We start from the raw sequence: 57671 nt of genomic DNA, 5'->3' as shown, positions 1-57671 counted from the left end.
CGCTGGTCGCGACCGACGTCGCGGCGCGCGGTATCCACGTCGACGGCATCGACCTGGTCCTGAACGTGGACCCGGCCGGCGACCACAAGGACTACCTGCACCGCTCGGGCCGTACCGCCCGTGCCGGCAAGTCCGGTGTCGTGGTCTCGCTGGCGCTGCCGCACCAGCGTCGTCAGATCTTCCGCCTGATGGAGGACGCGGGCGTCGACGCCTCGCGCCACATCGTCCAGGGCGCGGGCGTCTTCGAGCCCGAGGTCGCCGAGATCACCGGTGCCCGTTCGCTCACCGAGGTCCAGGCCGACTCCGCGAACAACGCCGCCAAGCAGGCCGAGCGCGAGGCCGCCGACCTGACCAAGCAGCTCGAGCGCATCCAGCGCCGTGCCGTGGAGCTGCGCGAGGAGGCCGACCGCCTGGTCGCCCGTGCCGCACGCGAGCGGGGCGACGACCCCGAGGCAGCGGTGGCCGAGGTCGCCGCGGAGGCGGAGGCCGCACTCCTGGCCGCCGCTTCCGTGCCGGAGCAGCAGGCCGCGCGCGAGGAGCGTCGCGACGACCGCGGCAACTTCGAGCGCCGGGACAACCGCGGCGGCGACCGTGGCGGCTACCGCGGCGGCAACGACCGTACCGGCGAGCGCAGTGGGCGTCCCGCCGGCAGCAACGGCTACCGCGGCAGCAGCGACCGTCCGTCGTTCCGCGGCAGCAACGACCGTCGCGAGGACCGTCCCGTCGGTGGCGGTTTCCGCTCCGGTGGCGGCGACCGTCGTGACGACCGTGGCGGCCGTTCTTTCGAGCGTCGTGACAACGACCGTCCCGCGTTCAACCGTGACCGTCGTGACGAGCGTCCCTCGGGCGGTTTCCGCTCCGGTGGCGGCGACCGTCGTGACGACCGTGGCGGCCGCCCCTTCGAGCGTCGCGACAACGACCGCCCGGCCGGTGGCTTCAGCCGTGACAACGACCGTCCGGCGTTCAACCGTGACCGTCGTGACGAGCGCCCGTCCGGTGGCTTCCGCTCCGGTGGCGGCGACCGCCCGTTCAACCGTGACGACCGTCCCTCCGGCGGCTTCCGCTCGGGCGGCAACGACCGTCCGACCGGCCGTCGTGACGACCACCGCTCCACGGGAACCGGCACGAGCACCGGCTCCTTCGGCCGCCGCGACGACAAGCCGCGCTGGAAGCGCAACGGCTGATCGTCCGATCGCCTGACTGCTGAGCAGGGCCCGCACATCACTTCGGTGTTGTGCGGGCCCTGTTTTTTTGAACGGGTTCGAATCTCCCTGTCACCACCTGTGCGGATGCTGTTAAAGTCGGCCCACTCGCATGAGGGGTCAGGGCCGGGGGGGCTTTCACACTTCGCACAGACCGCGGCACTCTGCCGCGTCCTCCTCATGCTCTTCGGTAGTTCCCGGGAGGGGCTGGGCGTGAGACGCCACACTGTTGTACGCGGTGCTGTCGCGATGACGGCAGCATTTGGAATCGGGGCGGGATTCGTGCCCCTGGCGGCCGGCGCCGGGGCTCCGGCCACCGTGGCGACCACCGGGGTCCGCGGTCTCGACTTCGCCGGCGGGCGGCTGGTCACGGCCGAGCGGAGCCCCAGTGGTGACGCGATGATCTACGAGCGCCAGGTGTCCGCCGACGGCACGACCGTGGGGGCGCGGGAGGGCCGGGCGTACGCCGGGGCCCTGGCCAATGGCGCGCACTTCAGGACGGTGCCCTGCGACATGGGCTCCTGCGTGGAGCTGGTGGCCTCGGGGCACGGGCACTTCGGTGTCGTGTTCGTCAACGGCGACAACGCCGGCACCGAGAGCGTCCAGTTCTGGGGGCCGGGGAACTCGTACAACGGGGGCGATGTCCGCTACCCCGAGGGCACCGCGAAGATCGTGGACCTGACAGCCCGCGCCTGGGTCGTCAACGGCGGCTCGCCCGTCAAGCAGCGGGCCGGCATGTACCCGAGCTACTACGCGACCCCCGCCCCCCTCGTCCGCACCGCCACCGCCGCCTCCGTCTGGGGCACCTCGCTGTGGGCGGCGACTTCCGCCAAGGGCGCGCTCACCGCGACCGACATCGAGAAGAACAAGGTCGTGGAGACGGCAGCCACCGGCGCCGCCTGTGTGATCAAGGAGGTGCGCGCGGTCGGGCGCTGGGTCTACTGGAACTGCGGGACGACCGGTGCGGCCGGGGTGTACGACCGGACGGCGAAGAAGTCGTTCACCGTGCCGTCGGGGCCCGCCCTCGTCGGTGACGGATACCTCGTCCGGCACGACAGGACCGCCGGGAAGCTGCTGCTGACCGACTTCCACACGGGCAAGGCCGCGGCTCCCCGTGCGGTGGCCGACCTGGCGGCGGGGAAGACAACCGACCAGCGCCGGCTGACCTGGGCGGTGGACAGGTTCGGCGGGGACATCGCGTACGTCGATGCCGCGAACTCCGTCCACATCGTGCCCAGCGGCGTGCCCGCGCAGCCCCTCGCGAAGATCGCCTCCGACGTCGGCGGCACCTCTGTCGACCTCAAGGGCGTGAACGGCCTGGAGGCGTGGCTCAGCACCTGGCAGTTCAACAAGCCCGTCACCTGGACGTACACCGTCAAGGACTGGACCGGCCGCACGGTACGTACCCTCAAGGGCACCGGATCCGGCACCGAGGCGGACGTCGCCTGGAACGGCCGGACGGACGCGGGCGGATACACAGGCAACGGCCGGCACACCTGGACCCTGAACGCGAGGGCCGAGGACGGGTCAGGGACGTACACCACCAGCGGCTCCATCGGGGTGGGCGGCGGCAAGGCGGGCTTCCACGACCAGGGCCGGTACAGCATCGGAGACCTGGTCACCCTCAACTCCTCCGGTGGGCTGACCGTCCAGTTCGGCAAGGGGGCCCCGGGCACGTTCGACGGGAAGGTCACCGGGACCGGCTGGCCCGCCGGCACGCTCGCCGTGCCGCTCGCGGACACCGGCAGCGACCGCTGCTCCGAACTGATCGTGCGGATGCCGGGCGGCGAACTGCGCCAGTACGCCGGCCGCTGCGGCAACTCGGGGTACACGCCGGGCGGCAGCCACACCGTGATCGGCGGAGGCTGGCAGCAGTACGACGTGCTGACCTCGCCCGGCGATCTGAACGGGGACGGCCGGGCCGACCTCGTGGCCCGGCAGACGTCCACCGGCGACATGTACTTCTACGCGGGCGTGGCCGGCGGGAAGTTCGCGCCGAAGGCCAGGATCTTCACCAACTGGAAGACGTACGCCCAGATCACGGGTGTCGGCGACATCACGGGTGACGGCCGCCCCGACCTGCTCGGCCATGACCGCAAGGGCGGCCTGTGGCGTTACAACGGCCTGGGCAACGGCAGCTTCGCGCCGAGGGTGAAGGTGTTCTCGGACTGGGGGAGCTCGTACAACCTGATGGTGGGCGTCGGCGACCTGAGCGGCGACGGCAGGAACGACATCGTCGTACGCGACAAGGCCGGGAAGCTGTACCGCAACAACGGCAACGGCAAGGGCTCGTTCGGGTCCCGTACGCAGATCGCCACGGGGTGGACGTACAAGGGGATCTTCTGAGGGGCTGACGGGCTCCGGCCCCGAGGGGGCGGCGACCGGTGCATGTCGTGCCCCCGGCGAGGGAATCGCTGGGGGCATGACAAACAATCCCCGTGGTGCCCCGTCCGGAATTCCCGGTCCGTCCGGTCCGTCCGGTCCGTCCGGTCCGTCCGGTCCGTCCGGTCCGTCCGGTCCGTCCGGTCCGTCCGGCTCGGACGAGGAGCGGCTGGCCGAACTCGGCTACACCCAGGTCCTCGCCCGCCGGATGTCGGCGTTCTCCAACTACGCGGTCTCGTTCACGATCATCTCGGTGCTCTCCGGCTGCCTGACGCTCTACCTGTTCGGCATGAACACCGGCGGCCCGGTCCTGATCACCTGGGGCTGGGTCGGCGTCGGCCTGATGACGCTGTTCGTCGGCCTCGCGATGGCCGAGATCTGTTCGGCGTACCCGACGTCCGCGGGCCTGTACTTCTGGGCACACCGGCTGGCCCCGCCGCGTTCGGCGGCGGCCTGGGCGTGGTTCACGGGCTGGTTCAACGTGCTGGGCCAGGTCGCGGTGACCGCCGGGATCGACTTCGGGGCGGCTTCGTTCCTGGGGGCCTACCTGAACCTCCAGTTCGACTTCCGGATCACGCCCGGCCGCACGATCCTCCTCTTCGCCGCGATCCTGTTCCTGCACGGCCTGCTGAACACCTTCGGGGTACGGATCGTCGCGATCCTCAACAGCGTCAGCGTGTGGTGGCACGTGGGCGGCGTCGCGGTCATCGTCGGCGCGCTGACCTTCGTACCGGACTCCCACCAGTCCGCGTCGTTCGTCTTCACGGAGTTCGTGAACAACACCGGCTGGGGCAGCGGTTTCTACGTGGTGATGATCGGGCTGCTGATGGCCCAGTACACCTTCACCGGGTACGATGCCTCCGCCCACATGACGGAGGAGACGCACGACGCGGCGACGGCCGGGCCGCGCGGCATCGTCCAGTCGATCTGGACCTCCTGGATCGCCGGCTTCGTCCTCCTGCTCGGCTTCACCTTCGCCATCCAGTCCTACGACGGGGCCCTGGCCTCCCCGACCGGTGCCCCGCCCGCCCAGATCCTCCTGGACGCCCTGGGCGCCACCACGGGCAAGCTGCTGCTCCTGGTGGTGATCGGCGCGCAGCTCTTCTGTGGCATGGCGTCCGTGACCGCCAACAGCCGGATGATCTACGCCTTCTCCCGGGACGGCGCCCTCCCGTTCTCCCACGTCTGGCACACGGTCAGCCCCCGCACCCGCACCCCCGTGGCGGCGGTCTGGCTGGCCGCCATCGGCGCGCTGGCCCTGGGCCTCCCGTACCTGATCAACGTCACCGCGTACGCGGCCGTCACCTCCATCGCGGTGATCGGCCTCTACATCGCCTACGTCATCCCCACCCTGCTCCGCCTCCTGCGCGGCGACGACTTCCGGCGGGGCCCCTGGCACCTGGGCCGCTGGTCCCGTCCCATCGGCATCGTCGCGGTGGTCTGGGTGGCGGTCATCACGGTGCTCTTCATGCTGCCCCAGGTCTCACCCGTCACCTGGGAAACCTTCAACTACGCCCCGATCGCCGTCCTGGTGGTCCTCGGCTTCGCCGCCACCTGGTGGCTGGCCTCGGCCCGCCACTGGTTCCTCAATCCGGATCACAAGCGCACGATCGCCCGCAATACACCTCGCTGAGCGGGGCCTCCACCACGATGACCGGGCCCGGCAACCGATACCCGATCGGCGGCCGGGTCGCGGCGGGCTATGCTCGGGGGTGATTCGCCGAGGGCCGTTAGCTCAATTGGCAGAGCAGCGGACTTTTAATCCGTTGGTTGTGGGTTCGAGTCCCACACGGCCTACCTCTAAGCCCCAGGTCAGAGCTTGATTCCGGCCTGGGGCCTCCTCGTGTTCCGGGTCATTTCGGATGCATGCTCCAGCGCTGCCCCATCGAACCGCAAACGATCACGACATGACCGAGCCCTGCCACAGGGGCGGTCGGGGCTCACTGCGGCGGCGAACTACCTGTGGGCGCGGACGAGTAGCGTGCCGATGTGTCCGGGCTCGGGGGCGTCGATGATGTGCGCCTCGACGTCACGGAATCCGTGGCGTTCGAGGAGGCCCTTCCACCGGCGGGGCGTGTAGCTGTAGCGGTACGTGAACATCGCCTTCCCGGCGAAGCCGCCCTTGTAGCCGACGCGCGCGCCCTGATCGTGAAAGCGATCGACGCGCTCGGCTGACGGCTGACCATGGCCGCGACGAAGCGCCCCGCCACGGCGTCAGCCAGTGGGTGGGGCGCTGATCAGGCCGGTGCGGACAGCTTGGGAGTGAGCAGCTCCAGCGCCTCCTCCCAGCGGTAGTGGTCCGCGCCACCGCCGGCCTTCGGCCTGTGGGGCTCGTATGAACCGATCAGGACGCCCATCTCGCGCAGCCGCTCCAGGCTCCGGCCGTATGCGGGATGGGCGGCCTGCGCCGAGTTCAGGTAGGGCATGACGGCAGTGGGGATGCCGAAGCCGTAGGCCTCGCACAGGATGCCCAGCGCCAGGGTGTCCGAGATACCGGCAGCCCATTTGTTGATCGTGTTGAAGGTGGCCGGGGCCACCGCGATGGCGTCGGGGGGCGGCAGCGGGCGAGGGTCGCCGGGCAGGCGCCAGGCGGAGCGGATCGGGTAGCCGGTCTGTGTCTCGACCGCCTCGGTGTCAATGAAGCCGAGGGCCTGCGGGGTGGCGACGACGCCCACGTCCCAGTTCGCCTCCTGGGCCGCGGTGATCAGGATGCCGACATCGCCGGCGATGCCGGAGGCGCACACGACGACGTAGAGGAAGGGCTTCTTGGTCTGCCGGTCCGGCTGATCACTCACGCGGGGACTCCCAGTTGACGGCTGAGGCGGTGCAGTTCAGGCAGCGTACGTCGGCGGCCGCGGGCGGCCGGGCCGGCCACCGGCTCACGGACCGCCGGGCGGCGGATGTCCTGGGCCGCGCAGCTCTCCGCGATGCCGGTGCCTGACGGGTGCGGCAGCGGCGGGCACCGTCGCCCAGGCCCTCACCGAGGCGGAGTGCCCGGCCCCGTCCCGCCGAGTCCCGGCACGGTGACACCTTGTGGCCCGTGCACGTAGGTGCCAAACGAATTCCTTGCTGAGCCCGGGGAATCCCTGCGAGGGTTTCAGCGAGCCAATCCCGCAATAATTCGAGGCAGGCCGTCGATGGGCACTGACAGCCATCCCATTCAGCCGTACGCACTTCGGGACGGGGCGGTCATCGGGGTGTGGACGCCGTCCTCGCCTGCTCCCGCACTCTTTCCGCAGCGTTTCCGACGGGCGTTGTCCGCCCTGCGTCAGCATGGATTCGAGGTGAGGACCGGTCGCTACGCCACCGGGAACGACGGGCTGATGGCGGCGGATCCACGCCTTCTCGCGGAGGATCTGCACGATCTCCTGCGCAGTCCGGAGGTCGATGCCGTTGTCTGTGCGGTGGGTGGCTACACCAGCATGTCGGTTCTTCCGTTCCTCGATTTCGACCTGATCGCCGAAAGCCGTAAGCCGATCATCGGGTACAGCGATGTCAGTGCCCTGCTGTGGGCCATTCTGAAGCGCTGCTCCACCATCACCTTTCACGGACCGATGGTCGTGTCCGAATGGGGCGAGTCAGGTGGGCCCTTCCCGTACACGGTGGAGAATTTCCGGCGCGTTCTCGCCCCGTGGACGGGTCCCGTCGTGCTCGCCGCGCCCGCCGAGTGGACGGACGAAATGCTGTGGTGGGGCCGGGAGGACACCCGTCCCCGCCGGACGCGGGCAGGTGAATGGCGCCGTCTGGCCCCGGGGGTGGCCGAGGGGTGGCTGCTGCCCGGTTGCGCTCCCACGGTGAGCCGGCTCTTCGGCACGCCCTATCTGCCGGATCCGGCGGGCAGCATCCTCTGCCTGGAAACCCTGGAGATGAGCCCGGAGGATTTTTACGGGCTCCTTGTGCAGTGGAGGACCTCGGGCCTGCTGGACGAAATCAACGGACTCGTCGTGGGGCGTCATTACCGCCCGCGGTCCGGCGGTTCGGGAACCGATGCCTTCGACAGATCGGTCCTGGCCGCGCTCGGCGGACGGCGGATTCCCGTGCTCGTCGATGTTGATTTCGGGCACACCGAGCCCAGGCTGACTCTGCCGGTCGGGGTGCGTTGCCGAATCGATGCCACGCGAAGAGAACTCACTCTGCTCGCACCAGCTGTCACTGAAAGGGAAAACGAATGACCATACGGTTCGACGTTGTCGACGACGACCTGCACATCCGTTACGACCACAAAATATGTGCCCGCTGTATCCTCCCGGAATCATTTCCCGATATCTCGTTCGACGAGCAGGGCATTTGCTCCTACTGCACCGACGAGAAGGAACAGGTGGAGGTGGACGGTCAGGCCATCACCCAGGCCGTCGAATCCGCGCTGGCGACCGCGGACCCGGAACGGAAGTACGACGCGCTGGCGCTCTTCAGCGGAGGGAAGGACAGTTCGCTCGCCCTCTCGCTGGCAAGCCGGGATCTCGGTCTGCGCGTTCTCGCCTTCACCCTCGACAACGGGTTCCTGTCGCAGGCGTCCAGCGTGAACATGCGCCGGGTGCTCGACGAACTCGGCGTCGATCACGTCATGTTCCGCCCGCCCGGCCGGCTCATGCGTCCGCTCTACCAGGTCAGCATGGAGCTGGACTTCCCGTCGGACACCACCAAGTACTCCACCGGGGGCTGCGGATCGTGCATCAGCATGGTCCTGTCCTCGGGGATGCGGTTCGCGGCGGCGCACCGCATTCCGCTGCTGATCGGCGGGTGGACGCCCGGCCAGTTCACCACGAGTCCGCTGGCACCCGTCTCGTTCCTCCAGGACGTCATCGGAAGGCACTTCGGGCCTCTGTCCACGGCCTCGGCCACGCTCGCCGACCAGCTCACGGAGTGGCTCTCCGCGGAGAACACCGGGACGCCGGCCGGCCTCCTCAACCCCCTCTACGCCACCCGGTACAGCGAGGAGGCGACCATCGCCGAACTCTCCGGGCTCGGCTGGGTGCCCCCGAAGGACACCGACTCCTGCTCGACGAACTGCCGGCTGAACAGTCTGCTGATCGTCGAGCACGTCAAGAAGCACGGGTTCCACCCCTACGTCTACGAACTCGCCCATCACGTACGGCTGAAGAGCCTCTCGCGGGCCGACGCGCTGGCGAAGATCTCCGACGTCGGCATCCGTGCGAGCGCGGTGGGCTCGATCGCCGGGGAGCTGGGGATCAAGAACGTGCTGACCGCGCAGGACCGGATCGGCGACGGCCGATGACGCTTCCCCGGGAGCTGCTCGAAACGGACGTGGCCCCGAATCACCTCCCGGACACGGACTGGCTCAACCAGTACCTCGCCAGGGGCGAGGCCCGCGAGCCGATCATGCTGGGCCTCGGTGAACGGTGGGGCGGCACGCCCGCGCCACTGCTCGCGGCCCTGGGCTCGGCCTCGGCGGCGTCCCACGGATACCAGCTGTCCATGTACGGACTCCCGCGTCTTCGGGGGGTCCTGCGTGACTACCTGCGCCGTACGCACCGGCTCGAAGGGCTCGACGACGCGTACGAGGTCGCGGTCGGCTGGACGGGCACCCGCGCGGTGATGCGGGACTACGCGGAACTGCTGGCCGCCCGGCACAGCGGGCGGAAGGGGCACCTCTCCGCGCTCGTCGTCGCTCCTTCCTGGGACTACGCCGGAATCCTCGAACCGTCCGGCTTCCGCATCCACTACCTCGATCCGACTCTGACGGGCTCCTGGGAGCCGACGCCGGAGATGATCGCGGACACGGCCGCCGGTCTCACCGGGGGACTCGATCTCGTGGTGATCAACGCGCAGCACAATCCCACCGGCATCAGCTGGTCCCCCGACACGGTGCGCGCCCTCGTCCGGCTCGCCGCGGAGCACGGGGCCGCGGTTCTCGTGGACGACGCCTACTACGGGTTCCTCGATCCGGCCGGGGAACCGACCTCGGCGCTGCTGGAGCTCCTCACCGAGGAGTCCGCGGCGGGACTGCCGTGGCTGGCCGTGCGGTCCCTGGGAAAGCAGTTCAACTGCAACGGCTGGGCCGTCGGTGCCGTGACCGGGCCGCCGGGGCTCCTCGACGAGCTCGTCAACGACGTCCGAGCCCGGCACACGTACAACCACGGGGCCTTCCTGCAGAACGCCATGGCGGACTGGCTCACCGACGAGCGGGCGGTCTCGGAGTTCCTGGCCCGGGAGCGCGAGGAGTACGCGGAGCAGCGCACCGCCGCCGTCACCGCGCTGACCCGCTTCGGGGTCTCCCGCATCGTCGCCGGCCCGGCGGGCCCCTACCTGCTGTATCCCATGCCGGGGAACCGGGACGGCGATCGCATGGCGTACCTGGAGGACTGTGCGGTGCGGGCGGGGGTCCTGATGTCGGACGCCTGGCCGGCCGCCCGGCTCCTGGCGCCCCGCGCGGGCCGGCACGTCCGTATGTACCTCGGCCGGCCGCCGGAGGTGCTGACCGAGGCATGCGTGCGGCTGTCCGACGCCGGGCTGCTCGGATGAGGGTTTGGGCGGTGCCGCGGCCCTGACCTGCGGCACCCAGCACCGGAGGGCCTGCCCGGGAACGTGAGCACGCGTTCCCGGGCAGGCCCTCCGATGTGCTCCGGCCGTCAGTAGATGCGCTGCTTGTCCGACATCAGCACCGTGTTCGCGCGGACGGCGGCCCGGCCCTGTTCGGTGTTCGCGTCCACCGGACGGCCCAGCCGGAACAGCCCCGGGACGTCCCCGGACTCCGCCGGCCGCACGCCCGTCCCCTCGCCGCCGGGGTCCAGGAGCGGCGCCTGGAAGGCGACCGCGCGCTCCCAGAGGGCGCGGTCGTGCCGCCGCAACTCGTCGTGGGCGGCGGCCGCCAGGCCGTTCAGGGGCACGCTCCGCGTCGCGTCGGTGCCCCGGGTGTAGAGCCGCACGCGGTCGGCGGACTCCGCGGAGACGACGAGCGGGGCACCGGTGCGCCGGGCCGTCCGCACGGTGGCCGTCCAGTCCGCCTTCCCCTCGTGGACGCGGAGCCCCGCGCCCCGCAGCACCTCGTGCACCGCCTCGGGAGCACGCCGCGGCACCAGCGCCTGCGCGGGCGCGAGCCGGGACGGCAGGCAGACGCCGTGGCGGTCCTCGTGCAGGGCCACGCCCATGGCGATGAGCTTCGCGGTGTAGCCGAGCTCGATCACGCTTCCCCTGGCCCCGAGCCGCGCCACGAAGTCGTCGTCCAGGTGGTAGAGCGTGCAGGTCAGCCAGGTGCGGCCGTCGGGCGTCCGGGTGAAGGTGAGGATGCGCCGCTGGGCGTGCCTGCGCAGCGGCGGGGCCTCCACGACCAGGGTGGGGATCAGCATGGCGTCCATGAAGCGGAGGAAGGCGTCACGGTGGCCGGTCCAGACGTCGGCCATCGAACCGTCGACCACCTGGTGCACCATCTGGCACACCGCCCAGACGTGCTTCTCCCGGATCAGCGGCCGGGCGTCCGTGGTCTCGGCTCGGAAGAGCGGGTCCCGGCAGAGCAGCACCTTGTCCACCCGGCGGTGCAGCACCAGCTCCCGCAGACCGTCGGGCCGGAGCACGGAGGGCTCGGCCCCGTCGACCTCGTAGACATTGCTGTAGCTGTGGGTGCCGTCGTAGGCGTCCCGGTACTCCCGGCTGTTCAGCAGGGGCGTGGCGGAGACCACCTCGGTGGCGGCGACCCGGCCCGCCTCCGCTTCGTACTGGGCGTGCATGCGCTCGATGAGGCCCAGTCCGCCGGGCAGCAGCGCGGGGAACCCGGGGGCGAAGTCGAAGGCGGAGATGATCCCGCTCGACACGAGCAGCCGCCGGGTGTGGGCCGTCATGACGCCACCGGGAGGGTTATGTGCCCGTGGACCGGGACGGCCAGGCAGTGCCGGGCGTTCGCCGTGCCGGCCGCCTCCTCGCTCACGCGCGGCTCCGCCCCGTACCAGGGAACGAGGAGCCCGCGCAGCCGCGCCGCCCGCTCGGCCGCCCACTGCCGCGGCCCCTCGGTCTGCATCAGCAGTACGTCACGCTGTACGGTCCCGTCCGCGCCCAGGGCGGGGCCTATGGAGCACCAGCTCCCTTTGCGCAGGGGGTCGTTCGGGCGCAGGGGGACCACGTCGAACGGGACGTCCAGCGCGCGGAAGTAGAACGTCTGCGTGGTCTGACGCCACCCGACGACCCGGGTCGCCGGGTAGTGCGCCCACTGGCGCCGGTGCTCGATCCGGGGGAAGGCGAAGACGTCCGGCAGTCGTCGTACGCCCTCTCTTTCGAGCAGGTCGACGAGACCGGGAAGCTCGGGGTGCTCGGGGTGTTCTGGGTTCTCCGTGTGCTCGATGGGTTCCGGCATGTCACCTCTCCTGTGCCCGGCGGAACGCGAAGCCCGCCCCTCGGCAGATCTCGTCGGTCGGCTGCGGGAGCGTCGGGAGCGGGCGTACGTCCACGGCCAGGACCTCCGCGGCGATCTCGTCGCCGGACCGCATGGCGTCGTCGTCGAGCCAGAGGACGACGCGTTCCTGGATGTCGAGTCCGAAGTCACGCCTGGCCACCTGGATGGTGCGGATGAGCCGGCGCCGGTGGAACTCGGCCAGCAGCCCCTCGTTGAGCGTGGTGTCGACGGCGGCACCCGCGCCGCCGTCCGTGACGGCGGTCCAGCCCGTCTCGACCTCCTCCTGGAAGGCGACGTCGTCCGGCTCGATGGTGACGTCCTGCCCGCCGACCCCCAGCGTCACGGCGGTGCCGGCCCTCAGCCGTTCGACGCCACGGGCGTCCAGCGTCCGTACCGCCTCGCCGATCTCCTTCATCAGCCGCCCGTGACGAGGTCCCAGACGGCGCCAGTTGGGCTGCACCTGGTACGTCACCGGCAGCGTGACCTCGTCGCCCATGAGGAGGCTCTTGACGTTGACCTCGTCCTTCACGATGTCCTGGAACTCCGCGGGCAGGTCCGGGAGGCCGACGACGACGCCCTGGGCCAGCGGCTGCCTGACGGACAGCTCGGCCTTCGTCCTGGCGGCCCGCAGCAGGCTCGTCGCACGGCGTGCCGTCTCCATGTGGCGCTCCAGCTCCGGGTCCCTGGTGCCGGCCCCCGGCCAGTCGTCCAGATGTACGGAGTCCCGCTTCGCCAGGTCCTCGTCGGCCGGGGCGATGGCGTGGTGAACGGCTTCGGCCAGGAAGGGGACGAACGGCGCCATGAGCAGCGCCAGCCGGCCGAGGGTGTGGTGCAGGGTCTCGAACGCGTCGACGTCGGTCTCGTCCATGGACCAGAACCGGCGACGTCCGCGCCGGATGTACCAGTTGGAGAGGTCGTCGATGAAGGCCGCGATCGACTGGGCCGCGACGTGGGCCTGGAAGCCCTCCAGTTCCTCCGTCACCGACTCGGTGAGTGCTTCCAGGCGTGAGATCAGCCAGCGGTCCAGCACCTGCCCGGACGCGACGGCCGCCCCGCTCGGAGTGAATCCGGCGAGCTCGGCGTAGCGGCGGTAGAAGTGGACGACGTTCCAGAGGGTGCCGAGGTCCTTCGCGGCCCGTTGGTCCATCGAGGCGGGTGACACCCGCCGGGAGCCCCAGGGCGCACCGGAGTTGAAGAAGTACCAGCGCACGCCGTCCGCGCCGAGCCGGCTCAGCGTCTCGTCCGGGTCGATCGTGTTCCCGATCGACTTGGACATCTTGCGGCCCTCGTCGTCCACCAGGTGGCCCAGGCACAGGACGTTGCGGTACGGCGCCGATCCGTGGGTCAGGGTGTTGACGACCAGCATCGAGTAGAACCAGCCGCGGGTCTGGTCGATCGCCTCGCAGATGAAGTCGGCCGGATAGGCGTCGCGCACGGTGCTCCCGGGCGCCGCCGGGTAGCCGTGCTGGGCCGCCGGCATGCAGCCGGAGTCCAGCCACACGTCGCACACCGGCGGGACCCGCCGCGCGGGCTCCCCGCAGTCGGGGCAGGGGAAGGTGATGTCGTCCACCTGAGGCCGGTGCAAGGACAGTTCCGCGAGGTCCCTTCCGGTGAGCCCGGTCAGTTCGGCCCGGCTGCCGACGCAGGTGTCGTGCCCGTCCGCGCAGCGCCACACGGGGAGGGGCGTCCCCCAGTACCGGTCCCGGGCGAGTGCCCAGTCGACGTTGTTCTCCAGCCAGTTGCCGAAGCGCCCGTGCTTGATGTGCGCGGGATGCCAGTTGACCTTCTCGTTCTCCTCGACGAACCGGTCCTTGATCCGCGCGGTGCCGATGTACCAGGTGGGCTTGGCCCAGTACAGCAGCGGCGTGCTGCACCGCCAGCAGTGCGGGTACGCGTGCGTGTACCCGAGCTCCCGCACCAGCAGGCCGCGCTCCTCCAGGTCCGCCAGCACCTGCGGGACCGCCTCCAGGACGTTGGTCCCCGCCCACGGCCCGGAGCTGAACTCGCCCTTCTCGTCCACCGGATTGGGCGTGGGCAGCCCGGCCTCCGCGCAGACCCTGGCGTCGTCCTCGCCGAAGGAGGGTGCCAGGTGGACCAGGCCGGAGCCGGTGTCGTCGGCGACCCCGTCCCAGCCGACGACCACACCGTCGGTGCCCGCGGCCTCGTCCGCGTAGGGCCGGACATAGCGCCGGCCGACGAGCTCACTGCCCGGGAAGACGCGCTCCGGATCGCTGTCGACAACCTCCTGTGCGCGGGAGACCGCGAGGATCAGTTTCCTGCCGTCCGGGCCGGGATACACCCCGTAGTCGTGGTCGGGCCTGACGGCGACCGCCACGTTCGCCGGGAGCGTCCAGGGCGTGGTCGTCCACGCGACCAGCTCGGCGCCGCCGTCCACCAGCGGGAAGGCGACGAAGGCGGACCGGTCCTCCCGGTCGCGGTAGACGCCCGGTTGTGCCAGCTCGTGGGAGGAGAGCGCCGTTCCGCAGCGGAAGCAGTAGGGGACGACCTTCTCCCCCTCGAAAACCAGGTCCTTGTTCCACATCTCCTTGATGTGCCACCAGGCGGACTCGACGTAGGAGTCGTCCATGGTCCGGTAGGCGCGGTCGAAGTCCACCCAGTACCCGTACCGGGAGAGCGTGCGCCGGAATGCGCCGATGTTGCCCGCTGCGTACTCCCGGCACGCGCGCGTGAACGCCTCGACGCCGTGCTCCACGATGTCGTGCTTGCTCTGGAGGCCGAGGTGCCGTTCCACCGCGATCTCCACCGGCAGCCCCTGGCAGTCCCAGCCGCCGAGCCGCTCGACCCGTCGCCCCCGCATGACCTGGAAGCGGGGGTAGATGTCCTTGTACACGGACGTGAAGACGTGGTGCAGCGCCGGCTTGCCGTTGACGGTCGGGGGACCTTCGTAGGTGACCCAGGGGCGGCCGTCGGGGCGGTGGTCGAGGTAGCGGCCGACCACGTCCTGCTCGTCCCAGTAGCGGAGGACGTTCTCCTCCAGCTGAGGAAGATCGAAATCACCCGAAAAATCAAACATACCGGCCACCTACTCCATTTCCTTGGCCGAGGGGGCGGGAGCCCGCTCCACTCGCTGCGACTCCGGGCGGTCTCCGTCCGCTGGTCAACGGGACGGAACTGGCCTGATTTCGAGCAATTCCGCGCGAGGATGTCCGGAGCCACCGCCCGCTCTCGCCGGCGCTGGATACGGATACGCGACGCGGGACGATCGGAAGATCAAAAGCGACTACGTGGAGAACCGTGTGGTGTGACTCCACCGCAGCTGTAGGCCGAGAAGGATTTGAACCTCCGCCCTCACTCTTATCAGGAGTGCGCTCTCACCAGGACTGAGCTATCGGCCCCCGGTGGCCACCGGAATGTGAATGGCCAGGGAATAACTGTTTCAACCCGGCAGAGCCTAAGGACGTCCAGCAAAGTCCACAACGCAAATAGATGTGACCTGCATCACAGGTCATTCATTGTTTCCGGCCGGGCGCCCGGCCGCCTCCGGCGCCGCCGCCGCGAATCGGCAGGCGGGCGGTGGTGCCGCCGCATCGAACGTCAAGTTCCCTTGTGCGGACCGGAGTCGTGCCGGTCCTGGGCCTGGGGATACCGGGGTGCTGGCAGCTTGCGGCCATCGCACCTTCGGGCCACCGCCAGATATTGCGACCACCGCTTCGTGGATGTCAGGTTGTCGGTGGAGACGGCGCGCGACCGAATTCGGTCGGCCTCCCGTCGCGCTCTCACTTGTTCATGTCGGCGTATGCAATCGCTACGACAGGGCTGAAGGACCACACACCTGAAAGGCGTTGTTCGATGATGGCTGACCGGCTCGAATCCCTGACTTCCGAGACCTCCGAGAGTGCCGAGGGTCCCGAGAATCTCGACACCCTCGACCACCTGACTCTGGTCGGTTCACGGGACGCATTGTCCTCCGGATACTGCGACGACGGGACTGCCGACGCGATTACGGGCATCTTCGCGGGCGTGGAGGCAGGAAAGGCGGACGCGACCGAGGCGCTGCAACAGCTTCAGGACCTGCTGGAGCAGATTCGTCACACCCCGGCCGGCGTCGACCGGATATCGCGAATGAACGCATTCGTGCGCACGCTCGGCCGGGCCGACAATCTCGCCGCCTTTCTGGAGCTGATGCGGGCGACGCTGAAGCCCGGACAGCCGTCCAACAGCACCGTGGACCGCTCCCTCGCCAGCCGGGCCCACTGCATCTACGGCTGGTCGGGGCAGACGCTGGTCCTGGCCTCCGAGGTGGACGACCTCGACAGCACGACGGCGCCCGAGACCGGGGTCGAGGAGTTCATGGGGTACCCGCTCGCGGAGTGGCACGCCAGCATCCACATCTGGCAGCCGAACCCCGAGGCGGAGGGCTTCGCGTCGACCAAGCGATTCGAACCGAACATGATCGCCGAGCCGCCCCACTCGCACCCGTTCTCGTTCGTCTCCTACGTCTCCAAGGGCGAGATGCGGCAGTCCGTCTACGAGGAGACCCCCGGAGTCGCCCCGGCCGGATCGACCGACCGCTACGGCGACGTCACCCTTGAGCGGGTGGACGGTGTGTGGCCGCCGCACCCGGAGTACGTGCCCAGCCATCTGCGGACGGCCGAGGAGCGCATCCTGCTGACGCAGGGCGAGAGCTACTTCATGACCACCAACCTGGTGCACGACGTCGAGGTGGACCGGACGGCAGCGGCCGACCGGCCGACCATCACGCTCTTCCTCTGCTCCGAGACCACCCGCATCCCGAAGTCCTACATGATGCCGTCGATGGCGGACTTCCACCGCGACAACCCCGACCTCACGGACCGGGCGGCGCCGCTGGACCCCGAGGAGTGGGACGCCAAGCTGGACGCCACGGCCCGCTACCTGCGCGGGGAGAGCGAACACCTGCGCCTGGGCGAGGTCTTCGAGTGCGGCAGCACGTACGCGTTCATCAACGTGTAGGCCATGTTCCGGGCCGGGTCCGTTCCCGGACGTGTTCCCGGTCGTGTTCCAGAAGTCCCGACCGCCCAGGCCGGGCCCGCGGCGGTCCGCCGTGCGCCCGGCCGACGGTCCGCCTGCGAAGAGAACCCGCACGGTTCGAAGGACTGGTGCCCCTCATGCTTTCCCACCTCCTCCCCTCGGCGCCCCTGACCCGGCGACTGAGCATGCAGGCAGCTCTCTTCGCGCTCGGGCAGGGCAGCTTCCTGGCCGGGAGCGCCTTCTACTTCACGCGCGTCATCGGCCTGAGCGCGGCGGAAGTGGGCCTCGGCCACACCGTCGCGGGCGTAGTGATCTTCCTGGTGGCGGTCCCGCTGGGACGTGCCACGGACCGGCTCGGGCCCCGGAAGATGTGGGCGCTCGGGGCGGGTCTCCAAGGCGCTCTCTACCTCGTCTACCCGTGGGTCCACGGGTTCGGGACGTTCCTGGCGATCCTGGTGGCCATCTACTTCGCCGACGCCGCCGGAAGGGCCGGCCGCGGGGCGTACATGCTGAGCGCCTTCGCCGGTGAGGAGCGCATCAAGTCCCTGGCGTACGTGCGCAGCGCGCTCAACGCCGGGTTCGCCGTCGGGGCGCTCCTGGGCGGAGCCACCCTGGCCGTGGAGAGCACCCGCTTCCTCCACACGATCCCGATGGCGACCGGCACGGTGATGCTGGTGAACGCGGTGCTCATCGCCCGGCTCCCCGGGCTTTCCGTCGTGGCCGCGCCCGCCGAGCGCTCCCCGTCCCGGCTGGGCGCCCTGCGCAACCGAGGTTTCCTCCTGGTGAACGTCGCCCTCGGCGTCCTGAGCACCAACCAGGTACTGCTCAACGTGGTCATCCCGCTGTGGCTGGTGGAGGAGACCGATGCGCCGCGGTGGCTGCTGGCCTGGCTCTTCGCCACCCACACCGTGCTGGTCGTGGTGCTCCAGGTGCGGGCCTCGCGCGTCGCCCGCACGCTGCCCGGCGCGCTGGCGGCGGGACGGCTCAGCGCGGCGTGCACCGCGGCGACCTGCGTCGTGGTGGTGGTGGCCTCCGGCACCTCGGGCTGGACGACGATCGCCCTGATCTGGTGCGGATACATAGTGCTGACCGGCGCCGCGCTGTTCCACGCCGCCGCGGACTGGGGCGTCGTGGCCGAACTCTCCGACCCCGCGCGCCGGGGGGAGTACCAGGGCGTGGTGCGCGTGGGCAACACCCTGGGGACGGTATGGGCTCCCGCCGTCTACACGTTCGTGGCCATGAACTGGGCGGTGGGCGGCTGGCTGGTCATCGGGGTGCTGGCCCTGGGCGCCGCCGCGGCGGCCCGGCCGGCGGCGGGGGCGGCGGAGCGGTACCTGCGGACGCACGCGCTCCCGGAGACCGACCGCGGCGCCGCGGACCCCGCTCACTGACCGCTCGCGCGCACCGGCCGGTCCGTCGTGGGCGTCCGTTCGGCCGCGGACGCCCACCGGAGCCGATGCCCGCGGCCGCCGTGCCGCTACGAGCGGAAGGGCGCGGCCTCCACCCGGGCGGACTCCCGTTCCCAGGACTCCCGGTCGCGCAGATAGCGAGGTGCGTCGGCGGTGATCGACCTGGTCTCGGCTCCGCCATGGGTCAGCCTCCAGCGCACGGAGCCGCTGACCCGATGGGCGCAGAAGGCCATGAACGCCTGTGCGGCCTCGCGCAGTTCACCGAACCAGCGGCCTTCGAGCGCCTCCCGCACCCAGAGCTGCTCCAGGGCCATCTTCTCCCGGACGGTCTCCGCCTCCAGCGCGGCCGTCTCCAGGTGCCGGTAGCTGCGCAGCAGGAGCCAGGCCGCCGGCATCTCCCGGATCTCCAGGACCTTCTCGCCGCCCGCCAGGTGCTCCAGTCCGCTGTACCGGCCGAGGCCGAAGGCCCCCACCCGCCGGTTGAGCTGTTCGATCAGGGTGGGCAGCGGAGCGGCCGAACCGTCGACCGCGACCGGCACCCCGTGCTCGAACCGGACCTCCAGGGACGCTTCCGTCAGGTCGGAACGCCGGCTGCTCCAGCGGTACATGTGCTCCGGAACCACATGGTCCTCGGGGTCGTCGAGGGTGCCCGACTCGAACTCCCTGCACCACAGGTTGGAGTCGCCACTGACGACGCGCTCGCTCATCCGGTCGAGGCCGGCCCGCTTCAGCGCCAGCATCTTCTCGTCCCGGTCGACCGGGTCGAGATCGTACGGGCTGCCGATGACGCCGTCGTAGCCGAGCAGGGTGAGCGCTCCGTTGAGCCTGCGCAGGGTGTTCTGCGAACGGTTGGCGGTGTGCAGGACGGCCGCCGCGCCGAGTTCGCCCGCCAGCTCGGCGGCGTACCGCGCGATCAGGGGCCTGCTGAGTGTGGAGCTGACCGGATGGGTGCCGAGGTAGACGGCCTGGCAGTAGATGGCGGCGCTGACGAACTCGTCCGCGAAGTCCTGCCGCCCGTCCCGGATGTGCAGCCGCACGCCGAGAGCGTCGGCGATCCGCCGTTTGTGCGCGCTGCTCTCGTCCTCACCCAGATCGACACTCAGGGCGTGGATGTTCCGGAAGCCGGCCTCCTTGAGGCGCAGCAGGAGGTAGCTGCTGTCCAGGCCGCCGCTGAAGAGGGTGATGACCGGCGCTCCGCGGTCCGGGCCGCCGTCCGTGATCTGGCGGAACGACCGGACCGTGCGGGCCGGGGCGCGGGGAGGGGTGTACGTGTCGAGGGGCATGGCCAGGCTCCCTAATACTCCGGTTGGAGATCGTGGTCGTCGTGTCGGAGTGACCCGACAGCCTCTGAGGTGCGGCCGCTCGTCGGCGGCGGCCCGGCGAGCGCCGGAGCGGACGGACGGAAGTCCGTCCGTCCGCTCCTGTCCAGCGCCCCGGTCGGGGTCAGTGCGGTCGATCCCCGTTCACCGGCGCACGGCGCTGCCGGCGACCGGGGCCGAGGCGTGCAGGATCGGGAACTCGGTCGGGCGGTTCTTGCGGTAGAGCAGGATCGAGTAGCGGCAGTAGCCGAGGTTCTCGTTGAACAGCGAGTAGAAGTGGTGCAGCCGCCGGCCCGCCGCCTCCTTCAGCTCCTCCGGCAGGCTGTCGTTGCACGGCTGGGCGAGCACGGCGGCGACGTATCCGTCGATCTGCTCCGGGCTCAGGTCCAGGTACTCGTGGTCCTCGGAGAAGAACAGCTCGGCGCCGTCGCGTCCGAACATGTCCTCCCAGTCGTTCCGGCCGAAGCGCGGCAGCGGGGCGCCGATCGCGTGCTCCACCTCCGCCAGGAGGCGGGCCGGGGGACGGCGGTGGTAGAAGATCGGCACGGCGGCCAGGACACCGAAACGCTTCAGCACCCGGTAGTACTCGTCGATGGCGCGCTGCCGGTCCGGTATGAAGGACGTGACGTTGCTGGCGAACAGCAGGTCGAAGTGCTCGCCGGGGAACGCGATGCGGGTGCCGTCGCCGACGGAGAAGTGGGCGTTCTCCAGTCCGAGCGCGGCCGCCTTGGTCCGGGAGAACCGGACGGACGACTCCTCGATGTCGATGCCGCTCACTTCGCAGTCGGCGGAGGCTGCCATCTCCAGTACGGAGAAGCCCGTGTTGCTGCCGACTTCCAGGATGCGGCGGCCCGGTCCCAGCCCGGGTGTCTCCCGCAGCACGGTACGGATGGTCGCGGCCCCGCCCGAACACATGTTGGGCTCGTTCACCAGGCCGACGGTCTGCGAGAAGTTGAGCTGCCGCACGTCGTCCGGGGTCAGCTGCCGGTTCGGGGCGGTGGTGGTCATGAGAGCTCCTGTGGGAGAAGAGGAACGGGCGGTGGCAGGGGGAGCGGGGGAGCGGTGCGGCCGGAGCGGCTTGTGCGCATCAGGGCACGATGGTGTGACCGTTGCGACGCGGCAGCAGCTGCATGTCGCGGATGTCCTCGTGGTCGAGCAGCCACATCAGGAACCGTTCGATGCCGAGCCCGAAGCCCGACGTGCGGACCGGCTGGTACTCCCGCATGTCCAGGTACCAGGCGTACGCCTCCTCGCCGACCTCGTGCATGTCCAGCGCGACGCGCACCTCGTCGGCGGTGACGTGGCGCTCGCCCCCGCCGACGATCTCGCCCATGCCGAACAGCAGGTCCGCGTTGAGAGCGGTGCGGCCCTCGGCATCACCGAAGCCCTGGTAGAAGGGCACGGCCAGGTGGTCCCAGTGGCTCACCCAGAGGAATTCCCCCAGCTTGTCCATGAGCAGCCGCTCGCCCTCGCGGGTCAGCGTGCGCCAGCCGCCCTCGTCCTCGATGCCGGTCGTGCCGAGCAGCTCGGCGGCCTCGTCGAAGGTGACGCGCCTGAACGGGTTGCCAGAGGCGAGGAGTTCCAGCTTCGCGACGCCGCCGCCGCACTCGCGGATGGCATCGGCGTCGCGCTCCAGGATTCCCGCCGCGAGATGGGCCAGGTACGCCTCGACCGTCGTCATCATGTCGTCGAGCCCGCCGACGATCTCGGCCTCGCTGTGGAAGAACTGGCAGAGGTGGGTGGAGTCGGCGTCCTCACCGCGGAAGGACGGCATGATGTAGTACGTTCCCGCGCCGGTGAGGCGACAGCCGAACTCGAGCATGAACTGCATGGAGTCCGCGAGGTAGGTGGGCGCGCCCATCAGGTCGACATTCACCGGCAGCGAGTCGCTGCCCCGGCCCATCGGACTGGAGATCGATCCGGTGGTGACCGGCATGTGCAGGGTCCGGCCGCCGCGTGCGCGCCAGAAGTCGACGGTCAGCTCACTGACGCTGTTCTGCAGCCGGGCCACCGTCCGGTACCACGGGTTGCGCAGCACCTCGAGGTGGTAGCCGTCGGTGTTCTTCCATATCTGGGACGGGCTGGCGGTCATGTGGCAACTCCTGAAGTCATGTCCTGGGATGTGGGGGAGCGGGTGGTGACCGGCGCCGGAAACCGGCGGCCGGCCCTTCGTGACGTCCGTCGTCGAGGCCGGTCGTCCCGGTCAGTCGTCCGTGACGTCGAAGCGCACGACGCGTCGCACCTCGTCCGCGACGGCGCGCAGCCCGGCGACATCGGCTGCGGTGAAGACGGCCTGGGCGAAGAAGTTCTCCGCGTCGAGGGACTCCACCCGGTAGCCGTCGACGACATAGCCGTCGAACACGCCTGGTACCGCGAGCAGTTCGTCCCGGTCGGCACGGGCCGACACACGTCCCACGGCTCTGGCGTCGACCGGCACGCTGCCGACCAGGTCCCGGCCCTGCGCCGGGCCCTGTGGCCCGTCCGCGGGGAGCTCCCACCCCTCGGGCAGCGCCATCCGGACCAGGGCCGACACGGGGTCGATCCCCGTGAGGTGGCGGATCGCGGGAACGTGCGTGCCGCCACCGGGCCGCGGGTTGATCTCGACCAGTTCGGCGGTGCCGTCCGGCAGCGCGCGTCCCTCGACGTGCAGCCAGCCGGAGGTGAAGCCGATGTGCCGGCACATCTCGCTCACGGCCCCGGTCAGCCGCTGTGCTCCCGACACCACCACCGGATCCTGCGGCGGGGAGACCGACAGCCCGGCGTCGTGCAGCAACTCCTCGTCGTGTTCGGTCTTCTCGAAGACGACCAGCCCGTGGAACCGGCCGTCGGTCACCGGGCCGTCGACGGAGAACTCCGGCCCGTCGATGAACTGCTCGACGATCACCTCGGTCCCGGGTCCGAGCGCGTCGCCGATGGCGGCCAGGTGCGCCCGCAGGCTCGCGGCGTCGCGTACCAGGCGCACGTGCCGGGAGGCGCCGCTCTGGCGGGACGGTTTGGCCACCGCCGGAAAGAAGTCGACCGCTGCCGGGTCGAGTGCGGCGGCGCTGCCCGCCAGCCACGGCAGCTTGCTCAGGCCGGCGGCCGCCATGGCCTGGCGCAGCTCCGCCTTGGAGAGCAGCACCTCGCGGCTGGCCTCCCCGCCGGGGAGGCCGAAGTGCCGGGAGAGGCGGACCTGCCAGGGGATCAGCGCCTCCATCATGTTGACCACCGCGACGGGCCGTACGCCGGCCGCGGTCAGGGCGGCCTCCAGCCGGCCCAGCTCCGCGTCCGGGTCCGCCGCGTCCCAGTCGATGAGGAGGTGGGCGGCACAGGCATCACGGTTGCGGTCGTCGGCGAGCGCCGACACCAGCACCGGCCGGTATCCCTCGGCGCGCAGCGCTTCGGCCGCGAGCCGTACCCCGCCGGTGTTCCACTGGGAGAGGATCAGGGCGTCGCGCCCGGCCGGAACGTCCTGTTCAGTCACGGGGCTTCTCCTCGTCGCTCCCGGCGGTCTCCCCGTCCTCGGCCGCGGTCTCGACCCGGAACCGCGTGACCAGGTCGTGCCGTACCTCCTCGTACGCCTCGGCGGTGTCCGCGCCGATGACGAGGATCAGGCACCACTCCGAGGGGTGCGCGAGAGCCACCCGGCTGCCGGGTTCGCGGAACTTCAGGTACTCCAGCACCCCGGGATGGGCTGCCAGTTCGGCCTCGTCGGGCATGGAGGTGATGACGCCGGGCCGGGAGGCGGTGAGGTGGATGGCGCCGATGTGGGGGCGGCGGGGGGCGGCCGGCGGGGTCTCGTCGGTGACGACGACCCGCGCGAAGTCGGCCCAGATGTCGCGGCCCAGATAGGCGCTGAGCATGGGCGGCATCATGCCGCCGCCGACGCGCGTGGCGATCTCGGAGAAGACGATCTCGCCGTCCGGGCGGACGAAGACTTCGAGGTGGGTGGCGCCGTGCTCGATGCCGAGTCCCCGGTTGATCCCGTCGTGCAACGCGCGCATCCTGCGGTAGAGCTCGGGCTCGTCCGCCTCGTTGATGACGCGGGCACCGTCGAGCCCGTTGTCGTCGCGCCGGGCCTCTGCCGTGACGGCGATGCGCGGTTCCCGGTACGCGTGCACGAGGAAGCTCACGGCCCGGCCGCCGGCCCAGAAGGCGTCGACGCAGATCTCGTCGCCGGGAACGAACTCCTCGACCATCAACTGCTTGGAACGCAGATATGTTTCGAAACGGAATTCGGCCAGGATCTTTTCCAGGTCTTCCGGCCGGTCCACGCGAACAGTACTCATGGTGCCGAATCCCGATACCGGCTTGACGACCACGGGGAACCGGAGTTCAGCCGCCGCCCGTTCGGCGCCGGCGTGGTCGTCGGGGCCGGCCAGGGAGCTGAAGCGGGTGGTGGGCACGCCGGCCGCGCGGACTCGTTCCTTCATCAGCCGCTTGTCGCGATAGGCCGTGTGCTTGCGGGCATCCCCGTCGCCGTCGAGCAGCAGCTGAAGATAGCCGGCGCCGAACTGGCTGAACTCGGTGTGACTGACGATCCGGTCGATACGGGGGCGGTAGAGCGAGAGATCGATGGCGACGGCCGCGATCTCCTCGATCGAGTCGAAGCTGCTCACCCGGTAGACCTGACGGGCCCGGCCGAGCAGCTCGGGGTCCGGGTCCATGTGGTCGACATCGAAGTCGTCCAGTACGACGTACACCTCGGGTGTCAGCGCCAGCAGCTCCGTCAGGAGTGTCGGGTGCCACTTGCAGAGCACGATCGCCTTGGCATTCTCAGTGGTCACGGTTCCTCGTTTCATGGTCGGCCGTGAGTGGTGCGCGGCCTGCTGATCAGTCCCAGCCCCAGCTGTCGGAGCCCGGCCCGGTGGCGGCCGTTCCGTCCGGCTGGTCCCCGGCCGCGGCCGTTCCGGCGATCCCGCCGACGAGGGCACACGTCATCGCGACAAGGAGAAACAAACGCCTCATGACATTCCCGTCCGAATTCTTCTGGATGCTGAAAGGATAGAAAGGCGCGGATTCACACAGGGTGAAAATTCGGCACGCAGACGTCCGTAAATTCCTTGCGCATGAGCCCCCGTCGTTCTTCTGCTGTTTATCAACCTGGCATTCGGTGGGCGGCGGCACAAGTTTGCTCTTCGACATCAAGTTGCACTGGCCGCAAGTGGCCAGGTGGGCAAGATCGGGATAAGCGGGCCCGCGTGGCGAATGTCCCGGGGCTCAATGCGCAAAGAGGCATGTTGCTGCCAAGGCATGAATGTGCCAATGCGGGACGGTCCGGGTTCCGTCGAGGAATGAGACTCTCCGGATATGTATGCCATTCATCTTGAGACCGAATCGAGCCGGGTCGATCTGGACGAACTGGCCGACGCGGTGTCACACGTGTCGCTCTGCCGCGTCGAGCACGTCTACGCGGCGCGGCCGCCGCACACGCGGCAGCTGGGCGTGATCTTCGTCCTGGCCGCTTCGGGCGCGGCGGCCGGCGACGGTGTACTGGAGGCCGTTCGGCATCTGCTGAAGGAGGACGGCCGCCCGGACCGCGCGGAATTCCGGCCTCCGGACATCGCCAGGAGGGAGGGGCTGTGCCACGGAGTGGTCCGGATCATCCGGGTCGGCGCCCCGGATCCCGTCAGGTCGGCCAAGGGCGCCCTGGCACAGGCGAGGTGGGGCGGGCCATGACGGACAAGCGGCCGCCCGGTCAGTCCTACGCGGTCACAGCCACCCGGCGCGGGCCGCGAGGATACCGGCCTCGAAGCGGCTGCGCGCCCCGAGCTTGGCCGAGACGCTCGCCATCATGCGGCGCGTGGTGCGCAGCGACAGTCCCATCTTGCGTGAGACGACCTCATCGGTCTGCCCCTGGGCGAGCAACTGGAGCAGGGCCATCTCCTGCGACGTGGGCGCGTCGGACGCGGGCGGGTGCGGGGCACCCAACGGCGTCGCCCGTTCCCACAGAAGGTGGAACAGCGCCACCAGCGCGGTGACCACGCCCGGCGCCTGCATGACGACGGCGCCGGCCCGGCTGTTCTCCGGATCGATCGGTACGAGTGCCACCGCCTCGTCGGCGATGAGCATGCGCAGCGGCAGGGACGGCAAGGTCCGTGTCTCGCCGCCGAGTTCGGAGAGCCAGTGCGCGTACTGGATCGTGGCCCGGTCATTGCGCACGCTGTCGAGGTAGATCGTCCGCACGGCCACGCCCGCCGCCAGGCTCGCCTCGTCGAGCGGCCGGCTGGCCTGCAGGGCTTCCTCGCTCTGGGCGCCGCCGGGCATGAACGCCAGCAGCTCGCCGGTGGCGTTCCGGGCCAGTTCGGTGAGGCGGGCGCGTACCTCGTCGATGCCTTCGAGCCGCTCCAGACCGAGGCTGCTGTGGTGGGCCCGCCCGGAGGCATGGGCGGCGGCGAGCCGTGCCGTGGCGGCGCGGACCGACGCCAGCTCCACCTGCTGGCTGTGGATCTGCCGCTCGCGCTGATGGATGTAACTGGCCAGGCTGACCTCGGGATCGATCACCACCGCGTTCTTCGTCTCCTTGGACGGCAGCAGCATCGACAGCTCGGCGAGCCTGTCCATCTTCTCCAGGACGTCCGGCTTCGGGACCCGGAGGTGTCGCGCGATCTCGGCGACGTCCCAGCCGGGCCGGGTGATCACCAGGCGGTAGACCTCGATGCAGAGTTCGTCCTGCCCGATGAGCGTCGCCAGTACGGAGTTCTCCCTGCTGGGCAGCCCTTCTCCCCCGGAACCACTCATTCCTCATCCCCCATGAGTCAAAGCTGCCGGGGATCGCTCCACGTGAGCCGAACGAGGCCGTATGCCCCGCGCGCCCCCCGGCACAACACCACCCGGTCGCCGGGTACCTGTCGGTGCTCACGACTGGTCCGTCCCGCCGGGACCAACCGCTCGGCGGCGCCATCCGCACGGACGGCCAGTGACCGCAACCTATCCGGATTCCGAGAGGGTGACCAGGGAGGACAGAGATGTTAGAACGCTCTTTGCGACCCGACCACTTCTCCCGCCAGAGGCCTGCGACCCGGCCGTCCCCTCCGTCCGGGGCCGCCGCGGGCGAAGGCGCCGGGGCGGGCCGGGGTCTCGGCTACCGTTGATGCCCAACAGCGCCCGGAAGGAGCCACGTTGACCCGGGTCGTGATGATCGGTGGAGGGATCGGCGGACTGGCCGCCGCGCTGTTCCTGGCGCGTCGGGGGCATTCGGTCACCGTGCTGGAGCGGGACGGCCGACGGCCGGGGCCCGATCTCGACGCGGACTTCTTCGGCCGGCGCCGTCCCGGGGTGCCGCAGGCGAACCAGCCGCACGGGCTGCTGGCCCCGGTCCGTACCGTCCTGCGGGCCGAGGCCCCGGACGTGTACGACGCGATGCTGCGCATGGGGGCCGTGGAACGCAACGAGCTGGAGTGGTTCGCCGAGCCGCCGCCCGCCCGGCCCGGTGACGAGGACCTGGTCACGGTCCAGACCCGCCGCATCGTCCTCGAAACCGCCCTGCACGACGCGGTGCACCGCGAGCCGGGGATCGACATGCGCCTCGGGGAGCCCGCGGAAGGACTCGCCCTCGACCGGCACGGCGAGGTCCCACGGGCCACGGCGGTGCGGTCCGCGGTGGGGCGGTACGACGCGGATCTGGTCGTCGACGCCGGCGGGCGCCGCTCCCCGGTGACGGGCTGGCTGTCCGGGGCGGGCTGCCGGGACGCGGTCGTGGAGCACCACCGCACCGGGATCGCGTACGTCTGCCGCTGGTACCGGCTGCGCCCGGACGGGCCGCGGAACCCGGGGCGGGTCAAGGCGGGTTCGGTGGCGGCCTTCGCGGTCGGCGGGGTCTTCCCGTCCGACAACGGCACCCTCGCGGTGTCCCTGACCGTGTCCGCCGCCGATCCCACCCGGGGCGCGCTCCGGGACCCCGCGGTCTTCGAACGGGTCGCCCGGACGTTTCCCGCTGTCGCGGCGTGGCTGGAGCTGCGGCCCGAGGCGGTCTCCGGGGTGCTCGCGATGGGGGGCCTGGACAACCGCTGGACCGGGCTCGCGGACGCGGCCGGGCCCGTGGTCACCGGGCTGGTCGGGATCGGGGACGCGCTCACGCACACCAACCCCACCATGGGGCAGGGGGTGGCGCTGGCCCTCCGCGCGGCCCAGTGGGTGGCCCGGCGGGCCGGCACCGCCGGGGACGACCCCGCGTCGTTCGCCCGGGAGTACCACCGCTGGACCGGGCGGGCGCTGCGCCCGTGGTTCGACACCCAGGTCGCCATGGACCGGGCCAACGAGGCCAGGCTCAGCAACCCCGCGCAGGCCCCGGCGCGGCCGCCGACCGCCGAGGCCCGCGAGAGGGCCGCCCTGTCCGCCTGCTCCTGGGACGACCCGGTGGTCATGCGGGCGCGGTCCCGGATCCGTCATCTCGTCCTGCCCGCCGAGCAGGCGTACGGCACCGAGGAGGTTCGCGCCCGCCTGGCGTGCTGGCTGGCCGACCGCCCGGACTTCACACCCGGATTCGACGGCCCCACCCGGCAGGAGTGGGAGTCGGCCGTGCGGCACACGGAGGTCAGACGAGGAGCTTCGTCTTCGCCTGCCGGTACTCCTCCTCCGTGATCGCGCCCTTGTCCTTGAGGTCGGCGAGTCTCGTCAGGTCCTCGACGTGGTTGCTCCTCGTCGCACCGCCCGGGGCATCCGTGCCCGCCGCGTTCCGCACGTACGCCTTGAACGCCGCGTCCCGTTCCCTGGCGTCCTTCGCGTCGCGCGTCCCCATGGACCTGCCGCGGACGATCACGTAGATCAGGACGCCCAGGTACGGCAGCACCAGGGTCAGGATCAGCCAGCCGGCCTTGGCCAGTCCGCCCAGGTCGTCGCTGCGGAAGATGTCCATGATGACGCGGAAGAGAAGGAACATCCACATGACCCAGAGGAAGAACCAGAGCATGGTCCAGAAGAGGTTGAGCAGCGGGTAGTCGTCCATCGTCCACTCCAGGGAGCCGCGTCGAATGGGTGAATACGAAATAATTCATACCACCGCATTTCGCCCCTCGCCCGGTGGGCTCCACGAGCGGTGCCGGCCGGGGCGCGGGGAGTACCGTGGACGTGTCGAGGGAGGTGTGAGCCTCCGGGAGGCGGTGCGCCTCGTGGCTGTGATGACGTGTCCGTACGAGGACCTGCGGCGGTGCGCGCGTGCGCGCGGCAGATGAGTCCGGCCGGAGCCCGGTCGGGGCTGTCGGGCGGGTGACCGTGCCGATTCCGCCCGACGGGGCGGGCGAGGTGCTGGTGGCCGTACGGGGCGGTTCCGAGGCCTACACGGCGTGGTCGGCCGCGTCGATCGGCAGGGACGTACGTGTCGTGGTCGTCGACCAGGTCTCGGCACGCACGGTGGTGGTGGAGCCCTTGCCGTCCTGAGCTGTGAAGTGGCGTGACCCGCGAGGTGGCGTCCTACATCTGACAGGAGTCCGCTCATGTTGTTCTGGCATGTTCCCGCCCCCAACGAGGCGATGCTCATATCGGGTTCGAAACGGCAGACGCAGGACACGCAGTTCCGGATCGTCACCGGCCACGGAAGCTTCGTCCTCCCCATCAAGCAGAAGGCGCGGATGCTGTCCCTCTCGCTCCGGGAGGCGGAGATCACCGAGGACTGCGTCACCCAGCAGGGCATCCGCCTCACGGTCCGGGCCGTCTCCGTCTTCAAGGTCGGCGACGACGCCGTGTCCATCGCCAACGCCGCGCGGCGCTTCCTGTCCGAGCAGAACCAGATGGAGGAGCTCGTCGGCCGGATCTTCGCCGGACACCTGCGGTCCATCGTGGGCGGACTGACCGTGGAGCAGATCATCCGGGAACGCAGCCGGGTCTCCCAGGAGGTCATCGCCGGCAGCCACGGTGAGATGGAGAAGCTCGGCATCGTGGTGGACGCCCTCCAGATCCAGGAGATCGACGACGCCACCGGGTACATCGAGAACCTGGCCGCCCCGCACGCCGCCGCGGTCGCCGGCCAGGCCCGGATCGCCCGCGCGAAGGCCGATCAGGAGGCCGCCGAACGCGAGCAGCAGGCCTCCGCGCTCAAGGCCGAGTACGAACGGGACACCGCGATCAAGCGGGCCGGATTCCTCGCAGAGACGGAGCAGTACAACGCCCGTGCCGCCCAGGCCGGGCCGCTCGCGCAGGCCAGGGCGTCGCACGAGGTCATCGACGAGCAGACCGCACTGGCCCAGCGTCAGGCGGGGCTGGCCGCCCAGCGGCTGGAGGCGGAGGTCGGGCGCCCGGCGGACGCCGAGGCCTACCGGCAGCGCACCCTGGCCGAGGCCGCTCGTGACCAGGTGAAGTTCGAGGCGGACGGAAGCGCGTACGCCGAACGGACCCTCGCCCAGGCCCAGGCGGACGCCAACACGGCCCGCGCGGTCTCGCTGCGGGAGGGCAACCAGGAACTCATCGCGGCCAACCGGATCGTGGAGAACCTGCCGGCGCTGGCCGACGCGGCCGCCCGCGGGATGTCGGGAGCCAGCCTCACCGTCCTCAACGGCACCGACGGTGTCAACGAGGTGGCGGCGGGCGTCGTCGGCCAGGGGCTGGCGATCCTTCAGTCGCTCCAGCGCGGCACGGACACGGGCGCGCCCGAGGACCACGACATGCGCGACCGGAACCAGGATCAGGGCTCGGACCGGGACCGGACGCCCCGGATCGCCGACGCGGAATGACCTGGCGGCCGGTTCCGGTCCCGGCTCTGCTGGGGGCTACGGCTACGGCTCCGGTACGGCGACGGGGGTCGCGGCCGCTGTCGCCGCCGCCTCCGCGCGCGCGGCCGACGTGACCTTCCGGTGGTGCGCGAGGATCCCTATGAAGCCCGCGAGGAACCCGCTGAACAGGCCGGACGCGGCGTGGTTGACCGCGTTGACCGCTTCGCTGTCCGGCATTCCGAAGATCGCGTAATTGACTCCCGCACTCATCACCGCCCCGATCGCTCCACCGATCACGCCACTGATGACGGCGCCGCGCAGCGGTGGGGCCACAGCGGCCGCGGGGACGGGGGCGGGAGTGAGCGGTGCGGTCATCGGCGGAGGCCCTCCAGACAGGCGGCGATGAGAGACCGGGAGCGGCTTGCGGGGCACGGTGAAGCGGGCGGCCCAGGGTCTGCTCGCACGGGCAGCCCACCGGTCCGGGGGATGCAGCAGATACCTTGCGGCAGAACACGTGTTCCTCGCAACACCTTCTCAATTTCAGCACTTTGGCGTTCTTGGCGCGGTCCGTTGGCAGGACGGTCGAGGGCGGGGAGCGGCGAGCGAGTGGGAGGGGGTGAGGGGAGGGCGTGGGTGAGGCGGACGGGGAGCAGGGGGGGCGTGCGCGGGGTGGTCATGAGTGCGTCGAACATGCCGTAGAGTTGTGTTTACCGACGCGGGGTGGAGCAGCTCGGTAGCTCGCTGGGCTCATAACCCAGAGGTCGCAGGTTCAAATCCTGTCCCCGCTACTGAAGAATCAGACCCGGCACGCATACAGCGTGCCGGGTCTGATTCGTTTGTGCGTGTGTATGCATGTGTGTGTTCGCCGGTCCATCGGCCCGTCGGCCGGTGCGACCCGCGCCGCGCTCCTACTCCCACTGGCCGCCGAGGAGTAGACCTCCGCCCGCGTTCCGGGAAGTCTGGGGGTGGTGCGCGGTACCGTCCGCGGCCCTGAGCGCACCGGGCAGGAGAGCACAGGTGGGGAAGCGGCAACAGCGGCGGGGGAGGCGTACCGACGAGATCCGGAACCGCCGGCTCGTCCGGGCGCTGCCCGGCCTGGTGATCACCGTCGCGTTGGTGTTCGACTTCTTCACCCCGCCCGCCTTCACGGCCGTCCCGCTCTTCGCCGCGGCCCCGCTGATCGCCGCGCCGTTCTTCTCGCTGGCGGGCACCATCCGGGTCGGAGCCGCCTCGATGGTGGCCATCGCGGCGCTGCGGCTCTACCACGGCTCCCTGTTCCAGGTCGTGCCGTCCATCGAGCTCCTCACGGTCTTCACCGTCTCCGTGCTCGCGGTCTTCATCAACGGTGTCGTGCGCCGCAGCAACGAGCAGTTGGCCTCCGCGCGGGTCATCGCGGAGACCGCCATGCGCGCGGTGCTGCCGACGCCGTCCGACCGGATCGGCGGGCTGTACGTGGCCGCGCGGTACGAGGCGGCCCAGGCGGACGAGTTCGTCGGCGGCGACCTGTTCTCGGTCACGGACACCCCGTACGGGGTGCGGCTGGTGGTCGGGGACGTGCGCGGCAAGGGGCTGGACGCGGTCGAGGCGGTGGCGGTGATCATCGGCGCGTTCCGGGAGGCCGCGGAGCAGGAGCGGTCGCTGGAGGGGGTGGCCCAGCGGCTGGAGCGTGCGCTGGCGCGGGAATCGAGCAGAAGCGGCGGCCTCGACGCGGTCGAGGGGTTCATCACCGCCGTCCTGGCCGAGATCCCGCCGGGCGCGGCCCGGGTGCGGATCGTCAACCGCGGCCACCCCGAACCGCTGCTGCTGCACTCGGACGGGGCGCTGGAGGTGCTGCGGCCCACGCTGCCCGCGCTGCCCCTGGGGATGGACCTGGGCGTGTGGCCGGACCGCTCCGACGAGTGGGAGCTGCCCGCCGGGGCGACGCTCCTCCTGTACACGGACGGCCTCTCCGAGGCGCGGGACGCCGCAGGGGTCTTCTACGACCCCGCGGAGCGGCTGCGCGGGCGGATCTTCCCGGGGCCCGAGGAACTGCTGTCGGCGCTGACCGATGACGTACGGCTGTACACCGGTGGGGTGACGACCGACGACATGGCGCTGCTCGCGGTCGCGCGCCCCACCGAGGGGCAGTCGGAGCGGCGCACGACCGTGAAGATCGTGGGTCTGTAGGGCGGTACCGGGTGAAGGCGGAAGGGCGGACGGGGGAGAGCGTGCGGGGAAGTGGGGAAGAGGCCACGGCCGATGCCACCGTGCGTAACCGTAAGGAACCCCTCCGCATAACATTTGACGCAACGTCAGAAAACAGATAACGATTGAGGGGCGATCAACTCGCCCGATTCCACCCGGTTGTGTCCCGTAAAGTCCAGGCCAAAGACGGGAATGATCAGTTGGAACGGCTTGGAATCGGACCCGTGTGTCTATTAACGTTCGATAACGCAGCGCGGTTGTCCCAGCCGCCGTCAGAGGCGGCACCGTGCGCGAGCGCCGAATTCCGCAAGGGAACCGGGGAACCACCTACATGGGGTGAATCGGGCATCTCTGTCTCGTCGAGAGACGGAGGAACCCGTAGGAGACCTTCCTGCTCCGAACCCGTCAGCTAACCCGGTAGGCGAGAAGGAAGGAAAGGAGTGCGCCCCAGTGGCGTCCAACAAGCCTGCCCCCGAAGCCCCCTCCCGGTTCGCACCCGAACACGGAAATGACTTCGGAACCGGGCCCGGTGCCGTCTACGGCACCCACCACGGAACCGCCTACGGGACCGACCACGGAACCGCTTACGGAACCGGTCGGGGCAGCGAGTTCGGCAGCGGCTTCCCTGCCGAGGAGGCCGAGCCCGGCAAGGCGTGGGAGGAATGGAACCCCACCGAGGAGTCCGTCCGCCCCGTACGCGGCAAGCACCGCGTCGCCAAGCAGCGCAACGGTCTCGCCCGTAGCTCCACCGTTCTCGGCGTCGGTGTCATCGCGGCCGTCGGCGCGGGCGGCATGGCCTCCGCGCAGAGCAGGCCGCCGGTCTCCATCTCCCTTCCCGACGCCATCTCGGACAAGCTCCCCGAGGCCAAGTCACTGCCGGGCGTCGGCGCACTGTTCTCCAGCGGGTCCGAGGCGGAGACTGCCGGGACCGAGACCGCTTCCGCCCCGCTGACGACGGCCGGCATCACCACCACCGAGGCCGAGCAGGGCACGACGGACGCCGGCGAGGCGCTCCGCGCCCGCATCCTCCAGCAGGCCGAGCAGCAGCAGGACTCCGCCGACGCGGAGGCCAAGGCCGCCCAGGAGAAGGCCGCCGCGGAGAAGGCGGCCGCAGAGGCGAAGAAGCAGCAGGACGCCGCGGAGGCCAAGGTCGCCGCCGCGAAGAAGAAGGCGGAGGCAGAGGCCAAGAAGAAGGCGGAGGCAGCTCGGCTCGCCAAGCTCGCCGCCAGCTACGCCATCCCCACCTCCTCTTACACGATTACCTCGACCTTCGGCGAGGCCGGTTCGATGTGGTCCTCCGGCTACCACACGGGCCTCGACTTCGCCGCTCCGACAGGTACCCCGATCAAGGCCATCCACACCGGCACCGTCAAGTCGGCCGGCTGGTCCGGCGCTTACGGCTACCGCACGGTCCTGGAGCTCGACGACGGTACGGAGCTGTGGTTCTGCCACCAGTCCTCGATCGGTGTCGGCGTCGGCCAGAAGGTCACCACCGGGGACACCATCGGGCGCGTCGGCGCGACCGGCAACGTGACCGGCCCGCACCTCCACCTGGAGGTCCACACCCCGGACGGCACCGGGATCGACCCGATGACCTGGCTGCGCGCCCGTGGCCTGACGGTCTGAGCGGACTGAACCCCGGCAGTCCTGACGCTCACCCCCCGACGTCAGGGCTGCCGGTCCGCTGCCGTAGCTGTACACGGCACGGAATAGCGGAGGCGGGGGAACGGGTTGTTCCTTCCATGACTTCTCTCCGCAAGCTCGGATCGTCCAGCCTTCAGGTCTTCCCCCTCGCCCTCGGCGGCAACGTCTTCGGCTGGACCGCCGACGAGGCGCAGTCCTTCGCCGTGCTCGACGCGTACGCGGCGGCCGGCGGCAACTTCATCGACACCGCCGACGCGTACTCCGCCTGGATCCCCGGCAACGAGGGCGGCGAGTCGGAGACCCTCATCGGCAAGTGGCTCGCGTCGCGGGGCAACCGTTCCGACATCGTCGTGGCCACCAAGGTCGGCGCCCACCCCTCGTACAAGGGACTCTCCCCCACCACCATCAAGGCCGCAGCCGAGGAGTCGCTGCGCCGCCTCGGTACCGACCACATCGACCTCTACTACACGCACTTCGACGACGAGACGGTCCCGGTCGAGGAGATCATCTCCGCCCTGGACCAGCTGGTGAAGGACGGCAAGGTCCGCGAGATCGCCGCCTCCAACATCGGCCCGGAGCGGCTCCGCGCCTCGCTGGACTTCTCCGAGCGCGAGGGACTGGCCCGCTACGTGGCCCTGCAGCCGCACTACAACCTCGTCTCCAGGGACACCTACGAGGGCGAGCTCCAGGACACCGCTGCGGGTGCCGGCCTCGCCGCCGTCCCGTACTTCGCCCTCGCCTCCGGCTTCCTCACCGGCAAGTACCGCCCCGGTACGACCGTGGACAGCGCACGCGCCGGAAAGGCGGGCGAGCACCTGGAGTCGGAGCGCGGACGGAAGGTCCTGGCCGCGCTCGACACGGTGGCGCAGGAGCGGAACGCCGAGATCGCGACCGTGGCGCTGGCCTGGCTGGCCGCCCAGTCGACCGTCGCCGCCCCGCTCGCCTCCGCCCGGACGGTCGAGCAGCTGCCCGCGCTGGTGGCCGTCGCCGATCTGCACCTCACGGACCAGGAGCTGACCGAGCTCACCGAGGCATCCGCCTAGAACCGTTCGCCGGCCCTGGCCCTATTGATCCGGGTACTGATCCGGAGGGCTGTGGGGCGCCGGGCTGTGGAGCGGCGCGTCGTACGGGGGCTGTGTGTACGGCTGCCCCGCGTACGGCTGCCCCGCGTACGGGGGCTGGCCGTACGGATGCGTGGGGTGCGGATACGCGGGGTACGGGTGCGGGGCGTGGCTGCCGTTGGGCTGGTACGCCCTGTTGCCCTGGTATCCCCCGTACCCCTGGTACGGCCGGGGCGGCGGAGGGGTGAACCGGGGGCGCGGGCGCCGCGTCGCCTGCGCCGCGTACGCCAGGGCGGGACCGGCGACCTCCCGGCGCTGCCACAGGTGGTGCAGCAGCTCCAGCTCACGTTCGGCCAGGTCCGGGCCCGCCGTGCCGCGGCGGGCCTGCCGGCGCAGAAAGGCCAGCGACGTCGCGAACGACTCGTACTCGGCGACCGCGCGGGCCGCCGCCTTGGCCTGTGCCTTCGCCCGGTCCCTGGCGTGGGCGGCGACCGGGGCCGGTACGTGGCCCTGGCGGCCGTGAGGGCCGCCTCCCGCTGCCGCCGCCCACCGGCGTGCCGCGTCCCTGGCCCTGCCGCGGGCCCGCATCGAGGACAGGGCGAGGGGTTCGGCGGGGGAGAGCCAGCCGGCCGCGGCGTAGACGGGCAGCTCGACGGCCAGCGTGCGCAGCTCGCGCCGGCGGGACCAGATCGCCAGCCAGGTCACCAGGCCGAAGGCCGGCACCATGAACAGGCCGTACACCGCGTAGAAACCGTACGGGCCGAACGTCGACGAGCCGTTCCACAGGGCGTGCATGCCCATCGCGAGGACCAGGCCGAGCACCGGCAACGCGAGGCGGCGGAAACGCTGGTGGCGTGTGCTGCTCGCGGCGATCCCGAAGCCGATGCCGGTCATGACGGTGAACAGCGGATGCGCGAACGGCGACATCACCGCCCGTACGAAGAACGTCGCGACGGTCACCGACACGAACCCCGAGCCCATCTGCTGGTCCTCGCCGAAGGCGTTGCCCAGATAGAGGATGTTCTCGGTGAAGGCGAAGCCGGTCGCGGCGAAGCCGGCGACGACCACACCGTCGACGATCCCGTTGAAATCCCGTCTTCGGAACAGGAAGAGCAGCAGCACGGCCGCGGCCTTGGCGCTCTCCTCGATGACGGGCGCTATGACCGTGGCGCCGAGGGTGTCCGCACTGTCCGGGTCGGCGGTGGCCGTGGCGATCCACTGGGTCGCGAAGGAGTTCGCGAGGATCGCGACGAGGGCGGCCGCACAGGCACCCCAGGCGAAGGCGAACAGCATGTTGCGCCACGGGCCCGGCTCCACCCGGTCCAGCCAGCGGAACGCCGTCATCAGCAACGGGACCGGCAGAACGGCCAGACCCAGACCGACGAGGAATCCCTGAGTGCCCGTCTGGTCGCGGACCAGCGCGAGGATCACCAGACCGCAGAGGGCCAGCACGGTGAAGACGGCGACGACGCGGAGCGTCCTGCTCCGCCACAGCATGCCGACGCGCCGCGGCCGGTAACGCCACTGGCCCCGCTCCGGCACGGCAGCCAGGATCTCGCCGACCCGCTGCTGCTCAAGCACCGGTACGGCCGGCTGCGACTGCCGCTGCTGCTGGACAGAACCGTCGGACACCCCACGACCCTAACCAGGTGGACTGACAACGGCCATGGCGTATGTCCGGTCCCGGGTCCGGTTTCCGGGACCGGTCTCAGCCCAGGCCCCTGTTCAGGTCCCTGTTCGGGTCCCTGCTCCGGGGCCGGCTTCCCCGGCTCTGCTCAGTGGCGGGCGAAGAGCAGGTCGTGCACGACGTGGCCCTTGTCCAGGCCCTGTCCCTCGAACCGGGTCAGCGGCCGGAACGCGGGCCGTGGTGCGTAGCCGCCGTCCGCCGCCGTGTTCTCGAAGCGGGGGTGCGCGGTCAGCACCTCCAGCATCTGTTCGGCGTACGGCTCCCAGTCGGTCGCGCAGTGCAGGACCGCGCCGGGCCGCAGCCGCTGCGCCACCAGGTCGAGGAACTCCGGCTGGATCAGCCGGCGCTTGTGGTGGCGGGACTTGGGCCAGGGGTCGGGGAAGTAGACCCGGAGCCCGTCCAGCGAGTCGGGCGTCAGCATCTCCCGCAGCAGGATGATCGCGTCACCGTTGGCGACCCGGATGTTGGACATGCCGTTCCGGTCCGCGAGGCGGAGCAGATTGCCCTGGCCCGGGGTGTGCACGTCCACGGCGAGGATGCCGGTGCCCGGGTCGTCGGCGGCCATCTGCGCGGTGGCCTCGCCCATGCCGAAACCGATCTCCAGCACCACCGGCAGCCCGTCGAACAGCTCGGGCAGATCGAGGACCCGCAGGCCGTCGATGTCCAGGCCCCACTTCGGCCAGAGCCGCTCCAGGGCGTCCTGCTGGCCGGGCGAGACCCGGCTGCGGCGCGGCTGGAAGCTGCGGATCCGGCGCTCGTGGTGCGAGCCGGCCGGATCGGCCGCGGGGCCGCCGGGGAAGCGGGGCTCCTGACGCAGCCTGCGCTGGCGGTCCAGAGCCGCGGCGCGCAGATCGTCGGGGATTCCGGCGGTGGCGGGTGCGACGGGCGCGGCGTCGGCTCCAGGCGCGTCGTCCGCCGTCGGTTCGGCTCCGGGCGCGACGCCGCCGGGCGTCGTGGGGGAGGGGTTCATGGGCTCAGACACAATGCCCTGATTCTACGGCGGGCGGTTTCCACCCCGTCCCCTGCGCCCGCTGGAGCGCCCTGCGTGCCACCTCCCGCCCGATGGGCAGCGAGGCCGTGGCGGCGGGCGACGGAGCGTTCAGCACATGCACCGTGTGCGGGGCCTCACGGATCAGGAAATCGTCCACCAGGGTGCCGTCCCGGAGGACCGCCTGGGCCCTGACCCCGGCCGGGGCGGGCCGCAGATCGTCCTCCGTGACCTCGGGCAGCAGCCGCCGCACGGCCGCCGTGAAGGCGCGCTTCGACAGCGAGCGGTGCACCTCGCCCAGCCCGTACCGCCAGTGCCTGCGCGCTATCCGCCAGGAGCCCGGCCAGCTCAGCGTGTCCATGAGTTCGCGGGGGCGCACGACCGGCCAGCCGTAGCCCTCGCGGGCCAGCGCGGGCACCGCGTTCGGCCCGACGTGGACACCGCCGTCGTGGCCGCGGGTCAGATGCACGCCGAGGAACGGGAACGCCGGATCCGGCACCGGATAGACCAGGCCGCGCACCAGATCGGGCCGGGCCAGCTCGTAGTACTCCCCCCGGAAGGGCACGATCCGCATCCCCGGGTCGTCGCCCGCCAGCCGCGCCACCCGGTCGCACTGCAACCCCGCGCAGTTCACCAGCACCCGGGCCCGCACCACCAGGCCGTCCGCCGTCCGCACCGCGACGCCCCACGGCCGCCGGTCGATCGCGCTCACCTCGGCGCCGAACCGGATCAGGCCGCCGCCGGCCCGCACCTCGTCGGCGAACCGCTCGGCGACCGCGCCGAAGTCGCACACCCCCGTCGTGCCCACCCGGATCGCGGCGAGGCCGCGCACCCGGGGTTCGTACTCCGCGATCTGGGCCGGTCCCAGCTCGCGCACCGGCAGCCCGTGCTCGCGGCCGCGCTGCACCAGTGCGTGCAGCCGGGGCAGCTCGGCGCGCCCGGTCGCGACGATCAGCTTGCCGGTCACCGCGTGCGCGATGCCGTGCTCCCGGCAGAAGTCGACCATCTCGGCGGCGCCGCGCACCGCGTACCGCGCCTTGAGCGAACCCGGACGGTAGTAGATGCCGCTGTGGATCACCCCGCTGTTGCGCCCCGTCTGGTGGCGCGCGGGGCCCCACTCCTTCTCCAGCACGGTCACCCTCGTGCCCGGGGCGGTCCGCGTGATCGCGTACGCGGTCGACAGACCGACGATCCCGCCGCCGATCACCAGCACATCGCAGTCGTACGCCGCGTGCGTCATCATCACGCCACCTCCCACCCCGATAGTGCACTGACCCACTGACAACGCACTCAAACCCGTATGGGCCAGCGTGGCGCCCGCGAATCCGGCGGCGCGGGGTACCGGGGCCGTGGACCCCGGCCCCGTCGACCGGACCGGCTACGCGGGTGCCACCAGCAGCGGGCGGGCGCGTTCCCGCAGCTCGGCGACGCGCGGTTCGTCCCCGTAGGGCTCCAGCCGGTGCAGCAGGTCGCGCACGTACTCGGTGGTCCGCGCCGACGAGATGCGGCCCGCCACCTCCACCGCGCGGGTCCCCGCCGCGCAGGCCGCGTCCAGGTTCCCCGACTCCAGCTCGGCGACGGCGGAGACCACGAGCCGCAGCCCGTGCGAGCGGACGAACTCCTCGGTCGGCCGGGACAGCGCCTGCTCGGTGAAGCGACGGACCTGCCGCGGCGCCTTCAGGTCGAGGTGGCACTCCGCGGCGTCGGCCGCGAACCGGTCGTACGAGTAGAAGCCGAGCCACGACGGGTCCGCGTCGCCGTCCCGGGAGCGCTCCAGCCACCCCTCGGCGGCCTTCAGCGCGGCCCCCGCGGCCGGTGCGTCGCTCGCCTTGGCGTGTGCCCGCGCCTCCACCAGGCGGAAGAAGCTCATCGTGCGCGCCGTCGCGAGCCCGCGGTTGCGCTCCACGGCGGCCTGCGCCAGGTCGACGCCCTCGTCGGCGAAGCCGCGGTAGGTGGCCTGCAGCGACATCGAGGCGAGGACGTAGCCGCCGAGCGGGACATCGGCCGCGGCGCGCGCCAGGCGGAGCGCCTGGATGTAGTAGCGCTGTGCGGCCTCCTGCTGGCCGGTGTCGAAGGCCATCCATCCGGCGAGCCTGGTCAGTTCGGCCGCGGCGCCGAACAGCGCCCGGCCCACCTCGTCGCTGTACGAACCCAGCAGCAGCGGTGCGGCGTCGACCCGTAAGCACTCCGGGACCATGGACGAACGCCAGTCCCCGCCGCCGTACTTGGAGTCCCAGCGGCGGGCGTCCTGGGCGGCCTCCCGCAGTTTGGACACATCGCTGTGGCCGACCCGCAGCGGCGAGCCGCCGTGCGCGGAGTCGGGGCCCGGCTGGGCCGGGATCGACACGCTGTGCCCGTGGACCGGCGGCGCCCCCGCCTGACCGGGCACGAGCGGTGTTCCGGACAGGAGCTGCTGCCCCGGCACGCCGGGCGGCGCCGTGGAACCGGGTGCACTCTGCGCCCCCACTGCGCCCCGTGCGCCCTGCGTGCCGAGTACCGCCGCCTCCGCGGCCGCCGAGGCGCGGGCGACCGACGGGTCGGCGGGGGATATCAGCCAGCGGGACGCGGGAGTGGCGTACGCGCTCACCGAGAACGAGCCCGCCAGCGACTGCCAGATGCCGCCGCTGCCGGCCCGCCGCCCGGCCAGATCCAGCCGGTACAGCTCGGTCGCCGAGCGGACCGCCTCACCCACATCGCGCGGGAACGTCAGACCGACCTCCGGCGCGGGGTCGGCGTCGGCGAGCCCGATCTCGTGCAGCGGGACCGGACGGCCGAGCTTGGCCCCGATCGCCGCAGCGATGAGATGGGGCGCGGCGCCCTGCGGCACCATGCCCTTGGAGACCCACCTGGCCACCGAGGTCTTGTCGTACCGAAGTGTCAGTCCGCGCTGCGCCCCGAGGTCGTTCACCCGCCGGGCGAGCCCGGCGTTGCTGATTCCCGCGAGGGCGAGAACGGTTCCGAGCTTCTCGTTCGGCCCGCGTTGCTCCCTGGACATGCGCCACCCCTCGACACACAGACGGCAGCCGCGTCACCGTTGAGGCGCGCGGCATTCGTACCGTGTTCTCCCCAGGGACGAACCCCGGCACTCCGACCGCACACGCATTTGGCCGAGCCCCGAGGAATATGCCCCCGGCCGAGAACATCGGTAAACCCAGCGTAGTTCGCCGCATCCCTACCGTTAAGGGGCGGACGTCCGTATGGCGGGATTGTTGTACGTCCGGAGCGAACAGCGGCCAACAGCGGCCAACAGCGGCGAACGGCGGTGACCCCGACGGCGGGTGGGGCCGGTGGGGCGGCCGTGACGGGCGGGTGGCGGAGGCGGGGCGAAGGCGGGGCGGAGAGGAAACGCGGAGGGCGGGGGAGGAGGGATGCGGTCCGCCGGCCGCGCCCGGAAGGGGGCGGGACACGGGGTCGGGGGCGGGCTCGGAAGAGGGCCGGGGAGGGGCGCGCGGGGGGATCGCCGGGGCGGCGCGAGAGGCGGGTGCGGGCAGCGGCGAGGGCAGGCCGCGGGACGCGTGGCCGCACCCCTGCCCCACCTGCTGACCAGCCCGAACGCGTGTTCAGGGCGGTTCGGCCGCCCCCGGTTCGCGAGGTCCGCCCGGCCCTCGCCGGGGCCTCGTCGGAGGTGTCCCGGCGTGCTCCTCGTGTGTGGCCGTGCGCCCGGCCGTGCGCTCTGGCCCGGCCCGGACGGAAGCGCTTCCATGGGTGCTGCGTGGGTCGGCCCGCTGCACTGGACACTGCGGGCTGGGGGAAACTGCCGCCTCATTCCCCGCAGGCGGTGGACCGGTCCGGGAGGCGAACCGCGTCTCCCGGACCGTGCGTCGGGCCGTGCGTCGGGCCGGGAACGAAGGGTCGCGGCTGGTGCCGGGCCCGGTGAAGCCGCCTTCGTGCGGGAGGTCGCACGGAGTTCCGCAGGAAGCTCCGTGCGTGTTCCGTGTCCGCCCGCGCGCGAGCGCGTGCCGTTCGGTCGCCTCGTTCTTCCGGCTCCCCGGGACGGTCCGCGGCGGCTCGTTACCCCATCCTGTTACGGCAGGAACAACACGGTACGAATAAGGATGAAGCCGGGCACGGATTTCTGGCCTTCAGGTTCCAACACGCCCCGAGATTGGCTGGATATCACCGGTCGTGCGCGGTTGGGCCGACGGATTCGCGGACATCTCGCCGGCCGTTCGCGCACGGCGTGCCCGATGGCCGGATCCGGGTCGCCGAGGTGGTGCGTGCGAGGAAGGGCAACACGCGGAATCCATAACTCCGTTGCCGCCGGGACCGACGCGCGCGGGCGAAGGACCGGTCGGCGCGGCCGACAGCCCGCTCCGGCCTTTGCCAGGGGCGCATGCGCTCACGACGTGCGCCGTCCCTGGCCACTCCTGCACGCCGTTGTCGTGGCAGCATGTCCGCAACGGCGCCGCGCGTTACCGGAGTTCTCCCGATACCGCCCTGCCGCGCCGTTTTGTCCACAGCCTGTGGAGGCGGCGATGCGTTGGTTGGTGGGTTGGAGCAGTATCGCCGCGAGCTTCGGCACGGTCGGGGCCGTCGGCGCGAGTGGCGACGGGCGCACGATGCACCCCGTGGGTTCCCAACTCCTGTGGGGAGACCCGGATCCGCTCTGGGCGGTCGGCGACTGGCGCCCCGACGAGATCCGCACGGTCCGGGTGGACACGGCCGAGGGCGCGCCCACGGTCCGGATCGCCGTACTCGGCTGCTGCGGCGCCACCGACGAACAGCTGCGCATCGGACTGCTCGCCGCCCGCGGCGGAGCCCTGCGCCACCTCACCGCCTGGACCGGCAGCTACACGGCCGTCGTCCAGATCGGCCGACGGATCACCGTGGTCGGCGACCTCGCCGGAGCCCGCCCCGTCTTCTACACGCCCTGGGCCGGCGGCACGGCGTACGCCACCGCCGCCCTCCCGCTCGCCGACCTCATCGAGGCGCAGCTCGACATCGGCCACCTCGCCGCGCTGCTCGCCTGCCCCGAAACCCCGGAGGCGCTGCGCGACGGCACCCCGTACGCCGGTGTGAAGCGCATCCCGCCGGGGCACGCGCTGATCCTGCGTGAGGGTTCGCGGGAGATCACCGGCTACGAGGCGGTGGCCTCCCTCGCCGTGGCCGCGCCCGAGCTCGATCCGGTGAGCGCCGTCGACGGGGTGCGCGACGCCCTGGTCGAGGCCGTGCGCGCCAGGCTGCTGGCGCCCCGCCACGCCCCGGAGACCCTGCCTCCCGACCCCGGACCGGTCCCCGGCATGGGCCCCGCCGAACGCCGTGCCGCCCGGGGCGCGCCCGTGCCCGGCATCGGCTCCGACCTCTCCGGAGGCAGCGCGTCGGCCACCCTCGCCCTGCTCGCCGCCGGGCTCCCCGGACTGCCCGGCACCCTCCTGGGCCACGGCACGGGAGCGGGCGAGCGGCTGCTCGCCGTCACGTTCAACGACCTGACCACCCGCGCCCACGAGGACGAACTCGAACGCGCCCGCGTCATCGCCGCCAACCCCCGGCTGCACCACGTCGTCGTCGCCGCGGGCGAAGAGGCCCTGCCGTACGCCGAGTTGGCGAACGGTCCGCTGACCGACGAACCGGCCCCCTCGCTCGTCGACGTCGAACGCCACCGCCGCCGGCTCTCCGCGGGCAGCGCCGACCACTTCGTGGGCGACGGCGCCCGGCAGGTGCTCGACGCCCATCCGGCCCGCCTCGCGGACCTGCTGATCGACCGCCGCAGACGCCACCTGCTGCGCCCGGTCGCCGCACTCGCCAAGGCCGAAGGCCCCTCCGCGCACTCCCTGTTCGTCCCGCTGACCGTCTACCGGGCGGCCCGCCGCCTCGCCCGTACGTCGTACCGCACCGGTCTCGAAGCGGCGGCCGTCCGCCTGCCCCACGCCAACCGCCTCACCCCCGACCTCGGCACTCCCGCGGACGCCTCGCTCGCCGCGCTGACCTGGTCGCGTCCGGGGCCCGCCGCCCGCTGGCTGACCGGGGAGGCGCTCGCTGAAGTATCGGTTCGCCTTCAGGAGGCGGCGATCCGCCCCACCTCCGTCCAGCGCCCCGGCGAGGCCCGCGCCAGGGCCTCGCTCGCCCGGAACGCCGCCGACCACCGGATCCTGGAGCAGGCCGCCGAGGTCCGCAGCCAGCGGCTGCACGCCCCCTTCCTCGACAACCAGGTCGTACGCGCCGCCCGCGCGCTCCCCGAGTCCCTCCGGGTCCAGCCGGGCGCCCGCGCGGCGATCCTGCGCCGGGTCCTGGCGGGCACCGGCATCCACGACCTGCCGCCCGGCTGGGGCACGCCCTCCCAGGCCACCTCGACCGAGGTCACCCGTACCGGCCTGCGCGCCTCGCTGCCCGAGCTGATCGCCCTCTTCGACGCGCCGCTGCTCGCCGACGCGGGCCTGGTCGAGGCCCGCGTCGTGCGGAAGGCCCTGCGCGCGGCCGCCGAGGGCGAACCCCTTCCCCTGGACGGCCTCGCCGACCTAGCCTCCACCGAACTGTGGCTGCGCCGTCTCGTCTCGCGCCGCGGCACCTGCTGGACGGGCACGGCGGCACCGCGCCAGCGCGCGGTCGCCGGCGGCGTGGTCCCGGCACGACGGACACTCCAGCCCTAGGCGCAGCTAGCCGTAGCCGCAGCCGCAGCCGCAGCCGTAGCCGTAGCTGCAGCCGCAGCCGCAAGCGTCGGCGGGGCAGCGGGGGAGCAGGCGGAAGGGACCCCGGGATGCCGGCCGTGGGCCGGCCGCCTTCCGTTGTCCGACCGGCGGGACACAATGGCGGGGTGCGGTATCTGATCCTGGGCGCCACGGAGGCGCGCGACGAGCAGGGCGGTGCGCTGCCCCTCGGCGGTATGCGCCTGCGGACTCTCCTCGCGGCCCTGGCGCTGCGCCCCGGCCGGTCCGTGCCGGTCGCCGAACTCGTCGACGACGTGTGGGCGGACGATCCCCCGGTGGACGCCCCCGCCGCGCTCCAGGCCCTGGTGGGCCGGCTGCGCCGGGTGCTGGGGAGGGACGCGCTCACCAGCACCCCGGGCGGCTACCGCCTGGCGGCCGGCCCGGAGGACGTCGACCTGCACGTGTTCGAGCGGCTCGCCCGGCAGGGCGCCGCCGAGCTGGAGGCCGGCGCGCCCGGGGACGCCGCCCGCACGCTCCGTACCGCACTCGCCCTCTGGCGCGGACCCGCCCTGGCCGACCTGCCCGACCGCGACCACGGCCACGCGCTGCGCCCGGAGGCCCACCGACTGGCCGCACTGGAGCACCGCATCGAGGCCGACCTGCGATGCGCGGGAGCCGACGGACCGGCGATGGCGACGCCCGAGCCCCGTACGCCCCTGCCCGCGACACCCCCGGCCGCAGCCGCCACGCCCGCGACCACCCCGCCCTCCGCCCTCGTGCCGGAGCTGATGGAGCTGACGGCGGCCCACCCGTACGACGAACGCTTCCGGGCCCAGCTCATCCGCGCCCTGCGCGCCGCCGGCCGGCCGGCCGACGCGCTCGCCGCGTACGAGGACGCGCGCCGCGCCCTCGCCGAGGGTCTCGGCACCGACCCCGGGCCCGAACTGACCGCCCTCCACCGCGCACTGCTCACCCCCGCACCGTCCGCACCCGGTCCCTCGGGGGCGGAGGCCGCCCGGGGAAATCTCCGTCCCCGCCTCACCTCCTTCGTTGGGCGCGAGCCCGAACTCCGCACCATCCGGGACGATCTGACCCGCTCCCGGCTGGTCACCCTCACCGGGCCCGGAGGCTCGGGGAAGACCCGTCTCGCCGAGGAGTCCGCGGCGGACGAGGGCCGCGCCGCCGCAGGTGACGTCTGGCTCGCCGAACTCGCCCCGGTGGAAGACCCCGAAGCCGTCCCGGGAGCCGTGCTCTCCGCCCTCGGGCTGCGCGAGACGGCCCTGCTGCGGGACAGCGCCCACGAAGGAACGTATCCGCGCACCGATCCGGTCGACCTGCTCGCCGATCACCTCGCGCACTGCTCCAGGTCCCGTCCCTTCCTCCTCATCCTCGACAACTGCGAGCACGTCATCGGCGCGGCGGCCGCGCTGGCCGAGACCCTGCTGACCCGCTGCCCGCGGCTGCGCATCCTCGCCACCAGCCGCGAACCGCTCGGGGTGCCCGGCGAATCCGTACGTCCGGTCGACCCGCTCCCGGCCGATCTGGCCCACCGCCTCTTCACCGAGCGGGCCCGTGCCGTGCGGCCCGAGTTCGACCCCGAGCGGGAGGCCGCACATGATCCGGACGCCGTCGCGGAGATCTGCCGCCGTCTGGACGGGCTGCCGCTCGCCATCGAGCTGGCCGCCGCCCGGCTCCGGATGCTCGGCCCGCGCCAGATCGCGGACCGGCTGGACGACCGGTTCCGCCTGCTGACCGGCGGCAGCCGGACCGTACTGCCGCGCCAGCAGACCCTGCGGGCCGTCGTCGACTGGTCCTGGGACCTCCTGGACGAGGACGAACGCACCGCCCTGCGCCAGATCTCGGTCTTCGCGGGCGGCTGGGACCTGTCCGCCGCCGAGGCGGTCATCACGGTGTCGGCCGGCCCCGCCCGGCACACCGCGGCCGACACCGCGGACCTCATCGGGGCACTCATCGACAAGTCCCTGGTCGTCGCCACCCCGGCCGACGGCGGCGGAATGCGCTACCGCCTCCTGGAGACCATTCACGAGTACGCCATGGAGCGCAGCGCCGAGACCCCGGCCGTACGTGCCGCTGCCGGGCGTGCGCACACCGCGCACTTCCTCGCCCTCGTCGAGGAGGCGGAGCCGAGGCTGCGCTCCGCCGACCAGCTCCCCTGGATCCAGCGCCTGGAGACGGACCTCGACAACATCCGGGCCGCACTCCACCGCACCACCGCCCCCGCGGGGCCGTCCGAGTCGTCCCACCCGTCCGGTCCGTGCCAGGCGGACCAGCCGTCCGAAGCGGACGCGGCACGTCTGGTGCTGGGCATGGGCTGGTTCTGGTGGCTGCGCAACTACCGCACCGAGGGCCTCACCTGGACCGAGCGGGCGCTGGCGTTCGGCCCGGAGCCCACAGAGCGCACCGATCCCCGCTACTGGTCCTGGATGAATCTGCGCATGCTCTGGTTCTTCCTGGAGATGGAGAACCGTCCGTCCGACATGGACAGCGACAGCCACGACATCCAGGCGCTCGCGAGCCGGGTGGGCGACGCCTTCATGTCCTCGGGACCCCAGGCCGCTCGCTTCCCCGGACTGCTCTGGCCGATGACCTCGTTCTTCAGCCTGGGCATGAAGGACGTCCGGAGGAAGATCGACTCGGTCGTCGACAACGCCCGTCTCCACGGCGGGGCGTGGGAGTACGGCGTCGCGCTGATGTTCCGCACGCACATGATCGTCGACATGCCCGGCGGCATGGCGGGGGTCGACGCCGATCTGGCGGAGCTGCACGCACTGGGCCGCCTCGTCGGCGACCGCTGGATGCGCGCCCAGGTCGCCTCCGCCGCTGCCGAGGCGGGCATGATGCGCGGGCGGTACGACGAGGCGCGTGCGGCGTACGAGGAGGCCCTGCTGCTCGCCCACGAGGTCGGGGCCCATGCCGAAGCCCCGTTCCTCCTGGCCAGGCTCGCCGAACTCTTCTACCGCACCGGCGACCCGGCCGCCGCCGATCGGCTCCTGGAACGGTCGGAGTCCGAGGCGCAGCGCTACCAGGCGCACGACGCGGCCGCGTACGTCCCGTACCTGCGGGCCACCATGGCGCTGGAACGCGGAGATGTCGCGGCGGCGCGGCGGATGTACGCCGCGGCGAAGGCGGAGGACGAGAACGGCAGCCCGCCGACGCACTTCAGCGCGATCCTGGACGGGCTGTCGGCCCGTATCACCATCCACGAACCCGGGCCCGAGGGCGGTCCGGCCGCCGGCCTGCGCGGGCTGACGGCGGCCCTCGTCTCGGCACGGGACGCACAGTGCGCCGAGATCGTCACCGGGAACCTGGCGGACGGCGTGGTGACCGTACTGCCCGAGGTGGGCCGTCACGCGGCCGCCGTACGCATCCTGGCCGCCGCCGACAGCTGGCGGCTCTCCGGCCCCAGGACCGCGGCGGAACAGTCCGAGGTGGACGCGGCCGCGCGGCTGGCCCGCGAGGAACTGGGGGCGCGGCGGTACGAGGAGGAGCACGCGGCGGGCCGCGGACTGACCGTCGACCACGTCATCGACCTGCTCATGGACATCACCGCGGAGCTGCCACCGCCGGAGCCGGCTGCCCGCTGAGCCGCCGGGGCCACCGAACCACCGGACGACGGGCCCGGCGAGGTCAGGCCCGTCCGGCCCCGGTCAGCGGCAACTGATGCGGGACTCGGCCCAGTTCGCGAGGGCCACCCCGCCGAACTCGGTCATCGGCTCCACGACGAGCCGGATCCGGTCCTGGCCGTCGATGCCTACGCCGACCGGTACGGCCGGGTCGTTGCCGTTCATCACCGGGGACCGCCACAGCCGCGCCCCGTCGCCGTCGTACACGGAGAAGCGCACGGAACCGAGCCCCATGGTCAGGTCGTCGACGCCGACCATCGCCTCGTAACGGGTGCACCGGCGGTTCAGCTGGATGACGACGGAGGAGCGGCTGTGCACGGTCACCCCGTGGGCGTACCGCGTGCCGCCGATCGACATCCCGGAACGCTGCCAGACCCAGCTGCTCTCACCGAGCACCACCTCGGGTCCGGTGTGGTCGCCGAAGAGGCTGTAGCTCAACTCGTTGACCTGGTAGACCTCCGGCGCCGGTGCGGGCGGCGCCGGAGGCTCCGGGGTCGGGGTCGGGGTCGGGGTCGGGGTCGGAGTCGGCGTGGGTGTCGGCGTCGGCTTCGGGGCGGGCGGCGGTGGGGCGGGAGCCGGCGGGGTGGGCTTCGGCGTCGGCGGGGTCGGTGTCGGCGTGGGTGTGGGCGTCGGCGACGGCTTCTGCGGTACGGGAACGGCCGGCGCGGGCTCGGGGGGCGGGGTCGGCTTCGGTTTCGGCGGCGCGGGCGACGGCACCGCGGGCGCCACGGCCGGCGGTTTGGCCACCGGCTTGGCCTCTGGCCTCGGCTGGTCGTCCCCGACCAGTGCCCACACCAGCCCGGCCGCCGCCGCGACGACGACCGCCGCCGCGATGCCCGCCTTCGCCGGGGCGCCGAGCCCCTCGGAGGCGGCGGCGCCACCGGCCGACCCGGCGGACGAACCTCCGCCGGTCGCGGCGGCCGCGGCACCCGCGCCCGCCGCACCGGCTGCGCCGCCCGCCACGATCCCGGCGGCCTTGAGCGCGTATCCGGCGGCGAACCAGCCGATGACCGCGACCGGGAGCAGCGCGGGGATCCCGGCGTTCACATGGGCGAGTTCGCCCGCCGCCAGTCGGCACTTCGCGCATGTGTCCAGGTGTCCCCGCAGCCCGCGCTCCGCCCGCATCCGCAGCCCGCCACGGGCGTAGGCGCCGAGCCGGTCGGCGTAGCGCGCGCAGTCCCCGCCGGAGGTGAGCGCCTGGCTCACATGGGCCTGGAGATACGCCTGCTTGAGCCCTTCGCGGGCGCGGCTGGCGAGTACCGAAGTCGCGTTGGCGGTGAGCCCGAACAGCGGGGCGATGTCGCTGGGCGACTCCTCCTCGACGGTGGTGTGCCACAGGACCGCCTGCCAGCGTTCCGGGAGAGTGCGGAAGGCCTGCATCGCCATCGACTGCTCGGCCTCGTGCATCGCCGTCACATCGGCGCCGAGATCGAGGATGTCCGCGTCCGACACCTCCCAGGAGCGCGACGCCTGCGCGGCGAACGCCGCGAAGTCATCGACGAGTTGCTCCCGCTTGGCGGTCTTCGTCCAGGCGGCGCCGACATGCCGGACCGCTGTCATCAGGTAGGCGCGCACGGCCTCCTGCGGCCCCTTGCCGCCCCGGACCGCCTGTAGCGTCCGGGCGAAGACCTCGGCCGTCAGGTCGTCGGCGGTGTGCGCGTCCCGGCAGCAGGTGCGCGCGTACCTGCGCACCGCGTCCGAGTGCCGGCGGAACAGCTCCTCGTACGCGAGGTCGTCGCCGTCCCGCATCTGCTGGATCAACTGGGCGTCGGACGGGGCCAGTACGGAGGTGTCCGCGGCGGCCGAGCCGCTGCCCACCCGCTGCGACGGGACCGCGGCCGCCGCAGCGGCATCGGTCGTGTCCGGGTCCGCCGCTGCCTGGTTCTCGACCGGTGCGGGGGGCCACGGTCCGGGCAGAACCGTGCCGCCGGGCTCTTCGCCGGCGCTCTGGCGCCCGGGTCCGGCCTGGTTCGGCACCTGCTCCGGCCGCCGGCCGCCCGTGCCGGTGCCGCCGTCCGCGGTGGAGACACCGTCGAACGACTCTTCCTGCTGCCCGTCACCGCTCATCGCGGACGCCCCCGTTATGCGCTTTCGGACCCGAACACCGGGCAAGCGTGCCACAGAGGGCAGGAGTGGCGGCCTCTCAGCCCTGCCAACCACTCATCCGGGGCGTTCTCCCGAATATGAGCACTAGCGGACACCCGTTCGGGGAAGGAGTAACAGGATGTGCTGCCGGGGCGGTTGAGCGGGTTTGTGCCGAGAGTGACGAAAGAGGCCACGGCCGGTCCGCCGGCACGCCCCCACGATCACGGGATCGCACCGACGCACCGACCGGCTTGCGCCGCACGCACCGCCCGGCCTTCACCGCGCCTACCGGATACCGCACTTACCGCATTCCCCACCGCCAGAAGCAGCCAGGAGCAGCCGGACGCAGCCTGCCGCAGCCAGAAGCCGCCTGCCGCATCCGCCGAGGCAGCGCTCACGCAGCTCGCTGCCTCAGCGCGCGGTCCCGTGCCCCGCGGGCCGCGGGCCAGTCCGCTCACGCAGGCCGCGAGCGCAGCCCCTCCAGCAGGATGTCCAGCAGCCGGGCCGAAGCAGCCGCCTGCTGAGCCGCGTCCGGCAGCGAGGGCGCCGCCGTCGCGATGACCAGCAGCACATCGGCCACCGTCACATCGCGGCGCAGCTCACCTGACGTCCGCGCCCGGTCGACCAGTCGGCCCACGACCTCCAGCAGCTCGGCCGCTCCGCTGCCGACGCCGTCGATCTCCGACTCGGACACAGCACGGGACTCGGCCACGCGCGGCCCGCTCTGCCCTGCCGGCTGCCCGGCGGACTGCCCGGCCTCCTGCCGCTGCTGCGGCACCCGGTGCTCGTCCCGGGCGTCACCGGCCGCCGAGCCCGGTCCGGCCGGCTCCGCCGCCCGTACGGCGCCCGCGTCGCCGACCACCGTCGAGTCGTCGGTGTCCACGCCGACCCGCAGTATCTGCGGAGGCAGCAGCCGCCCCGCGCCCGAGGCGACCGAGGTCCGCAGGAAGCGCGACAGCGCCGACCACGGCTCCTCCTCCTGACCCAGCGCGGACCGGGCCTGGTCGGTCAGCCGGGAGGTCTCCTCCTCGGCTATCCGCCGCACCAGCACGTCCTTGCTGGGGAAGCGCCGGTACACCGTGCCGACACCGACCCGGGCGCGACGCGCCACGTCCTCCATCGGAGCGCCGTACCCGAGCTCGCCGAACACTTCGCGGGCCGCCCGCAGCACATGTTCCAGATTGCGCTGCGCGTCCACGCGCAGCGGTGCCGAGCGGCTGTGCGCCCCGGCACCCACGGTGCCCGCGCCGAGCGCGGCACCCAGAGTGCTCACCGTTCCCGACGGCGCGGCGGTCCCTGATGACCCGATACCGCTCACCGTTCCGACCGTACCGACTGAGCCGTTTCGTCCGTTTCCTTCGGACGTGACAGCAGCAGTCGGCCAATGCGATTCCTGAATATGCATGACTGTTCCCCCGGTTATGACGTCTCCCCCCGGAGACTCCCGCCGTATCTGCCGGGTTGACCGATGGTCCACATCCGACACCCCGACGACACACGAACATAGTTGAGCCAGGGTCAATTCAGAAGGGGGCAGTTCCGCCCGGAGCGCCCCCCGATCGGAACAAGGACCGGTTGGTCACCGATTAGCCCTCTGCCCGTGCCCCTCGCCGCAACCCCTGACCTGCGGGGCGTCCGTATTGCCGCAACGATCAACCGGAGCCGCCCGTTCGGAAGCTCCGGTCACACAATTTGCCGGGGCTGTGGACAAACTCCGGAGCGCGTTGCGTCATGGGGTGGTGATGGCTTCAGATTCCGGGGGGACACCCCCCGGCCCCCCGCCGGGTGCGCGCATTCTCGTCGTCGGCGGCGGCTACGTCGGGATGTACACCGCGCTGCGTCTCCAGCGGAAGCTGAAGCAGCGGCTCAGGAGCGGCGAGGCCGAGATCGTCGTCGTCACTCCTGATCCTTATATGACGTATCAGCCGTTCCTTCCCGAAGCCGCCGCCGGTTCGATCTCGCCGCGCCATGTGGTCGTCCCGCTGCGCCGGGTCCTGCCGCACTGCACGATCGTCATCGGCGAGGCGCGGCGCATCGACACCGTCAAGCGGACCGCGACGGTCACCACCCTGGCCACGGGGGAGGACGGCACCGGAGCCATCGAGATGCCGTACGACGAGATCGTCATCGCGCCCGGCTCCGTCTCGCGCACCCTCCCGGTCCCCGGCCTCGCCGACCACGGCTTCGGCTTCAAGACCATCGAGGAGGCCATCGGGCTGCGCAACCACGTGATCGAGCAGATGGACATCGCCTCCGCCACCCGCGACCCCGCCATTCGCGACGCCGCCCTCACCTTCGTCTTCGTCGGCGGCGGCTACGCCGGCGTGGAGGCGCTGGCCGAGCTGGAGGACATGGCCCGCTACACCGCGCGGTACTACCACAACATCAAGGCCGAGGACCTGAAGTGGATCCTCGTCGAGGCCACCGGCCGCATCCTGCCCGAGGTCGGCGAATCGATGGGCAAGTACGCCGTACGGGAGCTGCGCGGCCGCAATATCGACGTACGCCTCGACACCCGGCTGGAGTCCTGCGAGGACCGGGTGGCCGTACTCAGCGACGGCTCCCGCTTCCCGACCCGCACGCTCGTGTGGACGGCGGGCGTGAAGCCCGCGCCGCTGCTCGCCGCCACCGGCCTCCCGCTGAACGACCGCGGCAGGCTCATCTGCACGGCGAGGCTCACCGTCGAAGGGGCCGAGCACGTCTGGGCCGCCGGCGACGCCGCCGCCGTCCCCGACCTGACGTCCGACGAGCCCGGACGGGAGACCGCGCCCAACGCCCAGCACGCGGTCCGCCAGGCCAAGGTCCTCGCGGAGAACATCGTCGCGTCCATGAACGGCGAACCGCTCACCGAGTACCGGCACAGCTACGCGGGCTCCGTCGCCTCGCTCGGCCTCCACAAGGGCGTCGCGCACGTCTACGGACGCAGGCTCAAGGGCTACCCGGCCTGGCTGATGCACCGCGTCTACCACCTGAGCCGGGTCCCGACGTTCAACCGCAAGGCCCGCGTACTCGCCGAATGGACCCTCGCCGGCCTCTTCAAGCGCGAGATCGTCTCCCTCGGCTCGCTGGAACACCCCAGGGCCGAGTTCGAACTCGCCGCGGGAAGGCATCCCCGGACCGACGGCGACGGCGGTCAGTAGGGTCCGGTGTCAGTAGGGTCCGTCACACTGGACGTGTGACCATAGGTGGGCTCACATCTGCACAGAGTGACCCGGCAGGCAGCGACCGACAGTGACCAGCAGCGACCGGCTCCGGCTGCGCCTTCTCGCCGGTCCGGCCCCGAACCGGCGAGAGAGAACCGCAGGAAGAACCGGCAGAGGACCGGCTGAGGACCCGGCAGAGGAAGCAGCCCGCCCGAGCGGACCACACCGACACACGAGGCCAGAAATTCCGTGAACTTCACGCGTTGGAGCGCCCGCCTACCCGGTACGCAGCGTCGCGCCGCCCGGGACGACCACAGTGCCGTACCGGCGGCCCGCGCCGAGTACGCACAGGACGAGACCGGGTCCGGCCCGCCGGAGGGCGAACCGGACAGCCCCGCGACCCGGCCCCCGGCGCCCGCCCTGGAGGACCTCTCCGCCCGCGACATCCTCGGCCAGCTGCCCGCCCTCGTCGCTCTGGTGCACGGACCCGACCACCGCATCGCGTACGTCAACGACGCCTACGCCGCGGCCTTCGGCCCCCGCCCGTCCGGTGCCCCCGCGGCCGAGGCGATGCCCGAGCTCACCGAGCTCAGCCTGCTCCCCCTGATGGACCAGGTCCTGCGCAGCGGCACACCCCGCACGGTCAAGTCGCGCAAGGTCGGCAGCGGCAGCTCGTACACCGTGACCTGCACCCCCGTATCGCGCGACCGGGACAAGGGGCACGAGGGCGGCGTGCTCGTGTACGCCGCCGATGTCACCGACCACGCCGAAGCGGCCGAGCGGCTGCGCACCAGCGAGCGGCGCCACCGCGAAACGGCCGTCACCCTCCAGCGCTCACTGCTCCCGCAGGAGCTGGAACAGCCCGACGACCTGCGGATCGCCGCCACCTACCAGCCGGGCGGCACGGACGCCGCGGTCGGCGGCGACTGGTACGACGTCATCACGCTCGGCGCGGGCCGCACCGCCCTGGTCATCGGGGACGTGATGGGGCGCGGGGTGCGCGCCGCCGCCGTGATGGGCCAGCTGCGCACCGCCGTCCGGGCCTACGCCCGGCTGGACCTCCCGCCGCACGAGGTCCTCCAGCTGCTCGACGGGCTGGCCGCGGAGATCGACGCCAGCCAGATCGCCACCTGCGCCTACGCGGTCCACGATCCCAACGAGGGGCTGCTGGTCTACTCGTCCGCCGGTCACCTCCCGATCCTGGTGCGCGACGAGGACGGCACGGTGCACCGCGCGGAGGGCCCGACCGGGCCCCCGCTCGGCACCGGCGGCTGGATCCACACCTCCGGCACGATCGCGCTGCCGCCCGGCTCGACGGCCGTCCTCTACACGGACGGCCTGGTCGAGCGCCGCAGCGAGGACATCGACGAGGGCGTGGCCGCGCTGGAGCGCGCGCTGTCCGGCGCGAAGGGCGCACCTCAGGTGGTCTGCGACCGTCTGATGCGTTCCCTCAACATCACCGCGGAACACGACGACGACGTGGCGGTCCTGGTGGTCCAGCACCCGGCCCGTACCGGGCCGACCGCGGAGCTGTTCCACAACGCCTCGCTCGATCTGCTCGGCGGCATCGAAGCGGCTCCGCGCGCCCGTGCCTTCGCGACGGGCGTCCTGACGTCGTGGCGCTTCCCGGTGGACCTGTGCGACCTGGGCGTCCTGGCCGCCGGCGAGCTCGTCGCCAACTCCCTCCAGCACGGCACACCGCCGATGCGCCTGGGGCTGCGGCGCACCGACCGCCGGCTGATCATCGAGGTGACGGACGGCGACGACCACCTGCCGCGCCGCCGCCGCGCCGAACCGGCGGACGAGGCGGGCCGGGGCATCTCCATCGTCGCGACGATCGCCACGTCCTGGGGCAGCCGTCGCACACCGGGCGGCGGCAAAGCCGTCTGGTGCGAATTCGCCCTGCCCCGGTAGGCGGCCGCGGCCCTCAGTGGACGGCGGCGACCGGGGCCGGCACCTCGGCCGACGCGCTCTCCGGCAGCGAGACGGCCACCACCCGCGACGGCACCGCCGCGAGCGAGGGCTGGTCCTGTACGGGGGTGAGCCGTCGGCCCAGCCGCAGCGCGAGCACCGTGATGCCCAGCGAGAACAGCACGAACGTCACGATGTACGGCCCGTGCAGCGAGGCCCCCATGGGACCGCCCACGGCGGGGCCGACCGCCAGCGCCAGCTGCTTGCACAGGGCGAAGGCCGAGTTGTACTGCCCGACCATCGACTCCGGCGCGAGATCGGCGACCAGCGGTGCGACGGTCGGCGAGAGCATCGACTCACCGAGCCCGAACAGCGCGTACGTGGAGATCATCGCGGCCGTCGCCATGGTCTGGCTGCCGTGCCCGAGGCCGGCGTAGCCCGCCACGATCCAGGCGAAGGCCCAGATCAGGCCGACCGAGGCGATCACCCGGCTGCGACGGCGCCGCTCCACGAGGCGCAGCACCACGAACTGGGCGACGACGATGACCGCGGTGTTGGCGGCCAGCGCGATCCCGAGCGTGGAGGGCTTGATCCCGGCGGCCTCGGTGCCGTACGCCGCGAGGCCGGACTCGAACTGTCCGTAGCAGGCGAAGAACACCACGAACCCCAGCACGCACAGCTGCACCATGGCCCGGTGCGAGAGCAGCACCCGCATCCCGCCCCGCGCGGCGTCCCCGGCACCGGACACCCCCGCCGCGACGGCAGGTGTACGGGGCATCCGCACGGTCGCCGTGATGGCGCCGAGCACGAGGAACATCACCGCTTCGATCAGGAACAGCAGAGTGAAGGACGACGGCCGCTCCGTGTCGACGATCTGTCCGCCGACCAGTCCGCCGATACCGAGCCCCAGGTTCTGCAGGAAGAACTGCATGGCGAAGGCACGGGTGCGGGTCCCGGTGTCGGAGCACCGCACGAGCATCGTGGCGAGGGCGGGCTGCATGACGGCGGTCCCGGCGCCGAGGACCGCGGCCGACAGGACGGCGGCGGTGACCTGCGAGGAGAAGCCCAGGGCGGCCGCGCCCAGGGAGGCGACGACCGAGGCGACGAGCAGTACGGGCAGCGGCCCGCGACGGTCGATGACCCGGCCGGTGAACGGCAGGACGGCGAGCGCTGCCATGGCGAAGACCGCCAGTACGACTCCCGCCGTACCGGCACCCAGATCCCGTACCTGCGCCACATAGACGTACAGATACGGAACGGTGAACCCGAGCCCGAACGCGCTCAGCGCGCTCCCCAGCTGGATCCGCCGCAGTGCTGCACCCATTTCCCTGGTCACACTCACCTACCTCAAGGTCTCGAAGCCATGTGATCGAGCGAGTCAGACGACTCGAACCCGAAGACTTTAGCACTAAAGTTAGAAGCTCAACAATACAGACCGAAGGACTTCGACGGCTATGGGAGGCGTGCCATACTGCGCGCCATGTCTGACACCACCGGGCCGGGCCTCCAGGAGCCGAGCCTCGACGAGCAGATCGCCGCCTACCAGCGCGAGTTCCGGGACCTGGACCCACAGGTCGAGCAGGTGGTCTCGGCACTCGGCCGGCTGAACCGCCGGATGAACGTGGCGTACGGACGTCAGGTCGCCGCCCTCGGCATCAGCAACGCCGAGTGGGAGGTCCTCAAGACCCTCGTGCTGTCCGGCGCCCCTTACCGGCTGGGCCCGGGGGAGCTGGCCAAACGGCTCGGACTCACCCCGGCCGCGATGACGCACCGCATCGACCGCATGGCGGGCGAGGGCCTGGTCACCCGCGACCGCGACGAGAACAACCGGGTCCGGGTCATCGTCGAGCTGACGGACGAGGGCCGTACGAAGTGGCTGGAGGCGATGCGGATGGCATCGGACTTCGAGGAGGAGTTGCTCCAGGACCTCTCGGGCGACGAGCGCGGAGTTCTCGGCGAGATGCTGATCCGGCTCCTGCGCCGGGTGGAGCACGCCCAGCCGGACGCCGGCGGCCGCCTCACCGACCTGGACTGACAGGGTCCTGTCGGGGCAGGTCAGGGAGGGGTTGACATGCCCCTCCGCGATCCGTAAGGTTCTTCGAGTTGTCACGGAGCCGAAATGCTTCTGCGACAACCGATCCCGCCGCGAATGCGGCAACCAAAACTCAGCACGATCTCCCACCCGGGAGAATTTCGGTATGCCGAAATTGATTTCGAAGGCTCGATTATGAGCCGCCGGGAAGATCCGCTAGAGTTTGAGACGTCGGAACGGCCCAACAGCCAGGACGACAAGCCCCACTGACTGGGAATCAGGCCCGAAAGGATCTGATAGAGTCGGACTCGCCGGAAAGGGAAACGCGAAAGCGAAGAACTGGAAAGCGAAAACTGCGAGACCCGCTTCGACCGGGAATCGGACACGAAAGAGTCTGATAGAGTCGGAAATGCAAGACCGAAGGGAAGCGCCCGGAGGAAAGCCCCAGAAAATGTT

General features: G+C 71.6%; 39 protein-coding genes, 3 tRNA genes, 2 pseudogenes and 1 riboswitch (1 of these 45 running past the window's edge). Of the genes and pseudogenes, 22 read left to right on the top strand and 22 right to left on the bottom strand.

Annotation, left to right across the window (positions count from 1 at the left end):
* From ACIO3R_RS31515 to ACIO3R_RS31500, 4 genes are all read left to right on the top strand, one after another.
* A protein-coding gene (locus ACIO3R_RS31515; protein ID WP_402110405.1) for a DEAD/DEAH box helicase crosses the window boundary here: on the top strand, positions 1 to 1184 show its 3' portion. It extends 1165 nt beyond the left edge of the window; only the last 1184 of its 2349 coding nucleotides appear in the window; its start codon lies off the left edge, out of view; the stop codon is at positions 1182 to 1184.
* A 267-nt stretch (positions 1185 to 1451) separates the two neighbouring features.
* Entirely contained in the window at positions 1452 to 3548 is a 2097-nt protein-coding gene (locus ACIO3R_RS31510) for an FG-GAP repeat domain-containing protein (RefSeq protein ID WP_402110403.1), read from the top strand.
* A 76-nt stretch (positions 3549 to 3624) separates the two neighbouring features.
* Complete coding sequence (locus ACIO3R_RS31505) at positions 3625 to 5217, top strand: amino acid permease (RefSeq protein WP_402110402.1); 1593 nt, start codon at positions 3625 to 3627, stop codon at positions 5215 to 5217.
* A gap of 91 nt (positions 5218 to 5308) precedes the next feature.
* A tRNA-Lys gene (locus tag ACIO3R_RS31500) sits at positions 5309 to 5381 on the top strand.
* Between the two features lie 159 nt (positions 5382 to 5540).
* Here ACIO3R_RS31500 and ACIO3R_RS31495 read toward each other — a convergent pair.
* The 3 genes and pseudogenes from ACIO3R_RS31495 to ACIO3R_RS31485 all read right to left on the bottom strand — a co-directional run.
* Positions 5541 to 5711, bottom strand: a pseudogene (locus tag ACIO3R_RS31495) (SAM-dependent methyltransferase); the annotation flags it as partial.
* 110 nt (positions 5712 to 5821) lie between these two features.
* On the bottom strand, positions 5822 to 6379 hold the full coding sequence (locus ACIO3R_RS31490) for a flavoprotein (protein ID WP_385036409.1): 558 nt from the start codon (positions 6377 to 6379) through the stop codon (positions 5822 to 5824).
* Positions 6376 to 6513 (bottom strand): annotated as a pseudogene (locus ACIO3R_RS31485) (transcriptional regulator); the annotation flags it as partial. The pseudogene ACIO3R_RS31485 and the gene ACIO3R_RS31490, both read right to left, overlap by 4 nt.
* A gap of 208 nt (positions 6514 to 6721) precedes the next feature.
* Between ACIO3R_RS31485 and ACIO3R_RS31480 the strand changes: the two are divergent.
* The 3 genes from ACIO3R_RS31480 to ACIO3R_RS31470 are packed head-to-tail and all read left to right on the top strand — an operon-like array spanning position 6722 to position 10067.
* The gene (locus tag ACIO3R_RS31480) at positions 6722 to 7756 is read left to right on the top strand and encodes an LD-carboxypeptidase (protein ID WP_385036410.1); all 1035 of its coding nucleotides are present in this window, start codon (positions 6722 to 6724) and stop codon (positions 7754 to 7756) included.
* Entirely contained in the window at positions 7753 to 8820 is a 1068-nt protein-coding gene (locus ACIO3R_RS31475; RefSeq protein WP_402110399.1) for a hypothetical protein, read from the top strand. The genes ACIO3R_RS31480 and ACIO3R_RS31475 overlap by 4 nt, the downstream gene beginning before the upstream one ends.
* Complete coding sequence (locus ACIO3R_RS31470; RefSeq protein ID WP_402110398.1) at positions 8817 to 10067, top strand: pyridoxal phosphate-dependent aminotransferase; 1251 nt, start codon at positions 8817 to 8819, stop codon at positions 10065 to 10067. The genes ACIO3R_RS31475 and ACIO3R_RS31470 overlap by 4 nt, the downstream gene beginning before the upstream one ends.
* 107 nt (positions 10068 to 10174) lie before the next feature.
* Here ACIO3R_RS31470 and ACIO3R_RS31465 read toward each other — a convergent pair whose 3' ends face one another.
* From ACIO3R_RS31465 to ACIO3R_RS31450, 4 genes are all read right to left on the bottom strand, one after another.
* Positions 10175 to 11380: a hypothetical protein gene (locus tag ACIO3R_RS31465; RefSeq protein WP_402110396.1), complete on the bottom strand. Its 1206-nt coding sequence runs from the start codon at positions 11378 to 11380 to the stop codon at positions 10175 to 10177.
* Positions 11377 to 11889: a hypothetical protein gene (locus ACIO3R_RS31460; RefSeq protein WP_402110394.1), complete on the bottom strand. Its 513-nt coding sequence runs from the start codon at positions 11887 to 11889 to the stop codon at positions 11377 to 11379. Before ACIO3R_RS31460 ends, ACIO3R_RS31465 begins: the two co-directional genes overlap by 4 nt.
* 1 nt (position 11890) lies before the next feature.
* Positions 11891 to 14962 carry an isoleucine--tRNA ligase gene (ileS, locus tag ACIO3R_RS31455; protein WP_402110393.1) on the bottom strand — a complete coding sequence of 1024 codons (3072 nt, stop codon included), beginning with the start codon at positions 14960 to 14962 and terminating at the stop codon, positions 11891 to 11893.
* Between the two features lie 246 nt (positions 14963 to 15208).
* Positions 15209 to 15284: transfer RNA gene (locus ACIO3R_RS31450), tRNA-Ile, on the bottom strand.
* Between the two features lie 454 nt (positions 15285 to 15738).
* Here ACIO3R_RS31450 and ACIO3R_RS31445 point away from each other — a divergent pair.
* Both ACIO3R_RS31445 and ACIO3R_RS31440 read left to right on the top strand, forming a co-directional pair.
* Positions 15739 to 16881, top strand: a complete 1143-nt coding sequence (locus tag ACIO3R_RS31445; protein WP_385032661.1) for a hypothetical protein — start codon at positions 15739 to 15741, stop codon at positions 16879 to 16881.
* Positions 16882 to 17036: 155 nt separating this feature from the next.
* On the top strand, positions 17037 to 18290 hold the full coding sequence (locus ACIO3R_RS31440) for an MFS transporter (RefSeq protein WP_385032658.1): 1254 nt from the start codon (positions 17037 to 17039) through the stop codon (positions 18288 to 18290).
* Between the two features lie 86 nt (positions 18291 to 18376).
* Here the strand turns inward: ACIO3R_RS31440 and ACIO3R_RS31435 are convergent, their stop codons facing one another.
* From ACIO3R_RS31435 to ACIO3R_RS31415, 5 genes are all read right to left on the bottom strand, one after another.
* Positions 18377 to 19591, bottom strand: coding sequence for an argininosuccinate synthase-related protein (locus ACIO3R_RS31435; RefSeq protein WP_402110390.1), 1215 nt, complete (start codon positions 19589 to 19591; stop codon positions 18377 to 18379).
* A gap of 180 nt (positions 19592 to 19771) precedes the next feature.
* A complete protein-coding gene (locus tag ACIO3R_RS31430) occupies positions 19772 to 20635 on the bottom strand; it encodes a class I SAM-dependent methyltransferase (protein WP_385032652.1) in 864 nt (287 codons plus the stop codon).
* 79 nt (positions 20636 to 20714) lie between these two features.
* Positions 20715 to 21719 (bottom strand): asparagine synthetase A, encoded by a 1005-nt coding sequence (locus ACIO3R_RS31425; protein ID WP_385032649.1) that lies wholly within the window; start codon positions 21717 to 21719, stop codon positions 20715 to 20717.
* 111 nt (positions 21720 to 21830) lie between these two features.
* On the bottom strand, positions 21831 to 23090 hold the full coding sequence (locus tag ACIO3R_RS31420) for an acetyl-CoA carboxylase biotin carboxylase subunit family protein (RefSeq protein WP_402110388.1): 1260 nt from the start codon (positions 23088 to 23090) through the stop codon (positions 21831 to 21833).
* Positions 23083 to 24393, bottom strand: a complete 1311-nt coding sequence (locus ACIO3R_RS31415) for an ATP-grasp domain-containing protein (RefSeq protein WP_402110386.1) — start codon at positions 24391 to 24393, stop codon at positions 23083 to 23085. Before ACIO3R_RS31415 ends, ACIO3R_RS31420 begins: the two co-directional genes overlap by 8 nt.
* 523 nt (positions 24394 to 24916) lie before the next feature.
* On the opposite strand from ACIO3R_RS31415, the gene ACIO3R_RS31410 reads away from it, so the two are divergent.
* On the top strand, positions 24917 to 25285 hold the full coding sequence (locus ACIO3R_RS31410; protein ID WP_385032640.1) for a hypothetical protein: 369 nt from the start codon (positions 24917 to 24919) through the stop codon (positions 25283 to 25285).
* A gap of 33 nt (positions 25286 to 25318) precedes the next feature.
* Here ACIO3R_RS31410 and ACIO3R_RS31405 read toward each other — a convergent pair whose 3' ends face one another.
* Positions 25319 to 26347 (bottom strand): LuxR C-terminal-related transcriptional regulator, encoded by a 1029-nt coding sequence (locus ACIO3R_RS31405; RefSeq protein WP_402110384.1) that lies wholly within the window; start codon positions 26345 to 26347, stop codon positions 25319 to 25321.
* Between the two features lie 381 nt (positions 26348 to 26728).
* On the opposite strand from ACIO3R_RS31405, the gene ACIO3R_RS31400 reads away from it, so the two are divergent.
* Positions 26729 to 28189, top strand: coding sequence for an NAD(P)/FAD-dependent oxidoreductase (locus ACIO3R_RS31400; protein ID WP_402110382.1), 1461 nt, complete (start codon positions 26729 to 26731; stop codon positions 28187 to 28189).
* Here ACIO3R_RS31400 and ACIO3R_RS31395 read toward each other — a convergent pair.
* Positions 28143 to 28553 carry an SHOCT domain-containing protein gene (locus ACIO3R_RS31395; RefSeq protein ID WP_385348115.1) on the bottom strand — a complete coding sequence of 137 codons (411 nt, stop codon included), beginning with the start codon at positions 28551 to 28553 and terminating at the stop codon, positions 28143 to 28145. The genes ACIO3R_RS31400 and ACIO3R_RS31395 overlap by 47 nt on opposite strands.
* A gap of 209 nt (positions 28554 to 28762) precedes the next feature.
* Between ACIO3R_RS31395 and ACIO3R_RS31390 the strand changes: the two genes are divergently transcribed.
* Both ACIO3R_RS31390 and ACIO3R_RS31385 read left to right on the top strand, forming a co-directional pair.
* Positions 28763 to 28984, top strand: coding sequence for a hypothetical protein (locus ACIO3R_RS31390; protein WP_363031136.1), 222 nt, complete (start codon positions 28763 to 28765; stop codon positions 28982 to 28984).
* Between the two features lie 56 nt (positions 28985 to 29040).
* Positions 29041 to 30273 (top strand): SPFH domain-containing protein, encoded by a 1233-nt coding sequence (locus tag ACIO3R_RS31385; protein ID WP_385032628.1) that lies wholly within the window; start codon positions 29041 to 29043, stop codon positions 30271 to 30273.
* A 42-nt stretch (positions 30274 to 30315) separates the two neighbouring features.
* Here ACIO3R_RS31385 and ACIO3R_RS31380 read toward each other — a convergent pair whose 3' ends face one another.
* Positions 30316 to 30627, bottom strand: a complete 312-nt coding sequence (locus ACIO3R_RS31380; RefSeq protein ID WP_402110380.1) for a hypothetical protein — start codon at positions 30625 to 30627, stop codon at positions 30316 to 30318.
* A gap of 339 nt (positions 30628 to 30966) precedes the next feature.
* Between ACIO3R_RS31380 and ACIO3R_RS31375 the strand changes: the two genes are divergently transcribed.
* From ACIO3R_RS31375 to ACIO3R_RS31360, 4 genes are all read left to right on the top strand, one after another.
* Positions 30967 to 31040 (top strand) — tRNA-Met (locus tag ACIO3R_RS31375).
* A gap of 229 nt (positions 31041 to 31269) precedes the next feature.
* Positions 31270 to 32418 (top strand): PP2C family protein-serine/threonine phosphatase, encoded by a 1149-nt coding sequence (locus ACIO3R_RS31370; protein ID WP_402110378.1) that lies wholly within the window; start codon positions 31270 to 31272, stop codon positions 32416 to 32418.
* A gap of 303 nt (positions 32419 to 32721) precedes the next feature.
* Positions 32722 to 32875: riboswitch (cyclic di-AMP (ydaO/yuaA leader) on the top strand.
* Between the two features lie 11 nt (positions 32876 to 32886).
* Positions 32887 to 34062, top strand: coding sequence for a M23 family metallopeptidase (locus tag ACIO3R_RS31365; RefSeq protein WP_385032619.1), 1176 nt, complete (start codon positions 32887 to 32889; stop codon positions 34060 to 34062).
* Between the two features lie 116 nt (positions 34063 to 34178).
* Positions 34179 to 35123 (top strand): aldo/keto reductase, encoded by a 945-nt coding sequence (locus tag ACIO3R_RS31360; RefSeq protein WP_402110376.1) that lies wholly within the window; start codon positions 34179 to 34181, stop codon positions 35121 to 35123.
* 21 nt (positions 35124 to 35144) lie between these two features.
* Here ACIO3R_RS31360 and ACIO3R_RS31355 read toward each other — a convergent pair whose 3' ends face one another.
* The 4 genes from ACIO3R_RS31355 to ACIO3R_RS31340 form a co-directional block, all read right to left on the bottom strand.
* On the bottom strand, positions 35145 to 36773 hold the full coding sequence (locus ACIO3R_RS31355; protein WP_402110374.1) for a PrsW family glutamic-type intramembrane protease: 1629 nt from the start codon (positions 36771 to 36773) through the stop codon (positions 35145 to 35147).
* Between the two features lie 143 nt (positions 36774 to 36916).
* Entirely contained in the window at positions 36917 to 37798 is an 882-nt protein-coding gene (gene trmB, locus ACIO3R_RS31350; RefSeq protein ID WP_401294954.1) for a tRNA (guanosine(46)-N7)-methyltransferase TrmB, read from the bottom strand.
* Between the two features lie 4 nt (positions 37799 to 37802).
* Positions 37803 to 39059 (bottom strand): L-2-hydroxyglutarate oxidase, encoded by a 1257-nt coding sequence (gene lhgO, locus ACIO3R_RS31345; RefSeq protein WP_402110372.1) that lies wholly within the window; start codon positions 39057 to 39059, stop codon positions 37803 to 37805.
* Between the two features lie 135 nt (positions 39060 to 39194).
* Positions 39195 to 40811 (bottom strand): collagen-like protein, encoded by a 1617-nt coding sequence (locus ACIO3R_RS31340; RefSeq protein ID WP_402110370.1) that lies wholly within the window; start codon positions 40809 to 40811, stop codon positions 39195 to 39197.
* A 1480-nt stretch (positions 40812 to 42291) separates the two neighbouring features.
* Here ACIO3R_RS31340 and ACIO3R_RS31335 point away from each other — a divergent pair.
* Together ACIO3R_RS31335 and ACIO3R_RS31330 are read left to right on the top strand one after the other, a co-directional pair.
* A complete protein-coding gene (locus tag ACIO3R_RS31335) occupies positions 42292 to 44403 on the top strand; it encodes an asparagine synthase-related protein (protein WP_385038043.1) in 2112 nt (703 codons plus the stop codon).
* Between the two features lie 164 nt (positions 44404 to 44567).
* Positions 44568 to 48005, top strand: coding sequence for an AfsR/SARP family transcriptional regulator (locus tag ACIO3R_RS31330; protein ID WP_402110368.1), 3438 nt, complete (start codon positions 44568 to 44570; stop codon positions 48003 to 48005).
* Between the two features lie 63 nt (positions 48006 to 48068).
* On the opposite strand, the gene ACIO3R_RS31325 is transcribed toward ACIO3R_RS31330, so the two are convergent.
* A complete protein-coding gene (locus tag ACIO3R_RS31325) occupies positions 48069 to 50111 on the bottom strand; it encodes a sigma-70 family RNA polymerase sigma factor (RefSeq protein ID WP_402110366.1) in 2043 nt (680 codons plus the stop codon).
* 472 nt (positions 50112 to 50583) lie between these two features.
* Positions 50584 to 51534 (bottom strand): TetR/AcrR family transcriptional regulator, encoded by a 951-nt coding sequence (locus ACIO3R_RS31320; protein WP_402110365.1) that lies wholly within the window; start codon positions 51532 to 51534, stop codon positions 50584 to 50586.
* Positions 51535 to 51871: 337 nt separating this feature from the next.
* On the opposite strand from ACIO3R_RS31320, the gene ACIO3R_RS31315 reads away from it, so the two are divergent.
* Positions 51872 to 53269: an NAD(P)/FAD-dependent oxidoreductase gene (locus ACIO3R_RS31315; protein WP_385040861.1), complete on the top strand. Its 1398-nt coding sequence runs from the start codon at positions 51872 to 51874 to the stop codon at positions 53267 to 53269.
* 252 nt (positions 53270 to 53521) lie between these two features.
* A complete protein-coding gene (locus ACIO3R_RS31310; protein WP_385040859.1) occupies positions 53522 to 55186 on the top strand; it encodes a SpoIIE family protein phosphatase in 1665 nt (554 codons plus the stop codon).
* A gap of 13 nt (positions 55187 to 55199) precedes the next feature.
* On the opposite strand, the gene ACIO3R_RS31305 is transcribed toward ACIO3R_RS31310, so the two are convergent.
* Positions 55200 to 56507, bottom strand: coding sequence for an MFS transporter (locus tag ACIO3R_RS31305; RefSeq protein ID WP_402110364.1), 1308 nt, complete (start codon positions 56505 to 56507; stop codon positions 55200 to 55202).
* A 156-nt stretch (positions 56508 to 56663) separates the two neighbouring features.
* Here ACIO3R_RS31305 and ACIO3R_RS31300 point away from each other — a divergent pair, with 156 nt between their 5' ends.
* On the top strand, positions 56664 to 57218 hold the full coding sequence (locus ACIO3R_RS31300; protein WP_385040853.1) for a MarR family winged helix-turn-helix transcriptional regulator: 555 nt from the start codon (positions 56664 to 56666) through the stop codon (positions 57216 to 57218).
* Positions 57219 to 57671 lie beyond the last annotated feature (453 nt).

Source organism: Streptomyces sp. NPDC087428 (genome assembly GCF_044744085.1).
GTDB lineage: Bacteria > Actinomycetota > Actinomycetes > Streptomycetales > Streptomycetaceae > Streptomyces.
The sequence above is the reverse complement of the archived record's forward strand: the minus strand, read 5'-3'. Positions and strand labels throughout refer to the sequence as shown.

What these genes read in the sequence shown, in the direction of transcription:
- ACIO3R_RS31510 (WP_402110403.1), top strand. Translation starts at nt 1,452, where the DNA reads ATGACGGCAGCATTTGGAATCGGGGCGGGATTCGTGCCCCTGGCGGCC.
- ACIO3R_RS31505 (WP_402110402.1), top strand. Translation starts at nt 3,625, where the DNA reads ATGACAAACAATCCCCGTGGTGCCCCGTCCGGAATTCCCGGTCCGTCC.
- ACIO3R_RS31480 (WP_385036410.1), top strand. Translation starts at nt 6,722, where the DNA reads ATGGGCACTGACAGCCATCCCATTCAGCCGTACGCACTTCGGGACGGG.
- ACIO3R_RS31475 (WP_402110399.1), top strand. Translation starts at nt 7,753, where the DNA reads ATGACCATACGGTTCGACGTTGTCGACGACGACCTGCACATCCGTTAC.
- ACIO3R_RS31470 (WP_402110398.1), top strand. Translation starts at nt 8,817, where the DNA reads ATGACGCTTCCCCGGGAGCTGCTCGAAACGGACGTGGCCCCGAATCAC.
- ACIO3R_RS31465 (WP_402110396.1), bottom strand. Translation starts at nt 11,380, where the DNA reads ATGACGGCCCACACCCGGCGGCTGCTCGTGTCGAGCGGGATCATCTCC.
- ACIO3R_RS31460 (WP_402110394.1), bottom strand. Translation starts at nt 11,889, where the DNA reads ATGCCGGAACCCATCGAGCACACGGAGAACCCAGAACACCCCGAGCAC.
- ileS (WP_402110393.1), bottom strand. Translation starts at nt 14,962, where the DNA reads ATGTTTGATTTTTCGGGTGATTTCGATCTTCCTCAGCTGGAGGAGAAC.
- ACIO3R_RS31445 (WP_385032661.1), top strand. Translation starts at nt 15,739, where the DNA reads ATGATGGCTGACCGGCTCGAATCCCTGACTTCCGAGACCTCCGAGAGT.
- ACIO3R_RS31440 (WP_385032658.1), top strand. Translation starts at nt 17,037, where the DNA reads ATGCTTTCCCACCTCCTCCCCTCGGCGCCCCTGACCCGGCGACTGAGC.
- ACIO3R_RS31435 (WP_402110390.1), bottom strand. Translation starts at nt 19,591, where the DNA reads ATGCCCCTCGACACGTACACCCCTCCCCGCGCCCCGGCCCGCACGGTC.
- ACIO3R_RS31430 (WP_385032652.1), bottom strand. Translation starts at nt 20,635, where the DNA reads ATGACCACCACCGCCCCGAACCGGCAGCTGACCCCGGACGACGTGCGG.
- ACIO3R_RS31425 (WP_385032649.1), bottom strand. Translation starts at nt 21,719, where the DNA reads ATGACCGCCAGCCCGTCCCAGATATGGAAGAACACCGACGGCTACCAC.
- ACIO3R_RS31410 (WP_385032640.1), top strand. Translation starts at nt 24,917, where the DNA reads ATGTATGCCATTCATCTTGAGACCGAATCGAGCCGGGTCGATCTGGAC.
- ACIO3R_RS31405 (WP_402110384.1), bottom strand. Translation starts at nt 26,347, where the DNA reads ATGAGTGGTTCCGGGGGAGAAGGGCTGCCCAGCAGGGAGAACTCCGTA.
- ACIO3R_RS31395 (WP_385348115.1), bottom strand. Translation starts at nt 28,553, where the DNA reads ATGGACGACTACCCGCTGCTCAACCTCTTCTGGACCATGCTCTGGTTC.
- ACIO3R_RS31385 (WP_385032628.1), top strand. Translation starts at nt 29,041, where the DNA reads ATGTTGTTCTGGCATGTTCCCGCCCCCAACGAGGCGATGCTCATATCG.
- ACIO3R_RS31380 (WP_402110380.1), bottom strand. Translation starts at nt 30,627, where the DNA reads ATGACCGCACCGCTCACTCCCGCCCCCGTCCCCGCGGCCGCTGTGGCC.
- ACIO3R_RS31360 (WP_402110376.1), top strand. Translation starts at nt 34,179, where the DNA reads ATGACTTCTCTCCGCAAGCTCGGATCGTCCAGCCTTCAGGTCTTCCCC.
- trmB (WP_401294954.1), bottom strand. Translation starts at nt 37,798, where the DNA reads ATGAACCCCTCCCCCACGACGCCCGGCGGCGTCGCGCCCGGAGCCGAA.
- lhgO (WP_402110372.1), bottom strand. Translation starts at nt 39,059, where the DNA reads ATGATGACGCACGCGGCGTACGACTGCGATGTGCTGGTGATCGGCGGC.
- ACIO3R_RS31340 (WP_402110370.1), bottom strand. Translation starts at nt 40,811, where the DNA reads ATGTCCAGGGAGCAACGCGGGCCGAACGAGAAGCTCGGAACCGTTCTC.
- ACIO3R_RS31335 (WP_385038043.1), top strand. Translation starts at nt 42,292, where the DNA reads ATGCGTTGGTTGGTGGGTTGGAGCAGTATCGCCGCGAGCTTCGGCACG.
- ACIO3R_RS31325 (WP_402110366.1), bottom strand. Translation starts at nt 50,111, where the DNA reads ATGAGCGGTGACGGGCAGCAGGAAGAGTCGTTCGACGGTGTCTCCACC.
- ACIO3R_RS31320 (WP_402110365.1), bottom strand. Translation starts at nt 51,534, where the DNA reads ATGCATATTCAGGAATCGCATTGGCCGACTGCTGCTGTCACGTCCGAA.
- ACIO3R_RS31315 (WP_385040861.1), top strand. Translation starts at nt 51,872, where the DNA reads ATGGCTTCAGATTCCGGGGGGACACCCCCCGGCCCCCCGCCGGGTGCG.
- ACIO3R_RS31305 (WP_402110364.1), bottom strand. Translation starts at nt 56,507, where the DNA reads ATGGGTGCAGCACTGCGGCGGATCCAGCTGGGGAGCGCGCTGAGCGCG.
- ACIO3R_RS31300 (WP_385040853.1), top strand. Translation starts at nt 56,664, where the DNA reads ATGTCTGACACCACCGGGCCGGGCCTCCAGGAGCCGAGCCTCGACGAG.